At 64.8% G+C, this 54,632-nt stretch carries 56 protein-coding genes and 1 tRNA gene (1 of these 57 running past the window's edge); 29 read left to right on the top strand and 28 right to left on the bottom strand.

The genetic code is table 11. The annotated features are described in order from the left end of the window. A protein-coding gene (locus tag AC6H0R_RS03340; RefSeq protein ID WP_497579925.1) for a CsbD family protein crosses the window boundary here: on the top strand, positions 1-164 show its 3' portion. 37 nt of this gene lie to the left of the window's left edge; only the last 164 of its 201 coding nucleotides appear in the window; its start codon lies beyond the left edge, outside the window; its stop codon occupies positions 162-164. 122 nt (positions 165-286) lie between these two features. Here AC6H0R_RS03340 and AC6H0R_RS03335 read toward each other — a convergent pair whose 3' ends face one another. Then, complete coding sequence (locus AC6H0R_RS03335) at positions 287-481, bottom strand: hypothetical protein (RefSeq protein ID WP_497579924.1); 195 nt, start codon at positions 479-481, stop codon at positions 287-289. 268 nt (positions 482-749) lie between these two features. Between AC6H0R_RS03335 and AC6H0R_RS03330 the strand changes: the two genes are divergently transcribed. From AC6H0R_RS03330 to AC6H0R_RS03305, 6 genes are all read left to right on the top strand, one after another. After that, complete coding sequence (locus tag AC6H0R_RS03330) at positions 750-2,354, top strand: PepSY-associated TM helix domain-containing protein (protein ID WP_497579923.1); 1,605 nt, start codon at positions 750-752, stop codon at positions 2,352-2,354. After that, positions 2,351-2,650 (top strand): DUF3649 domain-containing protein, encoded by a 300-nt coding sequence (locus AC6H0R_RS03325; RefSeq protein WP_497579922.1) that lies wholly within the window; start codon positions 2,351-2,353, stop codon positions 2,648-2,650. The genes AC6H0R_RS03330 and AC6H0R_RS03325 overlap by 4 nt, the downstream gene beginning before the upstream one ends. Beyond that, positions 2,650-3,471: a DUF3325 domain-containing protein gene (locus tag AC6H0R_RS03320; RefSeq protein ID WP_497579921.1), complete on the top strand. Its 822-nt coding sequence runs from the start codon at positions 2,650-2,652 to the stop codon at positions 3,469-3,471. The genes AC6H0R_RS03325 and AC6H0R_RS03320 overlap by 1 nt, the downstream gene beginning before the upstream one ends. A gap of 153 nt (positions 3,472-3,624) precedes the next feature. Further along, a complete protein-coding gene (locus tag AC6H0R_RS03315) occupies positions 3,625-4,242 on the top strand; it encodes a DUF2325 domain-containing protein (RefSeq protein WP_497579920.1) in 618 nt (205 codons plus the stop codon). A gap of 345 nt (positions 4,243-4,587) precedes the next feature. Further along, complete coding sequence (locus AC6H0R_RS03310) at positions 4,588-5,043, top strand: Fur family transcriptional regulator (protein ID WP_497579919.1); 456 nt, start codon at positions 4,588-4,590, stop codon at positions 5,041-5,043. Between the two features lie 247 nt (positions 5,044-5,290). After that, positions 5,291-5,932, top strand: coding sequence for a hypothetical protein (locus AC6H0R_RS03305; protein ID WP_497579918.1), 642 nt, complete (start codon positions 5,291-5,293; stop codon positions 5,930-5,932). 21 nt (positions 5,933-5,953) lie between these two features. Here AC6H0R_RS03305 and AC6H0R_RS03300 read toward each other — a convergent pair whose 3' ends face one another. From AC6H0R_RS03300 to AC6H0R_RS03275, 6 genes are all read right to left on the bottom strand, one after another. Further along, positions 5,954-6,649 carry an HAD family hydrolase gene (locus AC6H0R_RS03300; RefSeq protein WP_497579917.1) on the bottom strand — a complete coding sequence of 232 codons (696 nt, stop codon included), beginning with the start codon at positions 6,647-6,649 and terminating at the stop codon, positions 5,954-5,956. Next, positions 6,646-7,425 carry a DeoR/GlpR family DNA-binding transcription regulator gene (locus tag AC6H0R_RS03295; protein ID WP_497579916.1) on the bottom strand — a complete coding sequence of 260 codons (780 nt, stop codon included), beginning with the start codon at positions 7,423-7,425 and terminating at the stop codon, positions 6,646-6,648. The genes AC6H0R_RS03300 and AC6H0R_RS03295 overlap by 4 nt, the downstream gene beginning before the upstream one ends. Continuing rightward, the gene (locus AC6H0R_RS03290) at positions 7,422-8,513 is read right to left on the bottom strand and encodes an ABC transporter ATP-binding protein (protein WP_497579915.1); all 1,092 of its coding nucleotides are present in this window, start codon (positions 8,511-8,513) and stop codon (positions 7,422-7,424) included. The genes AC6H0R_RS03295 and AC6H0R_RS03290 overlap by 4 nt, the downstream gene beginning before the upstream one ends. Before the next feature lie 24 nt (positions 8,514-8,537). After that, a complete protein-coding gene (locus AC6H0R_RS03285) occupies positions 8,538-9,365 on the bottom strand; it encodes a carbohydrate ABC transporter permease (protein ID WP_497579914.1) in 828 nt (275 codons plus the stop codon). Positions 9,366-9,370: 5 nt separating this feature from the next. After that, positions 9,371-10,267: a carbohydrate ABC transporter permease gene (locus AC6H0R_RS03280; RefSeq protein ID WP_497579913.1), complete on the bottom strand. Its 897-nt coding sequence runs from the start codon at positions 10,265-10,267 to the stop codon at positions 9,371-9,373. Between the two features lie 77 nt (positions 10,268-10,344). After that, on the bottom strand, positions 10,345-11,646 hold the full coding sequence (locus AC6H0R_RS03275) for an ABC transporter substrate-binding protein (RefSeq protein WP_497579912.1): 1,302 nt from the start codon (positions 11,644-11,646) through the stop codon (positions 10,345-10,347). 249 nt (positions 11,647-11,895) lie between these two features. Here AC6H0R_RS03275 and AC6H0R_RS03270 point away from each other — a divergent pair, with 249 nt between their 5' ends. Further along, the gene (locus tag AC6H0R_RS03270) at positions 11,896-12,687 is read left to right on the top strand and encodes a phosphodiesterase (RefSeq protein ID WP_497579911.1); all 792 of its coding nucleotides are present in this window, start codon (positions 11,896-11,898) and stop codon (positions 12,685-12,687) included. Between the two features lie 9 nt (positions 12,688-12,696). On the opposite strand, the gene AC6H0R_RS03265 is transcribed toward AC6H0R_RS03270, so the two are convergent. The 3 genes from AC6H0R_RS03265 to AC6H0R_RS03255 all read right to left on the bottom strand — a co-directional run bounded on the left by AC6H0R_RS03265 (position 12,697) and on the right by AC6H0R_RS03255 (position 15,248). Beyond that, positions 12,697-13,110 carry a DUF1178 family protein gene (locus AC6H0R_RS03265; protein ID WP_497579910.1) on the bottom strand — a complete coding sequence of 138 codons (414 nt, stop codon included), beginning with the start codon at positions 13,108-13,110 and terminating at the stop codon, positions 12,697-12,699. A gap of 19 nt (positions 13,111-13,129) precedes the next feature. Continuing rightward, positions 13,130-13,214 (bottom strand) — tRNA-Leu (locus AC6H0R_RS03260). A gap of 141 nt (positions 13,215-13,355) precedes the next feature. Then, entirely contained in the window at positions 13,356-15,248 is a 1,893-nt protein-coding gene (locus tag AC6H0R_RS03255) for a DEAD/DEAH box helicase (protein WP_497579909.1), read from the bottom strand. Positions 15,249-15,626: 378 nt separating this feature from the next. Between AC6H0R_RS03255 and AC6H0R_RS03250 the strand changes: the two genes are divergently transcribed. Further along, positions 15,627-16,796, top strand: coding sequence for a TRAP transporter substrate-binding protein (locus AC6H0R_RS03250; RefSeq protein WP_497579908.1), 1,170 nt, complete (start codon positions 15,627-15,629; stop codon positions 16,794-16,796). A gap of 8 nt (positions 16,797-16,804) precedes the next feature. On the opposite strand, the gene AC6H0R_RS03245 is transcribed toward AC6H0R_RS03250, so the two are convergent. The 3 genes from AC6H0R_RS03245 to AC6H0R_RS03235 all read right to left on the bottom strand — a co-directional run bounded on the left by AC6H0R_RS03245 (position 16,805) and on the right by AC6H0R_RS03235 (position 19,743). Then, a complete protein-coding gene (locus tag AC6H0R_RS03245; RefSeq protein ID WP_497579907.1) occupies positions 16,805-17,638 on the bottom strand; it encodes a DUF3750 domain-containing protein in 834 nt (277 codons plus the stop codon). A gap of 139 nt (positions 17,639-17,777) precedes the next feature. Further along, positions 17,778-18,860, bottom strand: a complete 1,083-nt coding sequence (locus AC6H0R_RS03240) for a tartrate dehydrogenase (RefSeq protein WP_497579906.1) — start codon at positions 18,858-18,860, stop codon at positions 17,778-17,780. Between the two features lie 4 nt (positions 18,861-18,864). Continuing rightward, the gene (locus tag AC6H0R_RS03235; protein ID WP_497579905.1) at positions 18,865-19,743 is read right to left on the bottom strand and encodes an alpha/beta fold hydrolase; all 879 of its coding nucleotides are present in this window, start codon (positions 19,741-19,743) and stop codon (positions 18,865-18,867) included. Between the two features lie 174 nt (positions 19,744-19,917). Here AC6H0R_RS03235 and AC6H0R_RS03230 point away from each other — a divergent pair, with 174 nt between their 5' ends. Further along, positions 19,918-20,826: a LysR family transcriptional regulator gene (locus AC6H0R_RS03230; RefSeq protein WP_497579904.1), complete on the top strand. Its 909-nt coding sequence runs from the start codon at positions 19,918-19,920 to the stop codon at positions 20,824-20,826. Between the two features lie 25 nt (positions 20,827-20,851). Here AC6H0R_RS03230 and AC6H0R_RS03225 read toward each other — a convergent pair whose 3' ends face one another. From AC6H0R_RS03225 to AC6H0R_RS03195, 7 genes are all read right to left on the bottom strand, one after another. Next, complete coding sequence (locus AC6H0R_RS03225) at positions 20,852-21,370, bottom strand: superoxide dismutase family protein (protein WP_497579903.1); 519 nt, start codon at positions 21,368-21,370, stop codon at positions 20,852-20,854. A gap of 105 nt (positions 21,371-21,475) precedes the next feature. Next, the gene (locus AC6H0R_RS03220; protein WP_497579902.1) at positions 21,476-21,925 is read right to left on the bottom strand and encodes a superoxide dismutase family protein; all 450 of its coding nucleotides are present in this window, start codon (positions 21,923-21,925) and stop codon (positions 21,476-21,478) included. A 455-nt stretch (positions 21,926-22,380) separates the two neighbouring features. Further along, positions 22,381-22,731: a cupin domain-containing protein gene (locus AC6H0R_RS03215; protein ID WP_497579901.1), complete on the bottom strand. Its 351-nt coding sequence runs from the start codon at positions 22,729-22,731 to the stop codon at positions 22,381-22,383. Continuing rightward, positions 22,728-23,417, bottom strand: coding sequence for a type 1 glutamine amidotransferase (locus tag AC6H0R_RS03210; protein WP_497579900.1), 690 nt, complete (start codon positions 23,415-23,417; stop codon positions 22,728-22,730). Before AC6H0R_RS03210 ends, AC6H0R_RS03215 begins: the two co-directional genes overlap by 4 nt. Next, positions 23,414-24,373 carry a YihY/virulence factor BrkB family protein gene (locus tag AC6H0R_RS03205; protein WP_497579899.1) on the bottom strand — a complete coding sequence of 320 codons (960 nt, stop codon included), beginning with the start codon at positions 24,371-24,373 and terminating at the stop codon, positions 23,414-23,416. Before AC6H0R_RS03205 ends, AC6H0R_RS03210 begins: the two co-directional genes overlap by 4 nt. A gap of 76 nt (positions 24,374-24,449) precedes the next feature. Continuing rightward, positions 24,450-24,986: a hypothetical protein gene (locus tag AC6H0R_RS03200; RefSeq protein ID WP_497579898.1), complete on the bottom strand. Its 537-nt coding sequence runs from the start codon at positions 24,984-24,986 to the stop codon at positions 24,450-24,452. After that, positions 24,983-25,585, bottom strand: a complete 603-nt coding sequence (locus tag AC6H0R_RS03195) for a GNAT family N-acetyltransferase (RefSeq protein ID WP_497579897.1) — start codon at positions 25,583-25,585, stop codon at positions 24,983-24,985. The genes AC6H0R_RS03200 and AC6H0R_RS03195 overlap by 4 nt, the downstream gene beginning before the upstream one ends. An 86-nt stretch (positions 25,586-25,671) precedes the next feature. Between AC6H0R_RS03195 and mobB the strand changes: the two genes are divergently transcribed. From mobB to clpB, 6 genes are all read left to right on the top strand, one after another. Beyond that, positions 25,672-26,166 carry a molybdopterin-guanine dinucleotide biosynthesis protein B gene (gene mobB, locus AC6H0R_RS03190; protein ID WP_497579896.1) on the top strand — a complete coding sequence of 165 codons (495 nt, stop codon included), beginning with the start codon at positions 25,672-25,674 and terminating at the stop codon, positions 26,164-26,166. Then, a complete protein-coding gene (locus AC6H0R_RS03185; protein WP_497579895.1) occupies positions 26,163-27,362 on the top strand; it encodes a molybdopterin molybdotransferase MoeA in 1,200 nt (399 codons plus the stop codon). Before mobB ends, AC6H0R_RS03185 begins: the two co-directional genes overlap by 4 nt. Positions 27,363-27,369: 7 nt before the next feature. Next, positions 27,370-27,621, top strand: a complete 252-nt coding sequence (gene moaD, locus AC6H0R_RS03180; protein ID WP_497579894.1) for a molybdopterin converting factor subunit 1 — start codon at positions 27,370-27,372, stop codon at positions 27,619-27,621. A 3-nt stretch (positions 27,622-27,624) separates the two neighbouring features. After that, complete coding sequence (gene moaE / locus AC6H0R_RS03175) at positions 27,625-28,083, top strand: molybdopterin synthase catalytic subunit MoaE (protein ID WP_497579893.1); 459 nt, start codon at positions 27,625-27,627, stop codon at positions 28,081-28,083. A gap of 31 nt (positions 28,084-28,114) precedes the next feature. Beyond that, positions 28,115-28,840 carry a sulfite exporter TauE/SafE family protein gene (locus AC6H0R_RS03170; protein WP_497579892.1) on the top strand — a complete coding sequence of 242 codons (726 nt, stop codon included), beginning with the start codon at positions 28,115-28,117 and terminating at the stop codon, positions 28,838-28,840. 100 nt (positions 28,841-28,940) lie between these two features. Beyond that, positions 28,941-31,520 carry an ATP-dependent chaperone ClpB gene (clpB, locus tag AC6H0R_RS03165; RefSeq protein ID WP_497580274.1) on the top strand — a complete coding sequence of 860 codons (2,580 nt, stop codon included), beginning with the start codon at positions 28,941-28,943 and terminating at the stop codon, positions 31,518-31,520. Positions 31,521-31,569: 49 nt separating this feature from the next. Here the strand turns inward: clpB and AC6H0R_RS03160 are convergent, their stop codons facing one another. Further along, on the bottom strand, positions 31,570-34,854 hold the full coding sequence (locus AC6H0R_RS03160) for an EAL domain-containing protein (RefSeq protein ID WP_497579891.1): 3,285 nt from the start codon (positions 34,852-34,854) through the stop codon (positions 31,570-31,572). Positions 34,855-35,019: 165 nt separating this feature from the next. Here AC6H0R_RS03160 and AC6H0R_RS03155 point away from each other — a divergent pair, with 165 nt between their 5' ends. Then, positions 35,020-36,918, top strand: coding sequence for a SurA N-terminal domain-containing protein (locus AC6H0R_RS03155; protein ID WP_497579890.1), 1,899 nt, complete (start codon positions 35,020-35,022; stop codon positions 36,916-36,918). 71 nt (positions 36,919-36,989) lie between these two features. On the opposite strand, the gene AC6H0R_RS03150 is transcribed toward AC6H0R_RS03155, so the two are convergent. Further along, complete coding sequence (locus tag AC6H0R_RS03150) at positions 36,990-37,781, bottom strand: enoyl-ACP reductase FabI (RefSeq protein WP_497579889.1); 792 nt, start codon at positions 37,779-37,781, stop codon at positions 36,990-36,992. A 101-nt stretch (positions 37,782-37,882) separates the two neighbouring features. Between AC6H0R_RS03150 and AC6H0R_RS03145 the strand changes: the two genes are divergently transcribed. Next, the gene (locus tag AC6H0R_RS03145; protein WP_497579888.1) at positions 37,883-39,442 is read left to right on the top strand and encodes a protein adenylyltransferase SelO; all 1,560 of its coding nucleotides are present in this window, start codon (positions 37,883-37,885) and stop codon (positions 39,440-39,442) included. A gap of 7 nt (positions 39,443-39,449) precedes the next feature. Here the strand turns inward: AC6H0R_RS03145 and AC6H0R_RS03140 are convergent, their stop codons facing one another. Next, complete coding sequence (locus tag AC6H0R_RS03140; RefSeq protein ID WP_497579887.1) at positions 39,450-40,028, bottom strand: NnrU family protein; 579 nt, start codon at positions 40,026-40,028, stop codon at positions 39,450-39,452. A gap of 34 nt (positions 40,029-40,062) precedes the next feature. Next, positions 40,063-40,509: an SsrA-binding protein SmpB gene (gene smpB, locus AC6H0R_RS03135; RefSeq protein ID WP_497579886.1), complete on the bottom strand. Its 447-nt coding sequence runs from the start codon at positions 40,507-40,509 to the stop codon at positions 40,063-40,065. A gap of 87 nt (positions 40,510-40,596) precedes the next feature. Between smpB and AC6H0R_RS03130 the strand changes: the two genes are divergently transcribed. Together AC6H0R_RS03130 and AC6H0R_RS03125 are read left to right on the top strand one after the other, a co-directional pair. Continuing rightward, a complete protein-coding gene (locus AC6H0R_RS03130; protein WP_497579885.1) occupies positions 40,597-41,034 on the top strand; it encodes a type II toxin-antitoxin system RatA family toxin in 438 nt (145 codons plus the stop codon). Between the two features lie 2 nt (positions 41,035-41,036). Beyond that, positions 41,037-41,360 (top strand): RnfH family protein, encoded by a 324-nt coding sequence (locus tag AC6H0R_RS03125; protein WP_497579884.1) that lies wholly within the window; start codon positions 41,037-41,039, stop codon positions 41,358-41,360. 3 nt (positions 41,361-41,363) lie between these two features. On the opposite strand, the gene AC6H0R_RS03120 is transcribed toward AC6H0R_RS03125, so the two are convergent. Then, positions 41,364-41,819, bottom strand: coding sequence for a DUF4124 domain-containing protein (locus AC6H0R_RS03120; protein WP_497579883.1), 456 nt, complete (start codon positions 41,817-41,819; stop codon positions 41,364-41,366). A 99-nt stretch (positions 41,820-41,918) separates the two neighbouring features. Here AC6H0R_RS03120 and guaB point away from each other — a divergent pair, with 99 nt between their 5' ends. Beyond that, a complete protein-coding gene (gene guaB / locus AC6H0R_RS03115; protein WP_497579882.1) occupies positions 41,919-43,379 on the top strand; it encodes an IMP dehydrogenase in 1,461 nt (486 codons plus the stop codon). Between the two features lie 58 nt (positions 43,380-43,437). Continuing rightward, positions 43,438-45,054, top strand: coding sequence for a glutamine-hydrolyzing GMP synthase (guaA, locus tag AC6H0R_RS03110; RefSeq protein ID WP_497579881.1), 1,617 nt, complete (start codon positions 43,438-43,440; stop codon positions 45,052-45,054). A gap of 70 nt (positions 45,055-45,124) precedes the next feature. Here the strand turns inward: guaA and AC6H0R_RS03105 are convergent, their stop codons facing one another. Continuing rightward, entirely contained in the window at positions 45,125-45,280 is a 156-nt protein-coding gene (locus AC6H0R_RS03105) for a DUF3096 domain-containing protein (RefSeq protein WP_497579880.1), read from the bottom strand. Between the two features lie 150 nt (positions 45,281-45,430). Here AC6H0R_RS03105 and AC6H0R_RS03100 point away from each other — a divergent pair, with 150 nt between their 5' ends. The 7 genes from AC6H0R_RS03100 to AC6H0R_RS03070 all read left to right on the top strand — a co-directional run bounded on the left by AC6H0R_RS03100 (position 45,431) and on the right by AC6H0R_RS03070 (position 53,018). Continuing rightward, positions 45,431-46,726: an MFS transporter gene (locus tag AC6H0R_RS03100; protein ID WP_497579879.1), complete on the top strand. Its 1,296-nt coding sequence runs from the start codon at positions 45,431-45,433 to the stop codon at positions 46,724-46,726. Positions 46,727-46,775: 49 nt separating this feature from the next. Continuing rightward, entirely contained in the window at positions 46,776-47,285 is a 510-nt protein-coding gene (locus AC6H0R_RS03095; protein ID WP_497579878.1) for a DUF1499 domain-containing protein, read from the top strand. A 109-nt stretch (positions 47,286-47,394) separates the two neighbouring features. Beyond that, complete coding sequence (locus AC6H0R_RS03090) at positions 47,395-48,483, top strand: hypothetical protein (RefSeq protein WP_497579877.1); 1,089 nt, start codon at positions 47,395-47,397, stop codon at positions 48,481-48,483. A gap of 86 nt (positions 48,484-48,569) precedes the next feature. Then, positions 48,570-49,490, top strand: a complete 921-nt coding sequence (locus AC6H0R_RS03085; RefSeq protein ID WP_497579876.1) for an SPFH domain-containing protein — start codon at positions 48,570-48,572, stop codon at positions 49,488-49,490. A gap of 3 nt (positions 49,491-49,493) precedes the next feature. Then, positions 49,494-49,973: an NfeD family protein gene (locus tag AC6H0R_RS03080; protein ID WP_497579875.1), complete on the top strand. Its 480-nt coding sequence runs from the start codon at positions 49,494-49,496 to the stop codon at positions 49,971-49,973. 98 nt (positions 49,974-50,071) lie between these two features. Further along, positions 50,072-50,638 (top strand): dCTP deaminase, encoded by a 567-nt coding sequence (gene dcd, locus AC6H0R_RS03075; protein WP_497579874.1) that lies wholly within the window; start codon positions 50,072-50,074, stop codon positions 50,636-50,638. Between the two features lie 133 nt (positions 50,639-50,771). Beyond that, positions 50,772-53,018: an Orn/Lys/Arg family decarboxylase gene (locus tag AC6H0R_RS03070; RefSeq protein WP_497579873.1), complete on the top strand. Its 2,247-nt coding sequence runs from the start codon at positions 50,772-50,774 to the stop codon at positions 53,016-53,018. A gap of 65 nt (positions 53,019-53,083) precedes the next feature. Here AC6H0R_RS03070 and AC6H0R_RS03065 read toward each other — a convergent pair whose 3' ends face one another. Both AC6H0R_RS03065 and AC6H0R_RS03060 read right to left on the bottom strand, forming a co-directional pair. Further along, positions 53,084-53,578: a dihydrofolate reductase gene (locus AC6H0R_RS03065; RefSeq protein ID WP_497579872.1), complete on the bottom strand. Its 495-nt coding sequence runs from the start codon at positions 53,576-53,578 to the stop codon at positions 53,084-53,086. Beyond that, positions 53,575-54,369 (bottom strand): thymidylate synthase, encoded by a 795-nt coding sequence (locus tag AC6H0R_RS03060; RefSeq protein WP_497579871.1) that lies wholly within the window; start codon positions 54,367-54,369, stop codon positions 53,575-53,577. The genes AC6H0R_RS03065 and AC6H0R_RS03060 overlap by 4 nt, the downstream gene beginning before the upstream one ends. Between the last annotated feature and the right edge of the window lie 263 nt (positions 54,370-54,632).

The raw sequence follows: 54,632 nt of genomic DNA, 5'->3' as shown, positions 1-54,632 counted from the left end.
AGGCCACGGGCCGGATCAAGGAGCATTGGGGCAAGCTGACCGATGACGACATGACGGTGGCGGAAGGCCACCGGGACTACCTCATCGGCAAGATCCAGGAGCGCTATGGTGTTGCGCGGGAAGAGGCGGAGAAGCAAGTGCGCGAATTCGAGCGCAATCTGTAACGGGCGCCCTGCGGCGAAGGTCACTGCCTTTTGCCGCAGCCACCCATATGAAGCGGCCCCTGTTCTGTCACGGATGTGTGGCGGAGCAGGGGCCGTAGCTTTGTGTGATGCCGGCAGCGCCCTTAGCGGAGCAAATCCACCACATGCGGCGCAAACGCCAGGCCGCAGATCAGTGCGATGGGCAGGTTCAGGAAGAACCAGCGGTCGCCCTTCTTGAAGAGCTGCTGCCACGGAACGCCCTGGCGGGTCTTCTGATAGACGAGCAGGCCGGTGTAGGTCAGCAGGGTGACGACGATGATTGCGATGCCTTCGGCCATGGTTTCCCCCTGGATGCGGAATGGGTGGTGATGCGGGGAGTATCGCTTGTTTCGCCGTCGCGGATGAAGGCAGTCCTGCGCTCGATGTGAATGTAACTACGTGTATCAACCTGACACTTTCGACCATCTCGAACGGCATGTTCAGTGAAAGGGGAGGCTTGTGCGGCGCCTGCGGAGATGGCGCTGCCTTGGCCCCGTGACTTGCGCAGCGCCAGGTTGGGCTCTGCGCTGTTTTCCGTGAACGGATGATGCGCCGCGAGAGGGTTTGATGAAGGAAGGTTTTCGCCAGTGCATGGCCTGGCTGCACACCTGGGTGGGGCTGGTGGCCGGCTGGGTGCTGTTTTTTGTGTTCGTGACGGGCACGGCGGGGTATTTCGACGACGAGATCGACCGCTGGATGAAGCCCGAGCTGCCGCTCGCCGAACAGGTCGAGGTGAGCGACCGCGCCGCCATGCTGGAGCGCACGCTCGACCGGCTGGCCGTGGTGGCACCCGGCGCGAAGGAGTGGATCGTCAACATGCCGGGCGAGGCCCTGGTGCCCCGCGGCACGCGCGGGCTGGGTATCCGCTGGGAGGAAATGCCCGAGTTCGGCCGTGATCAGGGACGGCGCGGCAACGAACGGCTGGATGTGGATACCGGCGAGCCGATTGCCGCCGTGGAGCCGCGCGATACGCGTGGCGGGCAGTTGCTCTACCGCATGCACTACCTGCTGCACTACATGCCGACCACGGTGGGCATTCTGCTGGTGGGGGTGTGCACGATGATGATGTTGATCGCCATCCTCTCGGGCATCGTCACGCACAAGCAGATCTTCAAGGATTTCTTCACCTTCCGCCCCGGCAAGGGGCAACGCTCGTGGCTGGACGCGCACAACGTGACGAGCGTGATGGCGCTGCCGTTCTTTCTGATGATCACCTATACGGGCCTGATCCTGTTCCCGCTGCAGTACATGCCGGGCGCGGTGTTCACGCTGTATGGCAGCTCGCAGGCGGAAGTGCGGGTGTTCATCGACGAGTTCTTCCAGCCGGATCGCACGCGCAGCTATGAGCCCTTGCAGCGTCCGGAGGCGTCTCTGGAGAAGGTCGTGGCGCAGGCCGAGCAGGCCTGGGGAGGCGGGCAGGTCACGGCCCTGGTGATCACGCACCCCGAAGACGAGCAGGCCACCGTGACGGCGCAGCGCCTGTACGGCAGCCAGATCGACTTCCGTCACCCCGAGCAGTTGAGCTTTGACGCCACCACCGGCGAACCGCTGGCGCCGCCGCCGGATACGCATGCTGTCGGCCAGACGCGCAACGTGCTGTATGCCTTGCACGAAGGCCTGTTTGCCGGGCCGTGGTTGCGCTGGCTGTACTTTGGCTCGGGCCTGCTCGGCTGCGCCATGATCGGCACCGGCCTGGTGCTCTGGACGGTGAAGCGGCGCAAGCGCCATGTGAAGAATGGCGAGGTGACCTCTGCGCTCGATGCCGCCGGCCTGCGCCTGGTGGAAGTGCTCAATGCCGGCACCATTGCCGGCCTGCCGGTCGCGGTGGCAGCGTATTTCTGGGCCAATCGCCTGTTGCCGCTGGATATGGCGGACCGCGCGCTGTGGGAGGCCCACGCCATGTTCGCGGTGTGGGGCTGGCTGTTTCTGTATGCCTCGCTGCGGCCGCTGCGCCGGGCGTGGAGCGAAATCCTGTGGCTGGCGGTGGCGGCGTATGCCTTGCTGCCGGTGCTCAACTTTCTCACGACAGATCGCCACCTCGGCGTGACCGTGCCGCACGGTGACTGGGCGCTGGCGGGCTTCGACCTGACCGTGCTGGGTCTGGCTGCAGCCTTCTTCTACATGCTGCGCAAGCTCAAGCGCCGCTGGAGCGCGACGGAGGTGGCGGCATGAGGGCCTTGTCTGCTGACGCCCGCTATCGCTGGGCGGTGTTCTCGCGCGTGATTGCGGCTTCGGTCGGCGCTTACGCCTTTACCTGGGCAGCCATCGTGTTGGTGTCCTTGCTGTGGCCACTGCCACGCGCCGAGGCTGTGGGCATGGCGACCATGCTGGGCTTCGTCATCTTTGCGGCCGTGGCGATGTGGGTGTTCACCACGCGTTCGGCGTGGCGTGCCTGGATCGGCATCGTGGGCTGGACGGCGGTGTTTGCGGCGCTCGACTGGTGGTTGATGCAGGGGGGCGCAGCATGATGGCGATGGCGCTTCTTGGCTTGAGTCTGGCGGCATTCGTGGCGCTGGCGCTGGGCATGGATCGACACGCTCGGGATGTGCTGGGCGCGGCGCCGCCGCAGGGCCGGCGCGTTGCCTTGCGCGTGACGGGCTGGAGCTTGCTCGGCGTGGCCCTGGTGCTGGCCATGCTGGGTTGGGGGCCGGCAGTGGGTCCGGTCGAATGGATTGCCGCGCTGACGGCGGTCACCGTGCCCTTGGTGATGCTGGCCTTGCCGCGTTTTGCGGGTCGGCGTGGTGCAACGACGCGGCGCAATGTGACGCCGGCCGAGGTGCCGGAAGTGCCCGCCTCGCGCAGCGTGCCTGGGCGCCTGTGGCGAGGGCTGCGTGCTGCCGGCCTGCTGGCGGTTCCGCTGTTCATGTTGTGGGCTTTTGCGCAGGTGCCGCCGAGCCCGGTGCAGCGCGACGATGCGGTGGCCGGGCAGGTGGGGCCATGGCGCTACGTGCTGGCCGAGGTCGACCGCAAGCCGCCGGTGCCGTCGGCGCTGGATACGGGCATGAAGGGCTTCCAGCTGCGGCTGTGCGATGGCTGCGATGCGCAGGTACGCGAGGCCTATCTCAAGGTGCGCAAGCCGCGCTCCTTGCGTGGCGCCGGCATGTCGTTCTCCGGCCCGCCGTGGAACCGGCGAGTGGAGATCCAGATTGCGCCGACCGCGCGCGTCGAGGATGGTCTGTGGCTGACCATCGAAGGGCTGGACGGCAGCGTGCATCAGACCGAAATCGACCTCGCGCGCATCTCACCCGAGACGGCGCGCTACATCGCGGAGCGTGAATCGGCGCAGTGAGGGGCGCTTGGGCGGGGCTTCATGTCCCCGTCCTGAGCAGGCTGGGTGAGGAGGGTGTATCCAATCATTGCATGGCTCTTGTTGAGAACCGTTCTCATGCATAATCGCTTCAAACCGGGGAAGCCCTGTTCCCGAGTGTGTGAGGAGTCCGTCATGAATACCCTTTCCAATGAATCTGCACCGTCAGACAGGCCTGTGTTGACTGCCGCCTTCGGGCAGTCGGCGTCGGCCGTTGCACAGCGGCTCGCCGAGCAGGCCGCCGAGATCGAGCGCCTGCGCGCCGAAATGATGCGCATGCGTGGCGAGATGGTCGTGCAGCGCACTGCGCTGGCCTTTGCTGAGGACGAGCGCGCCGCGCTCGAGGCGACCGTACCGGGTTTGCCCCGTCGCGCACGGCTGGCGCGGCGTGTGGATGCATTGGTGTCGCGTGTGCAGGATCTGATGCGCGAGAAGCGCCAGCCGGGACGCACGCTGGCCGTGCCGGCCATGTTGCCGGGTCTGCGTGGCAAATCGGTGCTGTGCATCGGCACCTCCGACCCGGAAGTGGAAGCCGCGCGTGATCTGGTCGAGCGCTCCGGCGGGGCCTTCACGCTGCGCCAGCCGCCGGTCGACGGGCGTGATTGCGGCGCCGTCGAAACCTGCCTTGCGGCGGCGGATCTGGTGATCTGCCACATCGGGCAGATCGGCCACGAGGTCTACCGACGGGTGCAGGATTACTGCGTGCGCTCCGGCAAGCACTGCCTGATGGTAGGCGGCGCGCAAGCCGCCTGAAGCGCTGACCCGAATGAGCAAGGGCCCCGCGACCGTCACCGGTCGCGGGGCCTTTGCGTTTGGAGGCCGCCCCTGCAGCCCGGATGTTGGCGATCTGTAACAGCGTGTATTTGTGTGCTCTTTTTGGCGTGCTCGAACGACATGTCAGTGAAGGCTCCGATTTTGTCCTGCACGCGTCGAGCACGCTGCCGGGCAAGTGGAGCCGATGCCGACTGAATTCGTAGAGAGGTCTTCATGAGTGCTTCGCCGACCGTTCCATCACCTGCCGCCCATTTGTCTCGGGCGCTTACCCGGCGGTTGTCAGCAGGGCGTTCGCGCCGTCCCGCAGAGGGCACCGAGCCGCGCTTGCGAGACGCACAGGCGGCGCTGGAGCGTGCCGGGGTGCGCGTCACCCAGCCGCGCTTGCTGGTGCTCAGTCTGTTCCTGGACGGCATGCGTGAAGGCATGCCGGCGGATCGCGTGTTGCGGGCCTTGTTCGAGCGTGGCGATGTGCTGTCGTTGTCGACGGTGTATGCCGCGTTACGCCAGCTCGACGAGGCGCGGCTGATCATCAGTCACTACGAGGACGGGCGGCGGGTGTATGAAGAGGCGGGCAGCCTGCCGCCGGCGCGGGTGGTGTGCGATGTATGCGGCACGGAGCGGACCTTGCGCGATGCGCGGCTTGATGCCGTGCTGCGACAGGTCGTCGGCGACGCCGGATTCGAACTGGGTGATTACCGCTTGCTGGTCAGTGTTTCCTGTGGCGCTGGCTGCCCGGTCTGCAGCAAGCGCCAGGATGGTCAGCGCAAGGCTGCCGGTTGAGCCGTCGGATCGCCTGCGAGGTGCGTCTGCCGCGCGCGGAATCTTGCTCTTTGCGGTTGTCAATCCAATGAGAATCGTTATCATGATCCCGGACTACGTATCCGGATGTAAGCAACTCCGTATGCTGACCTGCTGCAGATCGCCCCGGATTTTTTCCGTGAGCTGGCCTGCTGCCGTCCCGCGTATCTTCGGCCCGAGCGGGCTCCGAGAAACTGGCTTCGGCCTCCCCGAATGAGGAAGCTTTTTCATGTATTCGCGAATTTCCGAGATTTCTGCTGTGTCTGCGCGCGTGCTCGGCGGTATCGGCCTGGCGCTGTGCGTCTTTTCGGCGCAGGCCGACTATGTGTGGATTGAACGCAGCGATGCGACCTCTGCTGTTGCGCATGCCGGCAGCCTGGACGGCGAACGGGCCGCCATCGGTGATGCAGCGAAGGCCGATGTGCGCTCCGGTGGCGCGCAGGTCGAGGTTGCGGCGGATGGTGACCGTCTGCTGTTGACCGGGCTGGAAGAGGGCAAGGACGTGCGCGTGCGTACGCATGTGGAGCAGGCTGAAGGTGTGCTGATGTACTACCAGTCGCGCTTCGGCCGCAATGAGACGTCCGCCGAACTGGATTTCGAGCTGGTGCCGACCGAGCCGGGCGGCAACACCTTCCAGCTGATGTGGATGGGTAACCCGATGAAGGCGTCCCACGTGCGTGTGGTCACGTCCGAAGGCTGGAGCAAGGTGCTGACGCCGGCCGAAGACGGCAGCGTGACGCTGACGACGCCGTTTCCGGGCCTGTATGTGCTGTACATGAGTGCGCGCACCAGCGGCTGGGCCGAGGTGGACGGCAAGCGCTACAAGGACGTACGCCATACCGCGACGCTGAGCTTCACGGTCGCGCCCTGACGAGCAGTGCGCAGGCTGGGCTCAGGCCGCGCTGAAGGTGATGATCGGCCAGCCACGGGCGTGTGCTTCAGCCGTCAGTCGCGCATCCGGTGTGACTGCAACCGGGTGACTGACGCGCTGCAGAAGCGGCAGATCGTTGCATGAGTCGCTGTAGAAGCGGCTCTCGTCAAAGTCTTTCAGAGACCATCCGAGCGAGTCTAGCCAGTGCTCGACTCGCTCGATCTTTCCGCCTTGAAAGGCCGGCGTGCCCACACATTCGCCGGTGAAACGACCATCCGGAGCATCCTCCAGTTCGGTGGCGATCAGGTGCGCAATGCCCAGCTCGCGCGCGATGGGCGCGGTGATGAAGCTGTTGGTGGCCGTCACCATGGCGACCAGTGCTCCCGAGCGTATGTGTTCCGTGACCAGCCTGCGCGCGGCCGGGCGGATCATTTGCGCGACCACGTCACGCTGGAAGCGCGCGTTCCAATGCTCGAACCAGCTGCGCGGGCGTTCCTTGAGTGCGCGAACCGGCGCGAGGTGCAGGTGCAGGAATGCCGCTGCATCCAGAGTGCCCTCGCCGTAGGCCGCTTCAAACAGGCTGCGCTCACGCTGCTGTACGGCCGCATCGAGAAAGCCGTGCGTGGCGAGAAACTCCGACCAGGCAAGTTCCGAATCACCGTCGAGCACGGTGCCATCGAGGTCGAACATCACGAGTTGTGCGGGTGAGCCTTTCACGCTTGTTCGCCTTCGAGAATGCACGTATCGGTGCCGAGGGCGCTGCGCAGCCAGGCGGGCAGTGGTGCGCTGCTGACGAATACGTCGATGGCGTCGAGACCGCAGGTGCGCAGCAGTCCGTTGCCGCCGAATTTCGTTGCATCGGCGAGCAGCACGACTTGCGCCGCACGCGGCATCAGCAGCGCCTTGAACTCGGCTTCGTAGAGGTCGAAATCCATGCAGTCGCCACCTTCTGATACGGCGGCCACCGACATCACGAAGTAGTCCGGCGCAAAGCGGCCGGCAAAGTCGATGGCGCTGCGCCCGACGATGGTCATGTCACTGGCGCGCAGCTCGCCGCCGGGAACGATGATGCGGTTGCCCGAACCTCCTTCGGCGAGGATGCGGGCGGCTTCCAGCGACAACGTGACGATGGTCAGGCCGTTGCGGCGGGCCAGCCTGCGCGCGACGAAGCAGGCCGTGCTGCTGTTGTCGAGAAACAGCGTGGCGCCGTCTGGTACGGTCGGCTCGAACGCCAGGGCGATGGCTTCCTTGGCGCCGGCCTGAGTGCGCAGTCGCTGGGCGAACGGGGGTTCGCTGGCGTCGGTGCGCAATCGCACGCCGCCGTGGAATTTTTCGACCGAGCCTTCCTGCGCGAGCATGCGCAGGTCGCGACGAATGGTCTGGTCGGACACTTCCAGCTCGCGTGCCAGATCGAGCGTCGAGCGCGCCGGTGCCTGGGCGAGGCTGTCGAGGATGCGCTGCTGGCGTGCATTCAGTACGGGGGTGCTGCTCATGCGTGGCGGTGTCCAGTGGTGGCGTTGAACAGGCGTGCGCGGCTGGCGTCGAGCCCGATGCGCACGCGGTGGCCGTGCTGCGGCAGACGCTCAGTGCCGATGCGCGCCACGAGGCGGTGGGCGCCGACACGGATTTCGGCCAGCGCGTCGGCGCCGAGCAGTTCGATGCGCTCTACCGTGCCGTCGGTCACGGTGTCGCCTGCGGGCAGGCCGTCTGCGGCGCTGACCGAGATTTCTTCGGGGCGCAGGCCGAGCAGCAAGTCATGCGTCAGCCGGGACATTGAGAGGCCCGCCAGGAGCAGGTCGAAGCTCTCGGCATCGGCCATCACGCCGCCCGCAACGGGGCGCCCGGTGCACGGCAGCAGGTTCATTTCCGGCGCACCGATGAAGGATGCGACGAAGGTGTTGGCAGGCTGACGATAGACCTCCATCGGCGCCCCATACTGCTGCAGCCGGCCGTTGGCCATGACGGCAATGCGCGTGCCCAGCGTCATGGCCTCGACCTGATCATGTGTGACGTAGATGACTGTCAGGCCCAACTCGGCGTGCAGGCGCTTGAGCTCGGCGCGCATGTGATGGCGCAGCTTGGCGTCGAGGTTGGACAGCGGCTCGTCGAACAGGAAGACCTTGGGCTTGCGCACCAGCGCCCGGCCAATGGCGACGCGCTGGCGCTGGCCGCCCGACAGCTCCGCCGGCTTGCGCTGCAGCAAGTCCGTGATGCGTAGGATTTCGGCCGCCTCCTGCACGCGGGCGTCGATTTCGGCTGTGGACAAGCGTGTGGTCTTCATCAGTCCGAAGGCCATGTTGCGATGCACGTTCATGTGCGGATACAGCGCGTAGGACTGGAACACCATGGCGATGTCGCGCTGCTGCGGAGGGGCGTGGGTGACGTCGCGCCCGTCGATGTGCAGCGTGCCGGAGGTGATCTCTTCCAGCCCGGCGATCATGCGCAGCGTGGTGGACTTGCCGCAGCCGGAGGGGCCGACCAACACGGTGAATTCGCGGTCGCGGATTTCAAGGTCGAGGTCGTGCACCACGGCCTGTTTGCCGTAGGCCTTGTGGATGGAGTGCAGTGCGATATGAGCCATGGGAGGTTCCTGAGTGCGGGCGGCTTACTTGAGGCCGGCGTGCATGAAACTGTCGACGAAGCGGCGCTGGAAGATCACGAAGAGCAGCAGCAGGGGCGAGACCACCACCACCGTGGCCGCCATCAGGCGCGTCCAGTCGGCGCCGCTGTCGGCCTTGGCGAGCAGGCCCAGCCCGATGGGGAGGGTGCGCACGGATTCGCTGTTGGTGACCAGCAGCGGCCACATGTAGTCGTTCCAGTGCGTGACCACCGAGATGATGGCGAAGGCCACCAGCGTGGGTTTCACCAGCGGCAGATACACGTGCCACAGCGTGGCGAGGTGGCCGCAGCCGTCCAGCCGCGCGGCGTCGGCCAGATCGTTGGGCACCTGGCGGAAGGCCTGACGCAGCATGAAGGTGCCGTAGCCGCTGGCGATGAACGGCACCATCAGCGCCCACAGCGAGTTCATCAACCCCAGCTCGCGAATGGTGACGAAGTTGGTGAGGAAGGTGGCGTAGATCGGGAACATGATCTGCAGCAGGAACAGCCCGAACAGGAAGTCCTTGCCCGGGAAGCGCAGCCGCGCAAAGGCGTAGGCGGCCAGCGTGAGCGACACCAGCTGCCCCAGCAGGATGCCGCCGGTGACCAGCACCGAGTTGAGCAGGTAGGTGTCGAACGGCGCGATGGACATGGCCTGCGGGTAGTTGGCCCACTGCAGCACGGCCGGCAGCAGGCCGGCGGCGGGGTCGAACACCTCGGTGCGGGTCTTGAGCGAGGTGACGGCGATCCACAGCAGCGGGCTGACCCACAGCAGGGCCAGAGGCAGCAGCACGAGGTGTGGCCAGTGTTTGCGAAGGCGGGAGAGCAGGGGCATGGGGGTCACTTGCCGAGGTAGTGCACGCGGCGGCCGAAGGTGAAGGCCACCAGCGCGATGAGTCCGATGATGAACAGCAGCAGGCAGTTGGCTACCGCAGCGGCGTAGCCGATGTCCTGGAATTGGAAGGCGTTCTGGTAGATGTAGAAGGTCAGCACGTTGGTGGCGTCGGCCGGCCCGCCGTGCGTCATCACGAACACGTAGTCGAAGACTTGATAGGAGTGCAGCACGCCGATGATGACCACGAAGTAGAGCGTGGGCGAGATCAGCGGCACGGTGATGTGCAGCAACTGGCGCAGCGGCGAAACGCCGTCCAGCCGCGCTGCCTCGTACAGGTCGCGCGGCACCAGTTGCAGCGCGGCGAGCAGGATCAGCATGAAGTAGCCGGAGTACTTCCAGATGCTCATCACGATGATCGCCGGCAGCGCCCAGGTGCTGTCGTAGAGCCATTCCATGCGCGGCAGGCCGAGCGTGGCGAGCGCGCTGTTGATGGGTCCGTAGCCGGGGGCGTATAGAAAGACCCACACCATGCCGGCCGCCACCGAGGGGATCATCACCGGGTAGAAAAAGGCCGAGCGGTAGAAGGCCATGCCGCGCAATTTGCTGTCGAGCGCCACGGCCAGCAGCAGTGCGCACAGGATGGATAGCGGAATCGTCAGCAGGGTGTAAAAGGCGGTGTTGCGGAAGGACTTCCAGAACAGGCCGTCGCCCAGCAGGCGGATGTAGTTTTCCAGCCCGAGAAAGAAGATCTCGTTTGAGCCCAGCAGCACATCGTGGAAGCTGAACCAGATCGAGCGCAGGATGGGCCAGTAGGTGAACAACGCAAGAAAGACCAGCGACGGCAGCAGCATGGCCGCCGCGACCGGTACGTCGCGCAGGGATTCGCGTTGCAGCAGGGACATGAAATCGGTGTCCGGCAGAAAAGATCGGGTGAGGCGCCCCGGCGCCGGTGCAGCGCACGGTGCCGGGGCGGTCGGCATCAGCCGCGGCGACGCAGCAGGCGCTGGATCTCGCGGTTGGAGCTGGTGTGGGCTTCGCGCAGCGCGGCGTCCGGAGCGATCTCGCCGGCCAGCGTGCGGTCGATGGCGCTCTTCAGGTACTCACGCACCTTGTGGTAGCCCGGCACCTGCAGGAAGGCGCCGGCGAACTCGGCTTGATCGAGCGCGATGCGGGCCTCGGGCACTTCGGCCACGAAGGATTTCATCTCGGCGCTCTCCCACGACGACTTGCGCGCTGCGAGGTAGCCGGTTTCCTTGCACCACATCGACTGGTTGGCCGTGTTGGTCATCCAGCGCGCGAAGGCCCAGGCGGCGCGCTTGTGTGCGTCGGGCTGGTTCTTGGCGATGTGGATGGGGCCGCCACCCATGCTGGCGCCGGCCACCTTGTTGATGGGCAGCGGCGCTACGCCGACCGGGAAGGGCGACGATTTGCGCAGATTGGTCATCGAGCCGGTGGAGTGGTAGAGCATGGCGGTGCGGCCGGCCATGAAGTCGTTGGCCGAACCTTGCCAGGTGGAGGCGCCGGGCATGACGCCGGCCTGCACCATCTTGTTCCAGAACTCGAGCGCGTCGAGTGCCTCGGGCGACTCGAACATGACCTGATCCTTGGTCCAGGGCACGAGGCCGTTCTGGCGCACGAAGCACTCGAACATCCAGTCGTGCCAGCCGCCACCGATGGTCAGGCCCCACTGCTGCACGTCGTTGCCCTGGCGCACGGTCAGTGCGCGGGCGGTCTCCATCAGCTCGGCCCAGTTTTTCGGCGGGGTCTGGATGCCGGCTTTGGCGAAAGCGGCCTTGTTGTAATAGAGCACTGGCGTGCTGCACTGGAAGGGCAGGCCGTAGAGCTTGTCGTCGGAAATGCACGAGCCGAGGAAGCCGGGCAGGAAGTCCTGATAGATGTCGTCAGCCTGGGCCAGCGCGGTGACGTCTTCCAGCGCGTCCATGACCAGGAAGGTCTGCAGCGCGGAGTTGATCGGCAGCCACGAGGCCGGCGGCTCACCAACGCCGAGCGAGGTCATGACCTTCTGCTCGGTGTTGTCGTAGGTGCCGGCGTAGATGGCCTCGACGCTGATGTCGGCGTGGGCGGCGTTGAAGCCGGCGATCATGCCGGACACGATGCGGTTGATGTCGCCCGAGACGCCTACCGGGTACATGAACTGCAGCTTGACCTGCTGCTTGCCCGAAGCGATCAGCGGAAGGCCGCCGAGCATGCCGGCGACGGAAAGGGTAGCGGCGCTGCCGAGAAAGCTGCGACGCGATACGGTACGAGAGTTCGTGCTCATGTGCGTTTCCTGTTTGCGGATGAAGGAGAGGCGCGAGGTACAGCGGGGCGCGAGGCATCGGGGGCGATGTCGCGTCCGGCGAGCGAACTCTGGGCGGAGGACGTTACGGTGGCGTGACGTTTTGTTGAAATCTGTCGATTCTGTGAGTGAACCTGTCGGCAAGTGTTGAAATGGCGTCGATGTCATCCCCGTGTCACGCACGGGGCGCACGCTCAAGCCCTTTTGTGGCCCGATCCGGGAGGAAATCGCATGTTGCTGGCGCAGATCACCGATACCCACATCAGCCGCGACGCGGACTTCCTGAACCGGCGCATCGACCCGGCGCACTGTCTGGAGCGTGCCGTCGACGCCGTGTTGCGTATGCAGCCAGCGCCCGATGCGGTGCTGCTGACGGGCGACATCGTGGAGCATGGCGACCCGCAGGAATACGCCGTGGTGGCGCAGGCACTGGCGCGTTTGCCGATGCCGGTGTTCGCAGTGCCGGGCAACCACGATCTGGCCGACACGCTGCGCGGTTGCCTGCCGCGCTACGTGCCGGCGCAGGCCGAGGGTCATGCCTCGTATGTGGTGGAGTCATACCCCGTGCGTCTGATCGGGCTGGACACGGCGGTGCCGGGGCGTTCGTCCGGCGCGCTGGATGCCACACGGCTGGCGTGGCTGGCCGAGGCGCTGGCGCAGCGGCCGGGCGTGCCGGTGCTGATCTTCATGCACCATCCGCCGATCGAGACCGGGCTGGACAAGATGGATCGCTGCGGGTTGCTGGAGGGCGTTGCGGAGCTGCGCGAGTTGGTCGAGGCGCATGGCGCGGTGCAGGGCATCGTCTGTGGCCACGTGCATCGCAGCATCCAGGGCATGCTGGGTCACGTACCGGTGCGGGTGGCCAATTCCAGTGCGCACCAGATCGCGCTCGACCTGATGCCGGGGGCGCCGCTGACGTTCGTGCTGGAGCCGCCGTGCATCACGCTGCACCGCTTGGGCGAACACGGCATGGTGAGCCACGTGGCCTACGTGGAACCGTTTCCTGGCCCGTGGCAGTTCTGAGCGAGGGGCTTACTGCAAGGGCGGTTCGTCGGGCACCGGCAGCGCCAGAATGCCTTCTTCGAGCAGTTCGCCGAGATCGTCCTGGCTCGCGCGGCCGCGGATGCTGCGCGCTTGCGATTCGCCGTAGTGGATGCGACGTGCCTCAGAGGGGAACTGTTCGCCCACGTCTTCGGCGCTGCGCGCAGCCAGCCGCAGCGCGGCCAGGACCTGTGCCGGGTCGACCTGAGGTTGCGCTGGCGAGGTGTCGCCGCGTGCCGTGGAGGTGTTGACGTACGGGGCGGTGGGACGGCGCTCGATGTGCGTCGAGCCGCATTGCGGGCACTCGACGAGGCCCCTCGAATGCTGATCGGCAAACGCGGTGGCGTTGGCAAACCAGCCTTCAAAGAGATGTTGCTTGTCGCAGCAGAGATTGAGAACGATCACCGTGGGCTCGCAGCGGACATGGTGCCGAGGACGGGACTTGAACCCGTAAGGCTTGCGCCGGCGGATTTTAAGTCCGCTGTGTTTACCAGTTTCACCACCCCGGCTTGTCGCCCAACAGGGCAGCAGCCGCGCATTCTAGCGCAGACGTGAGAACCGGCCCGAACGCGTGAGCGTTGAGGCCGGTTCTTTTTTTATCGCCGGGCGCCCGCGAAGCGGAGAAGCGTCGGGGCCTTTACGTGCTGCGATCAGAACTTCTTGCGAGCGCGCGGCGGCTTGTCGCCACCTTCGGAACGGAAGGGCGGGCGATCGCCCGATTCGCTGCGGGCGGGGCGGTCTTCACGGCCGGCAAAGGGCTTGCCCATGCCGGGCTTGCCGAAAGGCTTGCGCGGCGGCTTGTCGCCGGCATCGTTCTCGCCGCGGGTACGCGGCGCGGGACGTGCGCGCGGGTTGCTCGCGGCGTGGGCGTCTTCTTCGGGCGTGAGCGGGCGGGTGTAGAGCACGAACTGACGCACGCGCAGGCGGGCCAGCGTTTCCAGCACGTCGGCAGGCATGGCGGCCGGCAGTTCGACGGTGGAGTAGTCCTCGTACAGGTTGATCTGGCCGATGAAGCGGCTGTCGATGCCGGCTTCGTTGGCGATGGCGCCAACGATGTCCTTGGGGCTGACGAGCTGGTTCTTGCCGACGGCGATGCGGTAGCGCATCAGCTTGCCATCGGAGAAGTCGCGGCGGCGCTCAAGGATCTTCTCGCGGTTCTCGCGCGGCGGGCGGTCGTCGGACGAGCGCTGCGGGGCGGCTTCGAACTTGGCGAAGTCGCGGCCACCTTCAGGCATCTGCAGCGGACGGTCGCGGGTGGCCATGGCGGCCAGCGCGGCGGCGATGTCGTGCAGTTCGTGCGTGCCGTCGGCTTCAAGGCTGGCGACGACTTCACGGAAGAAATCGAGATCGTCGGACTGCAGCACGCCTTCGACCTGCTCGCGGAACTGCGCGATGCGGCGGTCGGCAATGGCTTCGCGCGAGGGCAGCGGCAGCGGCTCGATCTTCTGGCGGGTGGCGCGCTCGATGGTCTTGAGCATGCGCACTTCACGCGGCGTGACGAACAGGATGGCGGTGCCGAGGCGGCCGGCGCGGCCGGTACGGCCGATGCGGTGCACGTAGGCTTCGGTGTCGTACGGAATGTCGTAGTTGATGACGTGCGTGATGCGTGAGACGTCCAGACCGCGAGCGGCCACGTCGGTGGCGACGACCAGGTCGAGCGCGCCGCGCTTGAGCTGTTCGACCACGCGTTCGCGCAGTTGCTGGGTCATGTCGCCGTTGAGGGCGCCGACGGCGTGGCCGCGCGCTTCGAGGCGGGTGGCGAGCTCTTCGGTGGCGATCTTGGTGCGCACGAAGATGATGCCGGCGTCCATGTCCTCGATCTCGAGGATGCGGGTCAGCGCGTCAAGCTTGTGCGGCACGCTGACCTGGCAGAACTTCTGCGTGATGGTCGAGACGGTGGTGGTGGAAGCCTTGATCTTCACTTCCTGCGGGTCGCGCAGGTAGCGGTGGGCGATGCGGCGGATCGGGTCCGGCATGGTCGCCGAGAACAGCGCGGTCTGGCGCTCGGCCGGGGTGTGGCCGAGGATCCATTCGACGTCGTCGATGAAGCCCATGCGCAGCATCTCGTCGGCTTCGTCGAGCACCAGCGTTTTCAGGTTGTCGAGCACCAGGCTCTTGCGCTCGATGTGATCCATGATGCGGCCCGGCGTGCCGACCACGACGTGGGCGCCGCGCTTCAACTGACGCAGCTGCACGACCATGCTCTGGCCGCCGTACACCGGCATCACGTTGAAGCCGGGCATGTTCTTGGCGTAGCGCTGGAAGGCTTCCGATACCTGGATGGCGAGCTCACGCGTCGGCGCGAGCACCAGCACTTGCGGGCGGTTGTCGGACAGATCGATGCGGGCGAGGCAGGGCAGCGCGAAGGCGGCCGTCTTGCCGGTGCCGGTCTGCGCTTCGCCGAGGATGTCGGCGCCTGCGAGCAGCGGCGGGATGCAGGCCGCCTGAATGGGCGACGGGGTTTCGTAGCCGACTTCTTCGAGCGCCGAGAGTAGCTGGGGGCCGAGGTCGAGCTGTTTGAAATTTTCAATAGTGATGGTCATGGTCTTACGGCGAGCTGCCGGTGGTAGAGCGAGGAATGGGTAATGCGGGGCAGCGCCGAAGGCGATGGTGCATCGTTCGGGAGGCGGCTGTCTGCTTGGCGCGAACGGTCACAACTCCGGTGTCGCGCATCATACCGGAATGTGCCCCATGCTGCTTGACTTTGCGGGTGGCGACAGGTTAGGCAGAGGGGGCCGCGCAGGCAAATTGCAGGCTGCGCGCGGGCTTGTTGCATGTACGCATGGAACATTCGCGCGGGTCGGCGTATTTTTTGACGAACTGCCATGGCAGTGGCGCTTTGCGCTACTGTCGTGCACAACAACAAGAATGAGGCGTCCGGAGACGACGTCCCGAAGTCGATTCAGCCGGAGGAGAGAGGCATGCAGAACAACAAGGCAGGGGGCAGTGAGGCCACCGGTCCGGGCGTCGTGGCCAAGCCGACGCGGCGCAAGTTCCTGACCGGAGCCGCAGCCGGGGTTGCGGCTGCCGGTTTCCCGATGGTTTCGTTTGCGCAGACGCAGGTGCTGCAGTTCCAGAGCACCTGGCCGTCGCGCGACATCTTCCATGAGTACGCCGGGGATTTCGTGCGCACCGTCAACGAGATGTCGGGCGGGCGTCTGCGCATGAACCTGCTGCCCACGAGTTCGGTGGTGGGTTCCTTCCGCCTGCAGGATGCCGTGATCAAGGGCGTGCTCGACGGCGGTCACGGCGTGGCGGCCTACTGGTACGGCAAGTCCAAGGCCTTCTCGCTGTTCGGCACGCCGCCGCCGTTTGGCTGGGATGCGCACCAGTTTCTCGGCTGGATCAAATACGGCGGTGGTCAGCAGCTGTACGACGAACTGCTCGAACGCATGAAGCTCGATCTGGTGGGCTTCCTCACCGGACCGATCCCGACGCAGCCACTGGGCTGGTTCCGCGAGCCCATTCGCACGGCTGCGCAGTTCAGGGGGCTCAAGTACCGCACGGTCGGACTGGCCGCTGACGTGATGCGCGAGGTGGGCGCCGCGGTGACGATTCTGGGCTTTGGTGACGTGGTGCCGGCGCTTGAGCGTGGCCTGCTCGACGGGGCTGAGGTCAACGGTCCGTCGTCGGACCGGCTGCTCGGTCTGCCGGAAGTTTCCAAGACGCTGATGATGCGCAGTTACCACCAGGACTGCGAATCCTTCGAGATCATCTTCAACCGCACGCGGTTCCAGCAATTGTCGCCGGAGTTGCGGGCCATCCTGCGATACGCCGCCGAGGCGTCCTCCAGCGACATGTACTGGAAGGCCATGCGTCGCTATCCGGAGGACCTCGAAAAGATGCGCAACGAGCAGGGCGTGAAGACCTACATCACGCCGGACGAAGTGTTGCAGGCCCAGCTCAAGGCCTGGGACGTGGTGATCGAGCGGGAATCGACGGCCGACCCGTTCTTCCGCCGCGTGATCGAGTCGCAACGAGCATATTGCGAAAAGACCGTGGCCTTCCACATCGAGAACAATGCACCGAAGGAGCCTGCCTACAGGCACTTCTTCGGACGCAGCCCGACGGCAAGCTCCAGCAAGCCCTGAGGGGGCGGTTATTCGGCGGCGTGCGCGCTGCCGCTGCCGCCGCGCGATTCCGACGGTACGCCGATCCGCCCGACGCCGGGAAGCTTGAGGGCTGGTGGCCACACATCCACGCCGGCCGTCAGCCCGAGCACGTTCAGTTCCAGCCCTTCTTCGGGCGACACCACTACCCCCAGCAGCCCTGCCAGCGATACCTGCATGCCCGAGCCACTGGCCGGGCGTGCGAACAGGCCACCTTCCGGGATGTAGTCCTTGCCGATGGCAGTGGGCGGCAGGTCCAGCGACAGTTCCGGCACTGAGCGGCCCAGATACGCGATGTAGGTGTTGCTGTTGGGGCCGGGCCAGATGCGGTACTCGTCGTTGTGCGGATAGACGCGGCTGGCTGCGTGCAGGCGCCCGATCATTTCATTCACGTTCGGCCCGCCGCGCACCTCGCGTATCAGTGTGGGCTTGGCGCCGTACCAGTAACCGTCGGGGATGCCGGCGCCGACGCGTACCGCCTGTCCGCCGCGCATGACCTGAAAACCCATTACTTCAAAGCGTGTCCAGGCGTCGCTGTCGGTGGTCTTGGTGGCCAGCCAGCAATGCACGCCGAAGGCGCCGCGCCAGCGGAAGGCGCGGGCGCACCAGGCCTGGATGCTGGCTTCGTCACGAGCGACCGGCGGCGCGATGCCGGCGCTGTCGCGCCGTGCGGTGCGCCAGTCGCTGGCCTGGGCTTCGCCGATGGTTAGCGTCAGATAGGAAATGCCGATCGGCACGAAAAACACCAGGGTGATGGCGCCCAAGCCTAGTGCCGTGCGTCTTGCGATGCGGCGCAGAAGGCCGCGTGAGGGTGTGTGCTTCATGTTGCCTTGCATGTGGAATGACCCCGGACAGACCGATTCTGCCCGAGGTGGTTCGCATGCATGTGCTGCGGTGGCGCTTTTTGGGGTCGGAGCGCAGGTCAGATGCGCCGCGTTGCGGCTTATCTGACCTGCGTGGTTCTCAGCCCCTGGCGACCAGATCGGCAATCGCACGGCCCAGCGTCGCGGTCGTGCCCGTGCCGCCCACGTCGCCGGTCAGCACGCTCTTGTCGCCGGAAGCCAGCACCTGTTCGATGGCCGACAGGATGGCCGCGCCGGCCTCCTTGTAGCCCAGGTGCTCCAGCATCAGCGCGCCAGACCAGATCTGGCCGATGGGGTTGGCGATGCCCTTGCCGGCGATGTCCGGCGCGCTGCCGTGTACCGGCTCGAACAGGCTGGGGAACTTGCCTTCCGGGTTGATGCTGGCCGACGGTGCGACGCCGATGGTGCCGGTGCAGGCCGGGCCGAGGTCCGACAGGATGTCGCCGAACAGATTGCTTGCCACCACCACGTCGAACCAGTCCGGGTGTAGCACGAAGTTGGCGGACAGGATGTCGATGTGGAACTGGTCAGTGGCCACGTCCGGGTACTTGGCGGCCATTTCCTTCACGCGCTCATCCCAGTACGGCATGGTGATCGAGATGCCGTTGGACTTGGTGGCGGAGGTGAGCTTCTTGCGCGGGCGAGACTGGGCGAGGTCGTAGGCGTACTTGAGTACGCGGTCGACGCCGATCCTGCTCATCACGGTCTGCTGCGTCACGAATTCGCGCTCGCTGCCGCCGTACATGCGGCCGCCGAGGCTGGAGTATTCACCTTCGGTGTTCTCGCGCACGACGTAGAAATCGATGTCACCCGGCTTGCGGTCGGCCAGCGGGCTCTTGATGCCCGGCAGCAGGCGCACCGGGCGCAGATTGATGTACTGGTCAAAGTCGCGCCGGAACTTGATCAGCGAACCCCACAGCGAGACGTGATCGGGCACCTTCTCGGGCCAGCCGACGGCGCCGAAGAAGATGCAGTCGAACTGCATCAGCGTGTCGAACCAGTCGTCCGGCATCATCTGGCCGTGCTTGAGGTAGTAGTCGCAGCTGGCGAAGTCGAAGTCCTTGAACTCCAGCGCGATGTTGAAGCGTTTTGCAGCGGCTTCGAGCACGCGCACGCCTTCGGGCACCACTTCGGTGCCGATACCGTCGCCGGGGATGACTGCGATCTTGTGGGGTTTGCTCATGTTCTTACCTCATGAAGTCAGTGATGTGCTGCAACAGAAGTTCCGGAGCTTCCTCCGGGATGTAGTGACCGCAGGGCAGGGGCCCGCCGTCTAGTTCGGTGGTGAGCGGCGCCCATTCCTTGAGCGGGTCGAAGCAGCGCTGGATCACGCCGTGTTCGCCCCACAGCAGACGGGTGGGGCATTCGATGCGCCGGCCGGCGTCCAGATCGGCCTGGTCGAATTCGAGGTCGATGGTGTTCGAGGCGCGGTAGTCCTCGCATAGCGAGTGCGCCGCGCCGGGCAGCGCGAGGCAGCGTTGGTATTCGGCGATGGCTGCCGGGTCGAATACCTTGAGGCTGGCGTGGCGGCCGCCCATGGTGCGGGTGATGTAGCCGCCGGGCGAGGCCTCGATCAGCGTCTCGGGCATGGGCGAGGGCTGGATCAGGAAGAACCAGTGGAAGTACATGGTGGCGAAGCGGCGGTCGGTCTGCTGGTACATCGCCAGCGTCGGCGCGATGTCGAGCAGCATCAGCTTGTTCACGCATTCCGGGTGGTCGGCGGCCAGACGGTGTGCGACGCGGGCGCCACGGTCGTGGGCGCACAGGAAGAAGCGCTCAAATCCGAAGTGGCGCATCACCGCGATCTGGTCGCGGGCCATGGCGCGCTTGGAATAGTTGCTGTGGTCGGGCAGGCCGGCCGGCTTGGAGGAGTCGCCATAGCCGCGCAGGTCAGTGGCGATGACGGTGTAGCGCTCGGCCAGTTGTTCGGCCACGCGATGCCAGATGACGTGCGTCTGCGGGTGGCCGTGCAGCAGCAACAGCGGCGGGCCGTCGCCGCCCTTGCGGCCGTGGATGACGATGCCGTTGCCGACGTCGAGATCGAAGGTTTCGAAGCCGTTGAACATGGATGCTCCCTGATTTGGTAGGGCGGATTGGCGCAGCGTAATCCGCCGGATGCGGGGCAAAACGGCGCAATGCGCTGCGCTTTGCCCCTACGACATGCGCTGACTGTACGCCTTGTTCATCCGTAGATAATCAGGCTAGAGTGCAAAGCATTCTTGAATAAAAGTAGAGAGTGCATGAGCGCCGTCGACGATCTCGCCTTCTTCCAGCAACTCGCCCGCGCCGGCAGCCTGACCGGGGCGGCGCGTGAAGCCGGGCTGTCGCTGTCCGCCGTGAGCAAGCGGCTCAAGCAACTGGAGGCGCGGCTGGGCGTGCAGTTGGCGCAGCGCACCACGCGCAGCCTCACGCTGACGCCCGAGGGCGAGCGTTATCTCGCACGCGGCGCGGCCATCCTCGATGACCTGTCGGAGCTGGAAGACAGCCTGCAGGATCCGGACAGTGCGCTGACCGGACGTGTCTGCGTCAACGCCACCTTCGGCTTTGGCCGGCGCCACATCACGCCGTTGCTGTCGGAGTTCGCCGCGCGGCATCCGGGGCTGGACATCCAGCTTGAGCTGACCAACTTTCCGCTGAGCCTCACCGATGCCGGCGTGGACATCGGCATCCGCATCGGCATGCCGCCGGATTCGCGCCAGGTCGCGCGGCGCCTGCTCGCCAACCGGCGCGTGCTGTGCGCGGCGCCCTCGTATCTGGCGCGAGCGCCACGGCTTGCCGTGCCGGCCGATCTGACGGCGCACGCCTGTCTGATCGTGCGCGAGATCGACAGCGATTACGGCGTGTGGCGTTTCGAACGCGGGGGGCAGGTGCACAACGTGCGCGTGGCCGGCCGCCTGTCGAGCAACGACGGCGAGGCCGTGCACCGGCTCGCCTTGGACGGGCACGGCATCATGCTGCGCTCGTGGTGGGATGCACACGAGGCGCTGGCGCGCGGTGATCTGGTCGAGCTGCTGCCGGGCTGGCGTAATACCGGCGCGGATATTTACGCGGTGTATGCGCACCGCCGTCACATTCCGGCGCGGGTGCGTGCCTGCGTGGCCTTCCTGCTCGAAGGGATGAAGGGCAGGGTGCCGCCGTTGCCCGCCTGAGCGCGGGCGCGGCGGCCGGAGAAATTTACTGGATGACGCCGCAGACGACGCGCGGGCCGGCGTCGCCGGCGGGGTCGCTGGCATGGTCGTCGTGCTTGGCATGCAGCATCAGCGCAGTGCCCTTGCCGCCGAGCAGGCTATGCGGCTGACCTGCCTCCAGCGTGACGAGGGTGTTGAGCACGTCGAAGCTCAGTTCACCGGACGCCGGCACATGGATGTTGGGCATGTCGCCGGCGTGCGGGCCGTCGGCCGCCATCAGCCCGTGCTTCTTGCCGTGCGGATTGAAGTGCCCGCCTGCGCTGGTGAAGGGCGGTTCGCACACCCCCGTGCCGTGGATGTGGAAGGCGTGCTCGCCGGGCGTGACGCCCTTGAGCATGACCTTGATCAGTACGCCGGTGGGGACTTGCACGAGGCTTGCGGTACCGTGGCTCACGCCGTCGGCGCCTTTGAGTTCGGCGCTGGCGGTCGGTGAGGCAAGCGCAGAAGCGCTGAGCAACAGCCCGCCTGAGAGGGCGAGCGCATGCAGACTGCAGATGGATTTCATGAAGGTCTCCGGAGCGATCAATGGCTTGGGGCAGCCGGCAGTGGCCGGCTGTCCATGCAGCATAGTTCCCGCTTCGGGTCGCAACAAACCGGAGCTGCGGAGACGCTAAGGTCGGACGACTCCGCAAGCCATGCGCATGGTCGAATTGCTGCCACGCCGCACATGCACGATCAGGGCGGTGCCGCGGCCGTCGATGAGGCTGTTGGCGCTGCCGCGTTCCAGCGTGACGCGATTGTTGAGCAACTCCACGGCGGTCTCGGCGCCGGAGATGTCGATCTTCGGCATTTCGCCGGCCACCTCGAATGCGCCGCCTGCGGAAGTGAACGGCGGGCTGCATGCGCCCACCGCGTGAATGCGCAGCGTAGCTTCACCCGGTGGCAGGCCTTTGAGTGCAGCCTTGATCAGCACGCCCTTGGGGGTCTGCGTGAGGGTGGCCGTGCCGTAGTCCTCGCCGTAGGCGCCCACGAACTGCACATAGGCCACCGGTTGAGCGCTGGCGGGGGTTGCCAGTAAAACAAGCAGGATCAGACCGAACAGGCTGCGATGGAGATTCATGGCGGGGCGGCTCCCTGGATTGCGCGATCAAAGGCCGCGCCTGACGTGTGCTGGTTGCGCAGAGTGGATTGGAGGTGCGCAATCCGCGCAATGCCCTTCTTCAGTGGGTTCTACTGTACCGGCTGAATGCCTGTTGATAATCAGGCTGGGATGAAATCCATTGTTGAAACAAAGTGCATGAATGCCTGTTGGCCATCCTGACAACCCCTGACAGTGTGCTCCGGGTGTTCGGTCGCGTGAATGCCATCTTCGCGTTGAGCCGTCCCGCATCATTCCGTCGCTGGCGGCGGTTCGCTGTGTGCCATCCGAAGCTTGAGATGCCGCTGGAGTTGGCCAGACTTTCGCTGAATTGGCCTGATTCCGGTCTGATAGCGGCATGCTGCAGGATGCCCGGCAGGTCAGTCATTGGCGATTGGCTACACCATAGCCGGCAGGCGCAGGCGCCACAAACGCTGTCAGTCGCCCTTGCGGTAGTGGTGCACGGTCAGCCACACGGTACGCCCGAAAGTAGCCGCAACGCGGTGGCGTACATGGGCGGGAATGACCAGCCAGTCACCGGGGCGCAGCGTGCGGCGGCTGCCGTCGCCGAACTCGATGACCGCCTCGCCGGTGATGACCATCACCCATTCATCCTGTTCCTGGTCATACCAGAAGCCCTCGGGGCTCGAGTGCTCTTGCGACACGATACGCTCGATACGCAAACCGGCCGCTTCGAACAGATTCTCGAAGGCCTCGCCACCGTCGGTGGTGGGGAGGGCTGCGAGCAGATTGCCGCAGGCGATGTGCGCGGCAAACGCCTCGCTCATGTCAGCCCTTGCGTGACGTGATCGAGCACGGCGGCCATCAGTGCCTGGTTGGCCGCCGCGTGTTGCGGCAAGGCATCGAGGATGTCGTGCTCTTCCTGCACGAAGCGTTCTGCCACCAGTTCGTCACCACAGGCTTCGAGCAGCTCGCCCAGGCTGTCCGGCGTGGTTTCGAGGTGAAACTGCAGACCGACGACCCGCTCGCCGAGCTGGAAGGCCTGGTTGCGGCAGGCCTCGCTGTATGCGAGCAGTTTTGCGCCAGCCGGCAGCGCAAAGGTTTCGCCGTGCCAGTGCAATACGGTGGCGCATTCGGGGAAGCGAAAGCCTTCATCGTTGGGCGCGGCCTGGATGTCGAACCAGCCGATTTCGCTGTGTTCGTTGGGGCCGACGTGGGCGCCGAGTGCGCTGGCGATGAGCTGCGCCCCGAGGCAGATGCCGACCACCGCCTTGCCGGCGGCGATGCATTGCGCGAGAAAGCGCTTTTCCTCACCCAGCCAGTTGTGGAACCACTCGTCGTTGACGCTCATCGGACCGCCCATGGCGATGACCAGATCCGGTTCTGCGGCGGTTGGCAGGGCGTCGCCGGCGTACAGCCGCACGATGTTTACCTCGGCCTTGCGAGCGCTCAGCCAGTCGCTGATGCTGCCCGGCCCTTCGAAAGGGACATGCTGAAGAATGACGGCTTTCATGGCTGTGCGATGTCCTCCCGGGCGACAAAGGCACGTTTGACGACGACCGCGCTGTTGCGCGGCAGGACGAGGTGGCCGCGGTGCTCGAAATGCACCTTGGTGAAGGCCGCGCCGTAGAGCAGCAGCAGCGAGGAGTAGTACACCCACAGCAGAATCAGCACCACCGAGCCGGCCGCGCCGAAGGTCGAGGCGGTGGCCGTGTGGGCCAGGTACAGCGCGATGCCGAAGCGCCCGAAGGAGAACAGCACGGCCGTGACGATGGCGCCGACCAGCACGTCGCGCCAGCCCAGCGTCACGTCGGGCAGTACCTTGAAGATGGTGGCGAACAGCGCGGCCACCAGCGCCAGCGAGATGACCACTTCCACCCCGCCCAATACGGTGGCGACGGCCGGGATCAGGCTCTCGGCGGCATTGAGCGCGGCGCTCACGGCCACACCGATGGAAAGCGAGACGAGCAGGATGAAGCCGATGGCCAGTACCACCGTCAGCGACAGCACGCGGTTCTTGATGTAGAGCAGCACGCCGTTGTAACCGGGCTTGGAGGTCACGCCCCAGATCACGTTGAGCGAGAACTGCATCTGCGCGAACACCGTGGTGGCGCCGAGAAACAGCGCGCCGAAGCCGAGCAGGGTGGGCATCAGGCCGGAATCCTTGGGGCGCGATTGCAGCACGGCGTTTTCGATGGCCTGTGCCGCGCCGGGGCCCATGATGTCCTGCAGTTGGTTGAAGATTTCGCCGCGCGCCGCTTCCTCACCGAACACCAGCCCCATCAGCGCGACCGCGATGATGACCACCGGCGCCAGTGAGAACAGGGTGTAGAAGGCCAGCGAGCCGGCGTAGCTGAAGGCATTGCACTGCAGCCAGAGCTTGATCGAGTCGCGCACCACGCGGTACCAGAACACGATCTCGTCGCGAACCCGCCTGAACGCGTCGCCGATCTTGCGGAAGAGAGTCACGCCGGGTCTCCGTAGCCAATGCAGGGGTCAAGTTTAGCGCAGGGGCTGGCTGCGTCGCAGTGGCAATTGACCGGGCTCATCGGCTCAGGCGGAGTTCGACTTCACGCTCGACAAAGTCCCATTCTCTGCTTGCGCGCAGGCGCGCCAGCAGTTCGTTGAAGCGGGCCTCGTCCTGCGGGGCGTATTCGAACCAGGTCAGAAAGTCGAAGGGCGCGTCGTCGGACAGGTCGCGGCAGTGGTGCAGATGGCGCGTGATGCCGTCGCCAAGCTCCAGCCCGATGGCAATGTGCCGTGATTGTGCTTCGAAGATGGTGCGGCGCTCATCCTGTGTCATGCCCCACCAGACGGCGGATTTGCGCAACACGATCAGCACCGCGTGTGTCGCAGCGGTGGCGGGTGGCAGGGCCAGCAGGGCGGACTTCTCCGGGCGGGTGACGTAGCGCTCGTTGCTGACAATGCCGCGCAGCGTCCAGCTGCCGTCTGTGGCGTTGTCGAGCGAGTTGGCGACGGTCAGCCTCGCAACGGTGGCGAGCCCTTCGCCGCGCACTGCGTTCAGGCGTGTGACCCGCCATTCGCCGCGGTCGCCGCCGGTGAAGCTGAAGCCGCGCATCATGCGGGTGACTCCCAGTGCTCACGCTGCATGCGGTACAGCACATGCTCACGCAGGGGGCTGCCGGAGGGGACGGCCGGATGCTCGAAGGTTTGGGCGTCGCGCTGCATGCCCAGGCGTTGCATGACGGCCTGGGAGCGCAGATTGGGCGTGGAGGTGAAGGACACGATCTCGCTGAGCCCGAGACGTGCGAAGCCGACTTCGAGCGCTGCGCGCGCGGCCTCCGTGGCGTAGCCCTTGCCCCAGTGTGCGGGTGCAAGTCGCCAGCCGATTTCGACACAGGGAGAGCAGGGCAGTTCGGGTGCCGGTACGTGCAGCCCGACGAAACCGATGAACCGCGCACCGCCGCGCACCTCGACCGCCCACAGGCCCCAGCCGCGCTCCGCGATCAGATCGCGGATGCGGCGTGCCACGGCACGACTCTCCGGCGGGCGCATCAGTTCGGGGAAAAATTCCATCACGCGCGGATCGGCGTTCATGGCCGCGAAAGGCACTACGTCGCTGGCGCGCCACTGCCGCAGCCGCAGGCGCGGCGTGTCGATCTCGATCACCGGCCGGGTCGGCAGGATCATCTCGTCGGCGAGGGCGTCGTCGGGCGGCATGAGGCGATTATGGCAGTCCGTGCGGGCAGCGTGGGAAGGCCTTGTTGTATGCTTGCGCCTTCCGTTTCGCGCAGAACCCACGTCCCATGATCGTGTTCGGCATCGCGGGCTGGTCCGGCTCCGGCAAGACCACCCTGATCGAAAAGCTCATTCCCCAGTTCACGGCGCGCGACCTGCGGGTTGCGGTCATCAAGCACGCCCATCACGGTTTCGACCTGGACCGTCCGGGTAAGGATTCCTGGCGCCACCGCGAGGCCGGTGCGGCGCGTGTGCTGATGCTGTCCGGTCAGCGCTGGGTGCTGATGAACGAGCTGCGCGGCGAGCCCGAACCGGGGCTGGACGAACAGTTGCGGCTGCTGGCACCGAGTGACGTGGTGCTGGTCGAAGGCTTCAAGGCCGCGCCCGTGCCGAAGATCGAGGTCTGGCGCGAGGGCAACGGCAAGCCCACGCTGTGGCAGGAAAACCCCAACGTGGTGGCCGTGGCCACCGCGGACGCAATCGATTGCCCGCATCCGGTGCTGCCGCTGGATGATGCGGCGGCCATTGCCCAATTCATACTGGAGCATCCGACCCGACGATGAATTCCGATCTGCTTTCCTTTGACGACGCGTTGGCCGCACTGCTCGGCCACGCCCGAGCGGTCACCGAAACCGAAATGGCCGATCTCACTGCAGCGCGTGGCCGTGTGCTCGCGATTGATCAGCATTCCGCCATCTCCATGCCCGACATGGACATGTCGGCGATGGACGGCTACGCCGTGCGCGCAGCCGAGGTCACGCCCGGCGTGAAGCTGCGCGTGAGCCAGCGCATTCCGGCTGGTAGTGTCGGCCACGCGCTGGAGGCCGGCACCGTGGCCCGTATCTTCACCGGCGCGCCGCTGCCGTCGGGTGCCGACGCGGTGGTGATGCAGGAGCTGTGCGAGGTGGATGGTGATCACGTCACCATCGATCACACGCCGCGCGCGGGTGAATTCGTGCGCCGCGCCGGGGGCGAGGTGGAGAAGGGCTCGGTGGTGTTGCAAGCCGGCATGCGTCTTGGCCCGGCCGCGCTGGGCGTGGCGGCTTGCGTCGGTATTGCGCAATTGCCGGTGCTGCGCCGCGTCAAGGTGGCGCTGTTCTCGACCGGTTCGGAGCTGGTCATGCCCGGCGAGGAACTGCCGCCGGGCGGCGTGTACAACTCCAATCGCTACCAGTTGCGCGCGCTGCTTGAACAGATCGGCTGCGAAGTCACCGATCTGGGCATCGTGCCGGACGAGTTCGAAGCCACCCGCAAGGCGCTGCGTGACGCGTCCGAAGGGCATGACCTGATCCTCACCAGTGGTGGCGTGTCGGTGGGCGAGGAAGATCACGTCAAACCGGCGGTGGAAGCCGAAGGTTCGCTCGACCTGTGGAAGATCGCGATGAAGCCCGGTAAGCCGCTGGCCTACGGCCGCGTGCGTGCAGCGGCCTTCATCGGCCTGCCCGGCAATCCGGTGTCGAGCTTCGTGACCTTTCTGCTGATGGTGCGACCCTTCATCCTCGCCACGCAGGGCGCGTTGCAGTCGGCGCCGCGCGCGATGACGCTGCCGGCGGCCTTCGACTGGTCCAAGCCGGATCGTCGCCGCGAGTTCCTGCGCGCACGCCTCGGCCCGGATGGTGTCGAACTGCATGCCAACCAGAATTCCGCCGCGCTGGCGTCGACGGTGTGGGCCGAAGGCCTCGTCGATGTCCCGCCTGCAACGGCCATCGCCCGCGGTGAGCCGGTGCGCTACCTGCCCTATGGCGATTTGCTGTACTGAGAACGAAATGACCGTGAAGATTCTGTATTTCGCCGCGCTGCGCGATGCGCTCGACTGTGGCGACGAAACCGTTGAGCTCGATGGCGCGCAGACGCTGGGTGACTTGCGTGCCCATCTGGCCGCGCGCGGCGAGCGCTGGGCGCCGCTGGCCTCGACCAAGAACGTGCGCATGGCGCGCAACCAGCGCATGGTGAAGGCGGACGAGCCGGTGGCGGACGGCGACGAGATCGCGTTCTTTCCGCCGGTGACGGGGGGCTGAGCCATGTCCGTGAGCGTGCAGCAGGAAGATTTCGATATCGGCGCCGAGATTTCGGCGCTGACCAAAAGCCGCCATCAGGTTGGTGCGCTGGCCACCTTCACCGGGCTGGTGCGCGACATGAACGACGGCTCGGGCGTGCAGGCCATGACGCTGGAGCACTATCCGGGCATGACCGAAACCGCGCTCGAAGAGATCGTCGAGCAGGCGCGCGGGCGCTGGGATGTGGACGGCATTCGCGTCATCCACCGCTTCGGCCGCCTGATGCCGGGCGACCAGATCGTGTTTGTGGCGGTCACCAGCGCGCATCGCGGTGAATCCTTCGCGGCCTGCGAGTTCATCATGGACTTCCTGAAGACCCGCGCGCCGTTCTGGAAGCGCGAGGAAACGCCTGAGGGTGCACGCTGGGTCGATGCGCGTGACGCCGACGATTCGGCGGCCGAGCGCTGGGGGCAGGGAAAGTAATCCATCCAACTTCAGCGAGGTCCGCAGCGCGATGATCGAACTCGATCTGACCCAGTGGGCGCTCGCGATTCTCGTGGTCTTCATCGGCAGCACCATCCAGGGCATTGTCGGCTATGGCGTGGGGCTGTTCAGTGCGCCGCTACTGTTCCTGATCAATCCGGTGCTGGTGCCGGGTCCGCTGGTCATCGTCGGCGGCATCGTGCCGTTGCTGATGCTGCGCGCCAACCGCCACGCCATCGTCCCGCGCGATCTGGCCTTCGCCCTGCCAGCAGGGCTGCTGGGGGTGATCGCGGCGTGGTTGCTGGTTGGCATGCTGACGGCGGCGACCTGGCAGTGGATGTTCGGCGTGCTGATCATCCTTGCGGTGGTGGTGAGTTGCCTGCGCCTGGAGATTCAGCCGACCCCTCCGGCGATCTTGATCGGCACCTTCTGTTCCGGCTGCATGGGCACCATCACCGGTGTCGGTGGCCCGCCGCTTGGGGTGGCCTTCCAGCGGGCCGATCCGGCGCGCGTGCGTGGCACGCTGTCGGCCATCTTCATTCCGCTGAGCGTCATGTCCTCGATCGCGCTGGTCTTCCTCGACCGCATGGGCTGGCGCGAGCTGTGGCTGGCGGTGGCGATGATTCCCGCGGTGTTCGCCGGTTTCTGGTGTGCAAGGCATCTCGGCTCACGCGTGCCGCGCGGCGGCTTTCGGGTCTTCGTGCTTGGCACGGCGCTGGTGGCGGGGGTGTATTCGGTGGTGCGCGGTGTCCTCTGAGTTGGCGCCTGCGCTGAAATAACCCTTTCTGCAACGCTTGAATTAAGCCAGCGCGCCTCCATGTTGGATTCATCCTGAATTCACCATGAGGAACCTGATCATGCGGTTCGAAAAACTCACCACTCGCTTCCAGCAGGCCCTCGCGGAAGCGCAAAGCATCGCGGTCGGTAACGACCAGCAGTTCATCGAGCCGCAGCACCTGCTGGCGGCCATGCTTGATGAGGAAGGTGGCGGCACGGCTTCGCTGTTGCAGCGGGCCGGCGTCAATGTGCCGCCGCTCAAGAGCGCGCTGAAGAACGCCATCGAGCGTTTGCCGAAGGTCGAAGGGCATGGCGGCGAAGTGCAGGTCGGGCGCGATCTGGGCCGCCTGTTCAACCTCACCGACAAGGAAGCCCAGAAGCGCGGCGACCAGTTCATTGCTGGCGAGATGTTCCTGCTCGCGCTGACCGAAGACAAGGGCGAGACGTCGCGCCTGCTCAAGGAGCATGGCGTTACGCGCAAGGCGCTGGAAGCCGCCGTCGAGGCGGTGCGCGGTGGCCAGTCGGTCGACAGCGCGGAGGCCGAAGGCCAGCGAGAGGCGCTTTCCAAGTACTGCCTGGATCTGACCGAGCGCGCGCGTTTGGGCAAGCTCGACCCGGTGATCGGGCGTGATGACGAAATCCGCCGCGCCATCCAGATCCTGCAGCGCCGCACCAAGAACAACCCGGTGCTGATCGGTGAGCCCGGTGTGGGCAAGACCGCCATCGTCGAGGGGTTGGCGCAGCGCATCGTCGATGGCGAAGTGCCGGAGACGCTGAAGGGCAAGAAGGTGATGTCGCTCGACATGGCGGCGCTGCTGGCGGGCGCCAAGTACCGCGGCGAATTTGAGGAGCGCCTGAAGGCGGTGCTCAAGGACATCGCCAAGGATGAGGGCCGCATCATCCTGTTCATCGACGAGATCCACACCATGGTCGGCGCGGGCAAGGCCGAGGGCGCGATGGACGCCGGCAACATGCTCAAGCCGGCGCTGGCGCGTGGCGAACTGCACTGCATCGGCGCGACTACGCTGGACGAATACCGCAAATACATCGAGAAGGACGCCGCGCTGGAGCGCCGCTTCCAGAAGGTGCAGGTGGACGAGCCGACGGTGGAGGCGACCATCGCCATCCTGCGCGGCCTGCAGGAGAAGTACGAGATCCACCACGGCGTGGACATCACCGACCCGGCGATTGTCGCCGCGGCGGAGTTGAGCCATCGCTACATCACCGACCGCTTCCTGCCCGACAAGGCCATCGACCTGATCGACGAGGCCGGTGCGCGCATCAAGATGGAGATCGACTCCAAACCGGAGGTGATGGACCGTCTCGACCGTCGCCGCATCCAGCTCAAGATCGAGCGCGAGGCGGTCAAGAAGGAAAAGGACGAGGCTTCCCGGAAGCGTTTTGCGCTCATCGAGGAAGAGATTGCCAAACTGGACCGCGAGTACAACGACCTTGAGGAAGTGTGGAAGTCCGAGAAGGCCAAGGTGGCCGGTTCGGCCCACGTCAAGGAAGAGATCGACCGGGTGAAGGCAGAGATGGCCGACCTGCAGCGCAAGGGCGAACTGGGCAAGGTCGCCGAACTGCAATACGGCAAGCTGCCGCAGCTCGAAGCGCAGCTGAAGGCGGCGGAAGCGGCCGGCAGCGAGGCTTCGCCGAACAAGCTGCTGCGCACGCAGGTGGGGGCCGAGGAAATCGCCGAGGTCGTCTCGCGTGCCACCGGCATTCCGGTGAGCAAGATGATGCAGGGCGAGCGCGAGAAGCTGCTGCACATGGAAGAGCGCCTGCATTCGCGCGTGGTGGGGCAGGACGAGGCCGTGCGCATGGTGTCCGACGCCATCCGCCGCTCACGTGCCGGCCTGTCGGACGAGAACCGGCCGTATGGCTCTTTCCTGTTCCTCGGGCCGACCGGCGTGGGCAAGACCGAGCTGTGCAAGACGCTGGCGGAGTTCCTGTTCGATTCGGAGGAGCACATCATCCGCATCGACATGAGTGAGTTCATGGAGAAGCACTCGGTTGCGCGTCTGATCGGCGCGCCGCCGGGATACGTCGGCTATGAGGAAGGTGGTTATCTCACCGAGCAGGTGCGCCGGAAACCCTACAGCGTGATCCTGTTCGACGAGGTCGAGAAGGCGCATCCGGACGTCTTCAACGTGCTGCTGCAGGTGCTCGACGACGGCCGCATGACCGACGGGCAGGGGCGCACGGTGGACTTCAAGAACACCGTGATCGTGATGACCAGCAACCTCGGCAGCCAGATGATCCAGGCGATGTCGGGTGATGATTACCAGGTCATCAAGCTCGCCGTGATGGCCGAAGTGAAGACCTTCTTCCGGCCGGAGTTCATCAACCGCATCGACGAGGTGGTGGTGTTCCACGCGCTCGACGAGAAGAACATCGCCCACATCGCGCGCATCCAGCTGCAGTATCTGGAGAAGCGGCTGGCGCGGCTGGAGATGACGATGGACATCAGCGATGCGGCGCTGGCCGAGATTGCCGAGGTTGGCTTCGACCCGGTGTTCGGCGCGCGGCCGCTCAAGCGGGCGATTCAGGAGAAGATCGAGAATCCGCTGGCGAAGGCCATACTCGAAGGGCAGTTTGCCGCCAAGGATCGCATCCGCGTCGATGCAGCGGATCGCAAGCTGGTGTTCGCAAAAGCCTGATCTGCGGAGTGCAGGATCAAAGGCCCGGAGCTTTGGCTCCGGGCCTTTTTCATGCGCGAGGCGTGGCGCGTGCGGCGTCTTCGTCGAGGAAGCGCTCGAGTTCGTCGAGCGGTAGCGGCTTGCTGTAGAAGTAGCCCTGCATCAGTCGGCAGCCTCGGGCAAAGAGGTAGGCCTTCTGCGCGACGGTTTCGATGCCCTCGGCCACCACTTCGAGCTTGAGGGCGCGGGCCATCGACAGCGTGGCGTTGGCAATGGCCGCGTTGTCCAGATCGCCGGGCAGGTATTGCACGAAGGAGCGGTCGAGCTTCAGGCGGGTGATCGGCAGGCGGTGCAGGCGGCCGAGGCTGGAGTAGCCGGTGCCGAAGTCGTCGAGCGCCAGTGTCAGGCCGAGGCTGCGCAACTGGTTGAGGCGATCCACCAGCTCGTCACCCGACCCCATGATGGCGGTTTCGGTGATTTCGAGCTCGATGCAGTGCGGATCGGCGCCGGTTTCATCGAGGATGCGCGATACGCGACCGACGAAATCCGGGTGGTTGAACTGGATCGCGGAGATGTTGACGGCGATCAGCAGGGCGTCCCTGGGCGTGTCCTGCCAGCTGCGCTGCAGGGTGCAAGCCTCGCGCAGCACCCAGTCGCCGAGCGGCAGGATGATGCCGGTTTCTTCCGCGATCGGGATGAAGCGGTCCGGCGGAATCGAGCCGCCCAGCTCTGGCGTATTCCAGCGCAGCAGAGCTTCCACGCCGACGAAGCGCTCGGCCACGGCGTCGTACTGGGGTTGATAGTGCAGCGTTAGTTCGTCGCGCTCGATGGCCCGGCGCAGGCCGTTCTCGATGGTCAGGCGTTCAAGTGCGCGGGTGTTCATCGATTCGATGAAATGGCGGATGGTGCTGCGCCCGGCGTTCTTCGCGCCATACATGGCGGTGTCGGCGTGCTTGAGCAGGGTCTCGACATCCTGCCCGTCGTCCGGGAAGTGCGCGATGCCGATGCTGATCGAGGGCTGCAGGATATGGCCACCGATTTCCACCGGTGCGGACATGCTGTCGAGCATCTTCTGCGCGACCAGCGTGGCGTCCTCGCGTTTGTTCAGGCGCGGCAACAAGACCACGAATTCGTCGCCCCCGAGGCGGGCCAGCAGATCCTCTTCGCGTGCGCACTGCAACAGGCGATTGGCCACGGTCTTGAGCAAGCTGTCGCCGGCGTTGTGGCCGAGTGAATCGTTCACGGTCTTGAAGTGGTCGAGGTCGAGGAACAGCACGGCCAGCTCGTCGTTGTGGCGCCGCGCCACCTGCAGGGCGGCGGTGGCGCGCAGCGCCCACAGCATGCGGTTGGGCAGGCCGGTGAGCGAGTCGTAGTGCGCCAGCTGCTGGATGTCGGCCGCAGCCTTGCGCGCGCCGGAGACATCCTGCGCGGTGCCGACGACGCGCTCATGCTCTGCGCCGAGGTTCTCGATGTCGATGACGAATTGCAGCGTTGAGGAATGCGCACCGTTCGGGTGGCAGTCGAGCGTGATGCTGTGCCCGCCGTTGCGCATTGCGCTCACGGCGCGGTCCAGACGGGGGCGGTCGGTGGCCTCGACGGCCGACAGCAGATCGTCGTACTGCAGCTTCTCGCGGGCGGGCAGCGGCAACAGGTTGCGCAGCCCTTCCGAGCAGCGCAGGGCGCCGCTGTGCGTGTCGATCTCCCAGCTGCCCATACGGGCGATTTCCTGCGCGCGGTTGAGCGCCGCGCGCTGGGCGCGCAGATCGTCACTGGCGTCCGCCAGTTCGCGCGTGCGCTGTTCGACCAGGCGTTCTACCCGCCGCGCGTGACCGGAGGTCATCAGCAGAAAGGCGGCGAGGATGCCGGCTGACAGGATGCCGGTGACGATGGACAGCCAGGGCGTGAGCGTACGCAGGCCTTCGGCGTAGCCCGCTTCGGCGAGCAGGCGAATCTGCCAGGGACGTTCGGCAAAAGACAGATCAAAGCTGCGGGCCAGCGGAGCATCGAGCCAGTCGGCATCCTCGCAGCCGTTGGGGCCGGACAGCCGCGTATTGTCGAGGGTGCCTGCACGGTCGACCAGACACAGCGCAATGAGGCGCTGCGGCAGGTCGACGAGGGTGGCGGCCAACGCGTCGTCCATGCGGAATGCGACGCTGACGATGCCGATGAACTCCGTCGCGCTGCCAGCCGGGCGCCGGACGGCCTGATACACCACGATGCCGCGCTGGTTGCTACGTTCCTGGGTGAGCGTGAAGGCATCGCTGGAGGTCGGGCGCCCATGCTCGCGGCTGCTGGCGATGGCGGCGGCCGTGTTGCTCATCGACAGCGGGTCGAAGCCCAGTACGCCGACGTTGCGGTCTTGTGGTTCGACGAAGTAGATCGGCAGGTAATCGCTGCGGGGACGGGCGGTGGCGGTGCGTCCGGGGCTGCTGTCGTCGCGTTCCAGAATGCGGAAGCCGGGCAGGCCTTCGCCTTGGCCAAGGCGCTCGAAGTCGTTGCGCTCCGTGTGGCGGATCAACGGGTTCCAGCTGAAGTTCTGGGTGCCGGGGTGGCGTTCCAGCAGTGGGGCAGTGAAACCGCGGAAATCCGTCCGGCCGACATGCTCGCTCAGCGCGATGAAGCGTTCCAGCGCATTCAGGGCGTCGGTCTGGGCCTGCAGGCGTTTCTGGATCAGCGTGGCGATGTTCTCGGCGTCGCGGTCAAACTGGCTCTTGATGCGCAGGTTCTCGGCCCGTTCGAGGCGGTCGAAGACGATTGCCGTGAGCAGTGCCACGACGATCAGCGGCACCGTGACGGCCAGTCGGCGCGGGCGCCACAGTTCGGCTGGGCGCGCGAGGAAGACGAACATCAGTGGCAAGGCGATCAGCGCACCCAGGGTGTCACCTAACCACCACGAGCCCCAGCTGGAGAGGGCTTCGTCGGGGGTGATGACCTGGGCGTGGAGCAGCGCAGGCGTCGACAGTGTGGCGTTGATCAGGCTGCTGACGGGCACCACGATGAACAGCAGGCGGGCAATGCTGTGCGGGGAGTCGAGTGGATTCGGAAAGGAGATCAGGCGCCGTGCCAGCCACGCACCCGCGACTGCCTGCAGCGTGGCCCCGGCTCCGCTGACGAGGACGCCCGGCCCCGGCGTGATGCCGGAATAGACGGCAGCAATGGCATTGGTGAGCAGTGCGCCAACCAGCACGGCCGGCCACAGGCGATAGCCAAACAGCAGGATCGCACCGAGTGCGACGCCGGCTGACGGATAGACCGGTGCTACATAACCAGTCGGGACGAGAATCTGTAAGGAGAGCCAGCCGACGATCCCGTACAGGGCGGCTATGCCAAGCTGAAGTCGGAAAGTCGCGAGCATGCCCGATTATAGGCGTTGCGCTGCAGCAGTATCGAGTTCTAGCGCCTGCGCAGCGGTGGCTCCACGCAGCGGGGAATGCGATAATGCCAAGCTTTGGCGTTCTGCCCGTGTCCCCGACGCGAGGCCCGAACGAATTTCCCGCGCCGTTCAGTACGGAAAACATCGATGTTCGACTTCGTCCGCAACAACAAACGCCTCGCCCAGATCGTTCTTGCGATCCTGGTGGTCCCGCTCGCGCTGTTCGGCATGGACGCCTATTTCAGCGACGGCCCAGGAGGTCAGGAGGTTGCCCGTGTGGGTAGCTCTGCGATCAATACGGCTGAATTCGATCGTCAGTTGCAGGAGCGCCAGGAGCGCATCCGTCGCGACAGCGAGGGGCAGGTTGATGCGGCGCTGTTCAGGACGCGTGAGTTCCGGCAGGCGGTGCTGGAAAGCATGATCAATGATCGCGCCTTGCAGTTGTTCATGGCCGAGAGCCGCATCAACGTGCCGGCTGCGCAGCTGCAGGAACTGATCGCCGGCGAGGCGGCATTCCAGGAGAACGGCCAGTTTTCGCGCTCACTGTATGAGCGTTTCGTGGCCTCGCAGAACATGAACGTTGCCATGTTCGAGTACAGCCTGGCCCAGGATCTGCGTCAGGAGCAGGTCGTTCAGGGCGTTGGCCGCTCGGCCTTTGCCGGTCGTGCTGCGGTCAAGGGGCTGGTGGATATCCAGCTTGAAGAGCGTGTCGTCAGTGAGCTGTCGTTTCCGCGTGAGCGCTACGAGGCGGACGTGAAGATCCCGGATGAGGCGGTCGAGGATTTCTATCGTGAAAATGCCGACGCCTTCATGCGGGCGCCGCGCCTGAAAGCCGAGTATCTCGTGCTGGACGCTGCCGCAGTGGGTAGCAGGATCAATATCGATGCCGGTCGCGTGCGTGCGTTCTATGAGGGCAATCCCTCGCGTTTTGGCGTGCCGGAAGAGCGTCGTGCGCGTCACATCCTGATCCGCGCATCGTCGTCGGACAGCGAGGCGGAAGTGGCCAAGGCGCAGGCCAAGGCCGAGGAGCTGCTGGCCGAGGTGCGTGCCAATCCGTCGCGTTTCGGTGAGATCGCGCAGCGGGAGTCTCAAGACCCCGGCTCCAAGAGCCGTGGTGGTGATCTTGGCTTCTTCGGCCCGGGCGCGATGGTGCCCGAGTTCGAGGAGGCGGTATTCAAGGGCGAAGTCGGCCAGATCAGTGATGTGGTGCGCAGCGATTTCGGCTTTCACATCATCGAGGTCACGGAGATTAAGCCGGCGTCGCTCCAGCCCTTCGATCAGGTGCGTGACGAGATCGCCGAAGAGTTGCTGGCGCAGGAAGTGTCGCGCCGCATGCCGGAGTTGGCCGAGCAGTTTGCCAATGCGGTGTATGAGCAGCCCGACAGCCTGGCACCGGCCGCCGAGGCGCTGGGTCTGGAGGTGCGTCGTAGTGACTGGATTTCGCGTGAAGGTGCCGAGCTTGCGGGGTATGACGATGCGCGCCTGATCGATGCACTGTTTGATCCCCAGATTCGCGCCAACGGCGAGAACGTGCCGGCCGTCGAGGTGGAGCGTGGCGTCATGGTGTCCGCCCGCGTGGTGGAGTATGAAGACGCCGCCCAGCTGTCGCTGGATGAAGTGAGCGAGGCCATCCGTGCCCGTCTGCGTGCGGACGAGGGTGCGCGCATTGCCCAGGAGCGTGGTGAGCAGGCGCTGGAAAAACTGCGTGCAGGCGAGCAGGTTAGCGGCCGCTGGAGTGACGCCTATGCCGAGCAGCGCGGCGCACCGACGCTGCCCGGGCAGGCGTTGCGTGCCGTGTTCTCGGTGGATGCGGCCACCCTGCCGGCGTATGTCGGCGCGCAGATGCCGGACGGCGGCTACGTGGTGTTCCGCGTGGAAAGCGCGGGCAAGCTGGAAATGGCAGACGACGCACCGGAAGTGCGTGCTTTGGCGCGGCAGTACGACAACCTGGTAGCCGAGCAGGAGTTTGCGGCCTTTGTGCGTGCGCTGCGTCAGCGCTACGGCGTCGAGATCGATCAGGCACTGGTGGCACCGGAGCAGAATTGATCACGGCCCAGCCGCAGCAACAAAAAAGCCCGGCATGCCGGGCTTTTTCATGGGCTTTCGCGGAGCTTGCTTCAGTTCTGTTCCGAATTGCCCAGCGCGGTGGTGTTGAAGCCGCCGTCGACGTACATGATCTCACCGGTGACACCGCTGGCCAGATCCGAACAGAGGAAGGCTGCGGCGTTGCCGACTTCTTCGATGGTGACGTTGCGGCGCAGCGGGGCGTTGCGCTCGTTGAAGGACAGCAGCTTGCCGAAGCTGCCGATGCCCGAGGCGGCGAGCGTCTTGATCGGGCCGGCCGACAGGCCGTTGACGCGGGTGCCTTCGGGGCCCAGGGTGACGGCCATGTAACGCACCGCCGACTCCAGGCTGGCCTTGGCCAGGCCCATGATGTTGTAGTTGGGCATGGTGCGCACCGCGCCGAGGTAGGACAGCGTCAGCAGCGCACCGTTACGGCCCTTCATCAGCGGGCGTGCCGCCTTGGCCAGCAGCGGGAAGCTGCCCGCGCTGATTTCCTGCGAGATGCGGAAGGCCTCACGGCTGAAGCCGTCGAGGAAGTCACCTTCCAGCGCGTCGGTGGGCGCATAGGCGATGGAGTGCACCAGAGCGTCCAGACCGCCCCAGGCTTGCTGCAGGCCGTCGAAGAGCGCCGTGATCTGGGCGTCGTCCTGCACATCGAGCGGGAACAGCAGCGTGCTGTCGAAGTCCGAAGCAAGCTTGGCGACGCGCTCCTGGAAGCGTTCGCTCTGGAAGGTGAAAGCGAGTTCTGCGCCCTCGCGGTGCATCGCCTTGGCGATACCGTAGGCGATCGAGCGATTGCTCAGCAGACCCGTGATCAGAATGCGTTTTCCGGCGAGAAAGCCCATTGTCGGCATGATTCCATATTTACGATCGGGCGATTATAGCCGAAGGCCTCAGGCTACTCCGCAGCTGTGGTGTTTTGCGAACTGAATGACAGGACAAAGGAATGCAGGCATTGAAATTCGATAACCGGTTTGTGAACGAACTGCCCGGCGATCCGGACGAGACGCAGCAGGTGCGTCAGGTCTTTGGCTCGTGCTGGTCGAAGGTCATGCCCACGCCGGTTGCTGCACCGCGTCTGCTGGCCTGGTCGCGTGAAGTGGCCGATGTGCTCGGGATCGCGCCCGCAGAGCTTGAGGCGTCATGGTTTGCCGACGTCTTTGGCGGCAATGCGCTGCTTGAAGGCATGCAGCCCTATGCGGCCTGCTACGGCGGACACCAGTTCGGCAACTGGGCCGGGCAACTCGGGGACGGGCGGGCCATTACGCTGGGTGAAACCGTCAATGCCCAGGGGCAGCGCTGGGAGTTGCAGCTCAAGGGTGCCGGGCCGACGCCCTACTCGCGCACGGCCGACGGTCGTGCCGTGCTGCGTTCGTCCATCCGCGAATTCCTGTGCAGTGAGGCCATGCATCATCTGGGCGTGCCGACCACGCGCGCGCTGAGCCTCGTCGGCACCGGCGAGCGCGTGATGCGCGACATGTTCTATGACGGCAATCCGCGCGCCGAGCCCGGTGCGGTGGTGTGCCGTGTTGCGCCATCGTTCATCCGCTTCGGCAACTTCGAGATCTTCGCCGCGCGGGGTGAGACCGGTGTGCTCGAGAAGCTCGTGGACTTCACCATTGCGCGCGATTTTCCGTGGATCGAAGGGGCGCCGGCCGAACGTCGGCGGGTGTGGTTTGTCGAGGTGTGCGAACGCACGGCACGGATGATTGCCCACTGGATGCGGGTCGGTTTCGTGCACGGCGTGATGAACACCGACAACATGTCCATCCTGGGGCTGACCATCGACTACGGTCCGTATGGCTGGATCGACAACTACGATCCGAACTGGACGCCCAACACCACCGATGCCGGCGGACGGCGCTACCGCTTCGGCGCCCAGCCGCAGATCGGCCACTGGAACCTTGTGCGCCTGGCCAATGCCCTGCATCCGCTGATGCAGGAGGTTGAGCCGCTGCAGCATGGGCTTGCCCGCTACGCCGAGGTGTTCACTGCCGAGAATCGGCGCATGTGGGCGGACAAGCTCGGGCTGTCCGGCATGACCGAAGCAGACAGCGCGGCCGTTGAGCGCCTGCAGGGCTTGCTTGTGCGCGCCGAGGTGGACATGACGATCTTCTTCCGGGAGTTGGCACAGCTGGAGGTTTCCGCGCCGTCGATTGACGTTGTGGCGGAGGCTTTCTACTCCGATGAAGCGCGGGCGCGCCATGGCGAGGCTCTCACCGCCTGGCTGGAGGCTTACGCCGCGCGCGTGCAGCAGGACGGCCTGCCGGCGGAAGAGCGCCGTGCGCGCATGAACGCGGCTAATCCGCGTTTCGTGCTGCGCAACTATCTTGCTCAAGAGGCCATCGATGCAGCCGAGGCGGGGGATGTGTCGCGCGTGGAAGAGTTGCTTGACGTCATGCGGCGGCCGTATGACGAGCAGTCGGGGCGTGAGCATTTCGCCGCCAAGCGTCCGGAGTGGGCTCGCCAGAAGGCGGGTTGCTCGATGCTCAGTTGCAGCTCCTGAGGGGCGTTCAGCCGAACGGTCGAACCCCGAACAGCAAGCCATGCAGGTGAGTGGCAAATGCGAACCAGGTGATGAGGCCGATGGCCACCGCGATCGCGTCGCGTGACCAGCGGCCTTCCGGTCTGACCGTGCCGGCTGCGCGGTCGCGCTTGCGCGAGGCCGAAAAGCTGACGGCGGCCCACACCAGGAAACTACCGAACAGCACCACGTCGGCTAGTGTGCCATTGGCCAGCAGATGAGCCAGCGCCCACAGCTTGGTGCCAGCCAGCATGGGATGGCCGGTGCGCGCGCGCATCACGCTGCCACGCACATAGGTTGCGGCCAGCAGGATGAAGGCCGCAGCCATCAGCAGCGCAGTCAGGTGGCGCGTCCACAGCGGTGGCGTCCACAGATGCACGGGATTCAGATGTGCGTCGCTGAAGCCAAGAACGACCAGAATCAGGCCGGTAAGCGATGCGCCGGCGTATACGAGTTTCCAGTTCGGCTCGCCGATGCGCGCGACGGCACGGTCACGCATTTCAGGCGCCAACAGGCGGACCGAGTGGAAGCTGAAGAACAGCCACAAACCGGCAATGAGCAGGAGCATCGGGGCTTGCCTCCGGAATTCGTGCGCTAAACGATCAGGCCTTGATGCGCATCAGGCGGCCTTTCTCGCGCTCCCAGTCACGCTTCTTCTCGTCCTCACGCTTGTCGAACTGCTTCTTGCCTTTGGCCAGTCCGATGGAGCATTTGATCAGCCCCTTCGAGTAGTGCAGGTCGAGTGGTACCAGTGCGTAGCCCGCACGTTCGACCTTGCCGATCAGTGTCGAGATCTGGCGGGCGTGCAGCAGCAGTTTGCGTGTGCGGGTGGGGTCGGCGTGTACGTGGGTCGAGGCGCTGGCCAGTGGCGTGATGTGCATGCCGATCAGGAAGATCTCGCCGTTGCGCACGACGACATAGGCTTCCTTGATGTTGGCACGGCCTGCGCGGATGCCCTTGACTTCCCAGCCTTCGAGGACGACGCCGGCCTCGAATTGCTCCTCGATGAAGTAGTCGTGGAAAGCCTTGCGATTGTCGATGATGCTCATGGGCTGGATGCGGCGCGGGGCGCGGGGTTGAAGTGCTTACGGTAGAATTGCGGATCTTAACAGTTCGCCGCCCCGACCGCCCCGCACATGGCTGAAGTCAGCAAGACCGTTCTCGTAGAGTTTACCCCCGCCCAGATGTTCGAGCTGGTCGACCGCTGCGAGGACTATCCGCAGTTCCTGCCCTGGTGTGGTGGCTCGGAAGTGATCGAGCGCAACGACGTTCTTACCGTTGCGACGATTCACGTGAATTACCACGGCATCAAGACGAAGTTCACGACCGAGAACACCAAGCACCATCCCGAGGAGATGCACCTGCGTTTGCGTGAGGGGCCCTTCCGGCATCTCGAAGGCGGCTGGTATTTCCGTGCGCTGGGCGAGACTGCGTGCAAGGTTGAATTCCGCCTGCACTACGAGTTCGAGCATCGCTTGCTCGAAAAGGCGCTCGGGCCAGTGTTCAATCACATCGCCAACACCTTCGTGGAGTCCTTCGTGAAGCGTGCCGGGCAGATCCACCGCAAGGGGTGAGCATGAGCGAAGTCATCAACGTTGAAGTTACCTATGCGCATCCGCACCGCTACGAACTGGTCAAGCTGGTCTTGCCTGACGGGGCGACGGTCGAGGATGCGGTGAAGGCTTCGGGCTTGCTCGGGAAATATCCCGACATTGACCTAGATGGCGCCAACAAGGTGGGGGTGTACGCCAAGCTCAGCAAGCTTGATGCTCCCTTGCGCGATCGCGACCGGGTGGAAATCTACCGCCCGCTTATTGCTGACCCGAAGGCCGTGCGCAAGAAGCGGGCGGAAGAGGGCAAGGCAATGAAAAAGGGCGGCGGCGACGCAGAGGGTGCCTGACGCTTATTTGCTGCAGTTCTCGCGCAGCGTGCCGCGCGTGCGCTCGATGGTCTGCATGCGGGCGGCGTCATCGAGAAATTCGCGTTCGCCCTTTTCGTTGAAACGTGCGACCCGCTGGCCGCTCTCCAGTGCTGCAAGGTAGTTGCGTGTTTCCTGGCATGCGCGTTCGCGGGCTTCTTCCTGCTCACGCGTGCGCTTGGCAATCGCTTCCTGTTCTGACTTGCTGGGCGCGTCTTCACTCTTGGGGGGCTCGGCGCCGGGCGTGGTGCTGGCTGGCTCGCGAACGGTCGCCCGGGTGCCCGATGCCGGGTGCGAACGGACGAGCGTGGCTTCTACGCCCGGGGGTGGTTGGTCGCCATATACGAGGCGGCCACCGTCATCGCGCCACTGGAAGACCTGAGCATGCGCCGCGGTGGCGAGCAGGGTGCCGAACAAAATGGTGAAGCAGAGTTTGCGCATCGGAAATCTCCGTAGTCATCCCGCATCAGGGCTGTCGTCCAGCTTACACGCGGGCTGGGCGGTCTGTATAATAGGGTTTTGGCCGAAAGGAAAAAAGCCATGCGCGTCATCCAGAAGGCGCTGACGTTTGATGACGTCCTTCTAGTTCCTGCCCATTCCGACGTTCTGCCGCGTGATGTAAGCCTCGCGACCAGACTGACTCGAAACATTCAGTTAAACATTCCACTGGTTTCGGCGGCAATGGACACCGTGACCGAGTCCCGCCTGGCGATTGCACTTGCCCAGGAAGGCGGTATTGGCATCATCCACAAGAATCTGTCGATCAAGGGGCAGGCGGCCGAAGTTGCGCGCGTCAAGCGCCACGAGAGCGGCGTGCTCAAGGATCCGATCTGCATTCCGCCGACCATGAGCGTGCGTGATGTGGTGGCGCTGACGCGTCAGCACAAGTTCTCCGGCCTGCCAGTGATCGAAGGCAAGCGGGTGGTCGGTATTGTGACCAATCGTGACCTGCGCTTCGAGACCAATCTGGATCAACCGGTGTCGCAGATCATGACGCCGGCCGACCGCATGGTCACCGTCAAGGAAGGAGCGAGCCTCGAGGAGGCCCGCCATCTGATGCACAAGCACCGCCTTGAGCGCGTGCTGGTCATCAACGACGAGTGGGAGCTGCGTGGCCTCATCACGGTCAAGGACATGATGAAGTCCACCGAGCATCCGTATGCCGCCAAGGATGAATTGGGTCGCCTGCGTGTCGGGGCGGCCATTGGCGTCGGTGCCGGAACCGAAGAGCGCGCAGAAGCGCTGGTCGAGGCTGGCGCGGACGTGATTGTGGTCGATACCGCGCATGGTCATGCCCAGGGCGTGCTCGATCGCGTGCGCTGGGTCAAGAAGACTTTCCCGCACGTCGAAGTCATCGGCGGCAACATCGCCACGGCGTCCGCCGCGCTGGCACTGGTGGATTCCGGTGCAGACGGGGTCAAGGTCGGTATCGGTCCCGGTTCGATCTGTACCACGCGCATCATCGCTGGTGTCGGCGTACCGCAGGTCACGGCCATCGACAACGTTTCTTCTGCGCTCGCTGGTACCGGTGTGCCGATGATTGCGGATGGCGGCATCCGTTTTTCCGGCGACATCGCCAAGGCGATCGCAGCCGGAGCCAATGCGGTGATGCTGGGTGGTTTGTTCGGCGGCACCGAAGAGGCGCCGGGCGAGACCGTGCTGTATCAGGGGCGTTCGTACAAGTCCTATCGCGGCATGGGTTCGCTGGGCGCAATGCAGCAGGGTGCGGCAGACCGTTACTTCCAGGATCCGGCCAGCAACGCCGATAAGCTCGTGCCGGAAGGTATCGAGGGGCGTGTGCCTTACAAGGGTTCGGTCTCGGCGGTGATCCATCAGCTCGCCGGCGGTCTGCGTGCGTCGATGGGCTACGTTGGCTGCAAGGACATCGAGGAAATGCGTTCCCGCGCCGAGTTCGTCGAGATCACCACGGCTGGCGTGCGCGAGTCGCATGTGCACGACGTGCAGATCACCAAGGAAGCGCCGAACTACCACATCGACTGATGCGCATCGCGTGTCGTCCGGGCGGCTTCGGCCGCCCTTATTCTTTTCGAGTACCCGCATGGCCCACCAGAAAATCCTGATCCTTGATTTCGGCTCCCAGGTCACCCAGCTCATCGCGCGCCGCGTGCGCGAAGCGCACGTCTATTGCGAAGTGCATCCCTGCGACGTGACGGATGAATGGGTTCGCGAGTTTGCGGCCGACGGCCAGCTCAAGGGCGTCATCCTGTCGGGCAGCCACGCCAGCGTGTACGAGGTCGATGACCGCGCGCCGGATGCGGTGTTCGAGTTGGGAATTCCCGTGCTCGGTATCTGCTACGGCATGCAGACCATGGCGCAGCAGCTAGGCGGCCAGGTCGAGGGCAGCAACTCGCGCGAGTTCGGTTATGCCGAGGTGCGCGCGCACGGCCACACCGCGCTGCTGCAGGGTATTGAGGACTTCAGTACCAGCGAAGGCCACGGCATGCTCAAGGTGTGGATGAGTCACGGTGACAAGGTCACCACCCTGCCGCCGGGCTTCAAGCTGATGGCCAGCACGCCCAGCTGCCCGATTGCCGGCATGGCGGATGAAGCGCGCCGCTACTACGGCGTCCAGTTTCACCCGGAAGTCACCCACACCGTGCAGGGCCGTGCGCTGATCAACCGCTTCGTGCTGGATATCTGCGCCACGAAAGCCGACTGGATCATGGGCAACTATGTCGACGAAGCCGTTGCCCGCATTCGCGAACAGGTCGGCGATGAGGAGGTGATTCTCGGTCTGTCCGGCGGGGTCGATTCGTCGGTAGCTGCCGCGCTGATCCATCGTGCCATTGGCGACCAGCTGACCTGCGTGTTCGTCGATCACGGCCTGCTGCGCAAGGACGAAGGCAAGATGGTCATCGACATGTTCGCGGGCAAGCTGCACGCCAACATCGTCGCCGTGGATGCCTGCGACCAGTTTCTCGGCCACCTCACGGGCGTCAGCGACCCGGAGCAGAAGCGCAAGATCATCGGGCGTGAGTTTGTCGAAGTGTTCAAGGCCGAAGCCGCCAAGCTCAAGGCCGGCGGCAAGGGTCACAAGGGCGCCACCTTCCTCGCGCAGGGCACCATCTACCCCGACGTGATCGAGTCCGGCGGCGCCAAGAGCAAGAAGGCCGTCACCATCAAGAGCCACCACAACGTCGGCGGTCTACCCGAACAGCTTGGTCTGAAGCTGCTTGAACCGCTGCGTGACCTGTTCAAGGACGAAGTGCGCGAGCTCGGTGTGGCCCTCGGTCTGCCCCCCGAGATGGTCTATCGCCACCCGTTTCCCGGCCCCGGTCTGGGCGTGCGCATTCTCGGCGAAGTGAAGAAGGAATACGCCGACCTGCTGCGCGAGGCCGACGCCATCTTCATCGAAGAGCTGCGCAACTTCATCGACAAGGCCAGCGGAAAAAGCTGGTACGACCTCACCAGCCAGGCCTTCACGGTGTTCCTGCCGGTCAAGAGCGTCGGCGTGATGGGCGATGGCCGCACCTACGACTACGTGGTGGCGCTGCGCGCCGTTCAGACCAGCGACTTCATGACCGCTGACTGGGCCGAGCTACCCTATGCGCTGCTGAAGAAAGTGAGCGGTCGCATCATCAACGAAGTGCGCGGCATCAACCGTGTGACCTACGACGTGAGCAGCAAGCCGCCTGCAACCATCGAGTGGGAGTGAGGCTCGGCGATATGCCGGAAACAAAAAGCCCTCCGTTGTCGGAGGGCTTTTTTGTTTGTGAGAGAGGCGGCTAGCGGATGTGCATGCTGCCGATCCCGAAGATTCCCATGACGCCGATGGCGATCAGGTACAGCGCAACGATGTAGTTGAGCAGGCGAGGAACAATGAGGATGAGAATGCCGGCGACGAGGGCAATCAACGGGGCAAGTCCGATGGTGAGGTTCATGAAATCTCCGGGATGTGGTCGTGTGTCATACGGCGTGATTGTGTGCAGCCCCGGCGAGACGGTCAATCGGGGCGGTAAGATCGGACGGTATCAAATCATGAACAGCGCGCGCTCAGAGATATGACCAGACTCCCGAAACATCCAGAATGGATGGAATCCCTGTACGAGCGGCTTGCCGAAGATGACGAAGGCCGTGTGTGCAAGGCCATCAGCGATGAGGCCTGTCGTGAATCGCCGGGTAACTTCGTGCGCACCCTGGTCGCCAATGCCTTGTCGAACGTGGCGGATCGCATCGCCAGTGCAAAGACCACCTTGCCTTGGATTCTCGGAGCGCTGGGTGCGCCGGCCTGGTGTCTGAGCTTACTGGTTCCGATTCGTGAGTCCGGTTCGATGCTGCCGCAGATGTTCATTGGCGCTGCGGTGCGCTCGCAGGCGGTACGAAAATGGGTGTGGGTCGCCGGCGGGGCTGCGCAGGCGGCCTGCCTGGCGGGGATGGCGGTGGTTGCATGGACTCTGCAGGGCCTGCCGGCCGGATTGGCGATCCTGTTGCTGCTGACGCTGTTCAGTCTGGCGCGCGGAGCCTGTTCCGTTGCCTACAAGGACGTGCTCGGCAAGACCATCCCCAAGACCCGGCGCGGTCGGCTGTCGGGCTGGATCAGTGCCTTTGCGGGGTTTGCCACCATGGCGACCGGAGGGCTTCTGGCGTTGCTGCCGGGTTCGGGGGGCTTGGGGCTGTACGCCGGGCTGTTGTTGGTGGCGGCCGGTTTGTGGCTGGCCGCGGCCGGTGCCTATGCGCGTATCGTCGAGTATCCGGGCGCAACGGAAGGCGGTGCTAACGGTTTCGCCGAGGCGCTGGCCAGGCTTGCGCTGTTGCGGGACGACAAGCCGTTCCGCCTGTTCGTGCTTGCTCGCGCGCTAGCCATGGGGTCCGGTCTGGCCGCGCCGTTCTATATTGCGTTGGCGCGCGACGAGTTGGGCAGTGCGGCGTTCTTGCTGGGCTTCTTCATCGCGGTCGAGGGGCTCGCCGCATTGGTCAGCTCGCCGGTATGGGGGCGCTGGGCCGACCGCTCGAGTCGCTGGGTGTTTGCAGTGGCGTGCGCGCTCTCGGGCGCGCTGTCGATTGCCGTGGCGCTTTGGTCGTGGGCTGACCTGTCTGCAACGGCGGCGCAGTGGTTCTACCCGCTGGCCTTTTTCGGGTTGGGGGTGGCGCATGCCGGGGTGAGGCTGGGGCGCAAGACCTATCTGGTGGACATGGCCGAAGGTAACCGCCGTACCGAGTATGTGGCGGTGAGCAATACCGTCATCGGCTTGCTGCTGCTTCTGACCGGCTTGTTGGGCGCGCTTGCCGCGGCGATTTCGGTCGAGATGGCGATTGTCATGCTTGGCGTGGCGGGGCTGGCCGGCGCGGTTGTGAGTCTCGGCTGGAAAGACGTTTCGGCGCAGTGATCCTGTGCGCTGGTGTGGAGTGAGGGCGATGGCTTCGGAGGGTGCTGCGATGAATGTCTGGCTTCTGGTGGCGCTCGTTCTGATGCTGCCCGTGCTGGGGCTCGCCGGGTACTGGTTGCATGCGGGGCTGACCCACCCGGTCATCAACGATGTCGTGACCGATCCGGCCCAGCCGCTGGATTTTCGTGGCATGCCGGCTGCCGCGCCGTATCCGGGGGAGGCGTTTGCGAACCTGCAGCGCGAGGCGTACCCGGACGTGCGCGCGCTGCTGCTGGAGATGACGCCCGATCAGGCCTACCGGCAGGCGCTTGATGTGGTGCGCGAACGAGGCTGGACGGTGCTGGTGAGCGACGCTGCAGACTTGCGCATCGAGGCGACGACGCGCAGTCTGATCTTCCGCTTTACGGACGAGATCGCGCTGCAGGTCACCGCCGAAGACGGTGGTGCCCGCGTCGACATGCGTTCGCGTTCGCGTGTCGGACGCAGCGATCTGGGTGTAAACGCAAAGCGCATCGGGGATTTTCTGCGGGATATGCGGGCTCGCCCGTCGGGCTCGTGAGCACAGGGCCTCGACACGGATTGCAATCATCCTTATGTCATTAAGTGGCGAACTTCAGACGGCTGCACGGTAGTATCGCGACCTTCTTCGTCACAACCGGGAGCTGCGGATGAGAAGGCTGGTCATTGCGGTTGTGCTGGCCTTTGCAGCCGCGTTCTGGATGTCCCGTGTCTGGCTGCCCGAGCCACTCGAAGAGCGGCTGGTCGGGGTGCAACTGGCCGCCGTCATGCCGCAAGACGCAGAGGCCTTGCGCGGGGAACCTTTCGAAATCCGGCAGGTGTTGCTCGACTTTGCGCAAACCGATGAGGTGCTGGCGACCAAGGCGCGTCTGGCCTTGCTGCGCTATGGCGACATGACCCGTGAGGTGCTGCTTGTGCACGGGGGTGAGTCCGAGTTCCGCGCGGTGCTGCGTGACTATGGCGAGCAGGTGGTGCCGCCGATTCACTTCTTCATGCACAACGCGCTGCCTTCGCTGGCGCTCTACAAGCGTGCGGGCGAAGCCACTCATGCCTTGCGTCAGCGTCTGGCCGGGGAAGAGGTAGAGCCGTCCCGGCCGCTTACCGAACCAGAGCGCGGACGCTTTGCGATCCAGTTCATTGCCAGTGATGGGCATGGTTTTCTGGGGCAATTCGTGATCGCGCAGGACGGGTCGGTCGCGCGCGTTCAGACCGAGCGGGTCACCGAGGGCGTGGTGGACTTCTTCACGTCGGGAATCCGTGGGCTCGAAACCCGCATTCGGCAGGGCGCAGAGCTGCGGCCTGCGGATGCGGGCTGGGCCGCTGTGGATGTGGCCATCGGTGTGAGTGCATTGAAGTTGCTGCGACTGGGGCGCGGTGCAGCCGCCACCCGCACGGCAGCCGCGGCCGAGCCGGCTACGGCCGCACTGGGCTCAAGCCTGCTGCGTGGCAGCCGGTTCGGCCTGCGGGTGGCCCGTGTCGGCGGGCCGGTGGCGCTGGCGTACATCGTGGTGAAGCATCCGTCGCTGCTCAATTCGGCGTTCGGTCACCTGGCTGAGGTACTTGGGTACCCGGTGTGGTTGGTACAGATGCTTGGCTGGGGCCTGGTCTTGCTGCCGCTGTTCATGCTGCTGCAGTGGATGCTGCGCCCGCTGGCGTATGCACTGCGCGCCTGCGGGGCCTTGTTCAGCTGGTGTGATCGGCGCCTTGCGGGCGGCCGTCGTGCACGCATGACATACTGAGGCGATGCAGAGAATGAAGCTGTGCGAGATTATGCTTATGGCGTATTCGGCTTCAGTTCGTTTCAACCCTTACCGGAGTGAGCTCCATGGATGAATTGCTGATTGTCGCGGGCATTGTTGCCGTCATTGCCATTGCACTGATCTTTGCGGGCATCAAGACCGTACCGCAGGGGGAGCGCTGGACGGTGGAGCGCTTCGGGCGCTACACGAACACCCTCGATTCAGGCCTGCGTTTCATCGTGCCTTTCGTAGATCAGATCGGCCGCCGACTGACGGTGATGGAGCAGGTTCTGGACGTGCCGGCGCAGACCGTGATTACCAAGGACAACGCTGCAGTCGTGGCTGACGGGGTGGTGTTCTACCGCATTGATGACGCCGCGCGTGCGGCCTATCAGGTACGCCATCTGGAAGAGGCCGTCGTTAACCTGACGACGACCAACCTGCGCTCGGTGATCGGTTCGATGGATCTCGACGAGACCCTGTCCAACCGCCAGAGGATCAACGAATCGCTGATGGCGATCGTCGACGAGGCCACCAATCCATGGGGTGTGAAGATCATCCGCATCGAGATTCGCGACCTGAAGATGCCGCCGCAGCTGCAGGACGCAATGAACCTGCAGATGACCGCCGAGCGCAAGCGTCGCGCCCAGGTGACCGAGGCCACCGGTGCTCGGGAAGCCGAGATTCTGCGTGCCGAAGGCGAAAAGCAGGCGGCCGTGCTGCGGGCAGAAGGTGAACGCCAGGCGGCCTTCCTGAACGCCGAGGCGCGCGAGCGTGAGGCCGAGGCCGAAGGCAAGGCCACACGCATGGTGTCGGAGGCCATTGCGGCGGGCGACATCCAGGCCATCCAGTACTTCCTTGGTCTCAAGTATGTAGAGGCGCTGCAGGAAATCGGCAAGGCCGACAACAGCAAGCTCGTGCTGATGCCCCTTGAGGCGGGCGGCATTACCGGAGCGATAGCCGGCATTGCCGAACTGGTGCGGACCACGCAGCCCAAGGCGGGTTGAGTCATGAGCGGACTGCATGAGATTTTCGTGTCTCCGTGGTACTGGCTGATCGGTGGTCTGATCATCGCCGGCCTGGAGTTGCTGGCAACCGGGGTGTTTCTGTTGTGGATCGGACTCGGTGCGATGGCCGTCGGCGTGTTGCTGCTGCTGATGCCCGGCTTGTCGTTCTCCGCGCAGTTGCTGATATTCGCCGTTGCCATGCTGGGTTCGATCGGCCTGGGCTTTTTCATCCAGCGGCGCAGCGGACCTACCACGGCGGCGCAGGAAATGAATCACGAACTGGCTGGAATGGTCGGCCGGCGCTGTGAGGCTGCTACTGATTTCTCGGGCGGACGAGGGCGTATCCGCGTGGGTGACACCACTTACGGTGCGAGCGGAGAGGGTGCTATCCGGGCTGGCGAGCTGGTTGAAATCGTTTCGGCTGACGCAGCGGCCATCACCGTGGTGCGCGTTCCAGGCAGTGAAGTGCAGCCGCCTGCATGAGTGTGCGGGGCGCGCCTTTCCCTGAAGGATGGCATGCCCTACACTACGCGCATTTTCGCCGGCGGCCTTGCCGGCTGGCCCCACAGGAACAGCATTTCATGTCCATCAAGTCCGACAAGTGGATCCGCCGCATGGTGGAGCAGCAAGGCATGATCGAACCGTTCGCGCCCGAACTGGTGCGTGAGAATGAAACGGGCAAGATCGTCTCTTACGGTACGTCGAGCTACGGCTACGACGTGCGCTGTGCGAATGAATTCAAGATTTTCACGAACATCAATTCGACCATCGTCGATCCGAAGCATTTTGATTCGCGCAACTTTGTCGATTTCACCGGCGACGTGTGCATCATCCCGCCGAACTCCTTCGCGCTGGCGCGCACGGTTGAGTACTTCCGCATTCCGCGCAGCGTGCTGACGGTGTGTCTGGGCAAGAGTACCTACGCGCGCTGCGGCATCATCGTGAACGTGACGCCGCTGGAGCCGGAGTGGGAAGGCCATGTGACGCTGGAGTTCTCGAACACTACGCCGTTGCCGGCGCGCATCTACGCCAATGAGGGTGTGGCGCAGATGCTGTTCTTTGAATCCGACGAGATCTGCGAGACCTCGTACGGCGACCGTGGTGGCAAGTACCAGGGGCAACGCGGCGTCACGCTGCCGAAGATCTGACGCTGGCGGCCTTTGTGCCGCAACGCAGTACCGGGGCCGGTTACGGCCCCTTGTGCTTTATGGGTAACGATGCGGCAATGCGCCGCGCGCAATATGGCTGGCGGCAGAGCCGACCACGCCGGGAGAAGCTGGGATGCGTTTTCACTTTCCGATCATCATCATCGATGAGGACTTCCGTTCCGAGAACACCTCGGGTCTGGGTATCCGCGCGCTGGCCAAAGCCATCGAGGAGGAGGGGATCGAGGTGCTTGGCGTCACCAGCTACGGCGATCTGACGTCCTTCGCGCAGCAGCAGAGCCGCGGTTCGGCCTTCATCCTGTCGATTGACGACGAGGAGTTCTCGTCGCCTGAAGCGACCGATGTCGCGATCCAGGGGCTGCGCGCCTTCGTGCAGGAAATCCGCCACCGCAACGCCGACATCCCGATCTTCATCTACGGTGAGACGCGTACCACGCGCCATGTTCCGAATGACGTGCTGCGCGAGATGCACGGCTTCATCCACATGTTCGAGGACACGCCGGAGTTCGTGGCGCGCTACATCGTGCGCGAGGCCAAGAACTATCTCGAGACGCTCGCGCCGCCGTTCTTCCGCGCGCTGGTGCACTACGCCGCCGACAGTTCGTATTCGTGGCACTGCCCGGGGCACTCGGGCGGCGTGGCCTTTCTGAAGAGCCCGGTGGGGCAGATGTTCCACCAGTTCTTTGGCGAGAACATGCTGCGTGCGGACGTGTGCAACGCGGTGGAAGAGCTCGGCCAGTTGCTCGACCATACGGGCCCGGTCGCCGCCAGTGAGCGCAACGCCGCACGCATCTTCAATTGCGATCACCTGTATTTCGTCACCAACGGCACCTCGACCTCGAACAAGATGGTGTGGCACACCACGGTGGCGCCCGGCGACATCGTGGTGGTCGACCGCAACTGCCACAAGTCCATCCTGCATTCGATCATCATGACCGGTGCAGTGCCGGTGTTCCTGACGCCGACGCGCAACCACTACGGCATCATCGGGCCGATTCCGCTGGAAGAGTTCTCGATGGAGAACATCCAGAAGAAGATTGACGCCAACCCGTTTGCGCGCGAGGCGCGCGACCGCAAGCCGCGCATCCTGACCATCACGCAGTCGACCTACGACGGCGTGGTCTACAACGTCGAGACCATCAAGGAAATGCTCGACGGCCAGATCGACACGCTGCATTTTGATGAAGCTTGGCTGCCGCACGCCGCCTTCCACGACTTCTACGGCGACTACCACGCCATTGGCGCGGATCGCCCGCGCTGCAAGTCGTCGATGATCTTTTCGACGCAATCGACGCACAAGTTGCTGGCCGGCCTCAGCCAAGCCTCGCAGATCCTCGTGCAGGACTCGGAGACGCGCAAGCTCGACCGCGACATCTTCAACGAGGCCTATCTGATGCACACCTCGACCTCGCCGCAATACGCGATCATCGCCTCGTGCGACGTTGCCGCGGCGATGATGGAGCCGCCGGGTGGCCCCTCGCTGGTTGAGGAGTCGCTCAACGAGGCGGTCGAGTTTCGTCGCGCCATGCGCAAGGTAGATGCCGAGTTCGGCGACGCGGACTGGTGGTTCAAGGTGTGGGGGCCGGAGTTCCTCGCCGAGGAAGGTATGGGCACGCGCGAGGACTGGACGCTGAAGGCCAACGAGCGTTGGCACGGCTTCGGCAATCTGGCCGAAGGCTTCAACATGCTCGACCCGATCAAGGCCACGGTCATCACGCCGGGGCTGGATGTGGACGGCGACTTCGCCGAGTCCGGTATTCCGGCCGGCATCCTCACGCGCTATCTGGCCGAGCACGGCATCATCGTCGAGAAGACCGGCCTGTATTCCTTCTTCATCATGTTCACCATCGGCATCACCAAGGGCCGCTGGAACACCATGGTGACCGAGCTGCAGCAGTTCAAGGATGACTACGACCGCAACCAGCCGCTGTGGCGCGTGATGCCCGAGTTCATTGCCAAGTTTCCGCGCTACGAAAAGGTTGGCCTGAAGGACCTGTGTGCGCAGATTCACAGCTTCTACACCGCTCACGACATCGCCCGTCTGACTACCGAGATGTACCTCTCGGACATGGTGCCGGCCATGAAGCCGGCGGATGCCTTTGCCAAGATGGCGCACCGCGAGATCGAGCGTGTGCCCATTGATGAACTCGAGGGGCGCGTGACGGCGATGCTGGTCACGCCGTATCCGCCGGGCATTCCGCTGCTGATTCCGGGCGAGCGCTTCAACCCGACGATCATGCGCTACCTGCAGTTCGCGCGCGATTTCAACGCCAAGTTCCCGGGTTTCGAGACCGACATCCATGGCTTGGTGCGCGAGGAGCGCGACGGCGTAATCAGTTATCACGTCGACTGCGTGAAGTGAGCCCAGCTGCCTGAATAACAATCGGCCCGGAGATCCGGGCCGATTTTCATTGTGAGGCGGAGTTGTCAGCGGCGGCGATATTCGACGAAGGCGAAGTCGTGCTCGTTGTCCCCGTCGGCGTGGTGCGTTTCGCGCGATACCTCGATGAACGCCGAGCGATCGAAGTCGGGGAAGTAGGCGTCCCCCGGCACGTCAGCATTTACCTCGGTCAGCACCAGGCGATCCACTTCATTGAGTAGGTTGCGGTAAATTTCGGCGCCGCCGATGACGTGCACCGCAGCGGTGTCGACCGCAGCAATGGCCGTGTGCGGATCGGTGAATACCTCAGCCCCTTCGGCCACGTAATTCGGGTTGCGTGTCACTACCAGATTGCGCCGTCCCGGCAGCGGTCGACCCAGCGATTCCCAGGTCTTGCGGCCCATCAGGATCGGATGCCCGAGCGTGGTGCGCTTGAAGTGAGCAAGATCCGCCTTCAGGCGCCAGGGGAGGGCGTTGTCGCGACCAATCACTCCGTTTCGGGCGACGGCAACGACAAAAACGATTTCGGTCTTTGTGCTCATACGGCGACGGGAGCCTTGATGTGGGGGTGTGGATCGTAGCCTTCCAGCGTGAAGTCCTCGAAGCGGAAGGCGAACAGGTCTTTCACCTCAGGGTTGATCTTCAGCGTGGGCAGCGCTCGCGTCTCGCGTGAGAGCTGTTCCCGTGCCTGATCCAAGTGGTTGCTGTACAGATGACAATCGCCACCGGTCCACACGAAGTCGCCGGCTCGATAGCCGCAGACCTGCGCCACCATTGCCAGCAACAGCGCATAGGAGGCGATGTTGAAAGGCACGCCCAGAAAGATATCCGCGCTGCGCTGATACAGCTGGCAGGAAAGCCGGCCGTTGGCTACGTAGAACTGGAACAGCGCGTGGCAGGGCGGCAGCGCCATGCCGTCAATCTCGCCGGGGTTCCAGGCCGACACGATGTGGCGACGTGAGTCCGGATTGTTCTTGAGGCTGTCGACGAGGCGCGCGATCTGGTCGACGCTGCGGCCATCGGCCGTTTCCCAGCGCCGCCACTGTTTGCCGTATACCGGGCCGAGATCTCCGTCGGCATCGGCCCATTCATCCCAGATCGAAACGCCGTTTTCCTTCAGATAGCGGATGTTGGTGTCGCCCTGCAGAAACCACAGCAGCTCATGGATGATTGAGCGCGTGTGCAGTTTCTTGGTGGTCAGCAGCGGAAAGCCTTCTTCCAGATTGAAGCGCATCTGCCAGCCGAACACCGACAGGGTGCCGGTGCCGGTGCGATCGGATTTCTCGTCGCCGTGCTCGAGCACGTGGCGCATCAGTTCAAGGTACTGTTTCATCGCTTTCGCAGGTGATCTGTTGAGGTCAGCATTCTATCGCGTGGACGGGGCGAGCCGGGTTTCAGTGTCTAAGTCCCTGACGGATCAGGGAAGGATTGTCGGCGTTGGCAGGTTGCCTGCGAGAAAGTTGCGTTTGTCTGCTTGACGGGCTGTTTTTGGTCTATATACTGCGCCCCTCTTCGCCGCTGGAAGTGTTGTGTTTAGCGGGGTTGAGGAGATTTGAGGGGTGTTTCGGCGGTTTAAGATTTTTCGCTGAAGTGCTT

The sequence above is a fragment of the Pseudazoarcus sp. NS36 genome, from assembly GCF_059703705.1.
This window is presented reverse-complemented; position numbering and strand designations above follow the sequence as displayed.

Coding starts and splice junctions, on each gene's coding strand:
- AC6H0R_RS03335 (WP_497579924.1), bottom strand. CDS start 481: ATGGCCGAAGGCATCGCAATCATCGTCGTCACCCTGCTGACCTACACC.
- AC6H0R_RS03330 (WP_497579923.1), top strand. CDS start 750: ATGAAGGAAGGTTTTCGCCAGTGCATGGCCTGGCTGCACACCTGGGTG.
- AC6H0R_RS03325 (WP_497579922.1), top strand. CDS start 2,351: ATGAGGGCCTTGTCTGCTGACGCCCGCTATCGCTGGGCGGTGTTCTCG.
- AC6H0R_RS03320 (WP_497579921.1), top strand. CDS start 2,650: ATGGCGATGGCGCTTCTTGGCTTGAGTCTGGCGGCATTCGTGGCGCTG.
- AC6H0R_RS03315 (WP_497579920.1), top strand. CDS start 3,625: ATGAATACCCTTTCCAATGAATCTGCACCGTCAGACAGGCCTGTGTTG.
- AC6H0R_RS03305 (WP_497579918.1), top strand. CDS start 5,291: ATGTATTCGCGAATTTCCGAGATTTCTGCTGTGTCTGCGCGCGTGCTC.
- AC6H0R_RS03295 (WP_497579916.1), bottom strand. CDS start 7,425: ATGAGCAGCACCCCCGTACTGAATGCACGCCAGCAGCGCATCCTCGAC.
- AC6H0R_RS03290 (WP_497579915.1), bottom strand. CDS start 8,513: ATGGCTCATATCGCACTGCACTCCATCCACAAGGCCTACGGCAAACAG.
- AC6H0R_RS03285 (WP_497579914.1), bottom strand. CDS start 9,365: ATGCCCCTGCTCTCCCGCCTTCGCAAACACTGGCCACACCTCGTGCTG.
- AC6H0R_RS03280 (WP_497579913.1), bottom strand. CDS start 10,267: ATGTCCCTGCTGCAACGCGAATCCCTGCGCGACGTACCGGTCGCGGCG.
- AC6H0R_RS03275 (WP_497579912.1), bottom strand. CDS start 11,646: ATGAGCACGAACTCTCGTACCGTATCGCGTCGCAGCTTTCTCGGCAGC.
- AC6H0R_RS03270 (WP_497579911.1), top strand. CDS start 11,896: ATGTTGCTGGCGCAGATCACCGATACCCACATCAGCCGCGACGCGGAC.
- AC6H0R_RS03255 (WP_497579909.1), bottom strand. CDS start 15,248: ATGACCATCACTATTGAAAATTTCAAACAGCTCGACCTCGGCCCCCAG.
- AC6H0R_RS03250 (WP_497579908.1), top strand. CDS start 15,627: ATGCAGAACAACAAGGCAGGGGGCAGTGAGGCCACCGGTCCGGGCGTC.
- AC6H0R_RS03245 (WP_497579907.1), bottom strand. CDS start 17,638: ATGAAGCACACACCCTCACGCGGCCTTCTGCGCCGCATCGCAAGACGC.
- AC6H0R_RS03240 (WP_497579906.1), bottom strand. CDS start 18,860: ATGAGCAAACCCCACAAGATCGCAGTCATCCCCGGCGACGGTATCGGC.
- AC6H0R_RS03235 (WP_497579905.1), bottom strand. CDS start 19,743: ATGTTCAACGGCTTCGAAACCTTCGATCTCGACGTCGGCAACGGCATC.
- AC6H0R_RS03230 (WP_497579904.1), top strand. CDS start 19,918: ATGAGCGCCGTCGACGATCTCGCCTTCTTCCAGCAACTCGCCCGCGCC.
- AC6H0R_RS03225 (WP_497579903.1), bottom strand. CDS start 21,370: ATGAAATCCATCTGCAGTCTGCATGCGCTCGCCCTCTCAGGCGGGCTG.
- AC6H0R_RS03220 (WP_497579902.1), bottom strand. CDS start 21,925: ATGAATCTCCATCGCAGCCTGTTCGGTCTGATCCTGCTTGTTTTACTG.
- AC6H0R_RS03215 (WP_497579901.1), bottom strand. CDS start 22,731: ATGAGCGAGGCGTTTGCCGCGCACATCGCCTGCGGCAATCTGCTCGCA.
- AC6H0R_RS03210 (WP_497579900.1), bottom strand. CDS start 23,417: ATGAAAGCCGTCATTCTTCAGCATGTCCCTTTCGAAGGGCCGGGCAGC.
- AC6H0R_RS03200 (WP_497579898.1), bottom strand. CDS start 24,986: ATGATGCGCGGCTTCAGCTTCACCGGCGGCGACCGCGGCGAATGGCGG.
- AC6H0R_RS03195 (WP_497579897.1), bottom strand. CDS start 25,585: ATGCCGCCCGACGACGCCCTCGCCGACGAGATGATCCTGCCGACCCGG.
- mobB (WP_497579896.1), top strand. CDS start 25,672: ATGATCGTGTTCGGCATCGCGGGCTGGTCCGGCTCCGGCAAGACCACC.
- AC6H0R_RS03185 (WP_497579895.1), top strand. CDS start 26,163: ATGAATTCCGATCTGCTTTCCTTTGACGACGCGTTGGCCGCACTGCTC.
- moaD (WP_497579894.1), top strand. CDS start 27,370: ATGACCGTGAAGATTCTGTATTTCGCCGCGCTGCGCGATGCGCTCGAC.
- moaE (WP_497579893.1), top strand. CDS start 27,625: ATGTCCGTGAGCGTGCAGCAGGAAGATTTCGATATCGGCGCCGAGATT.
- AC6H0R_RS03170 (WP_497579892.1), top strand. CDS start 28,115: ATGATCGAACTCGATCTGACCCAGTGGGCGCTCGCGATTCTCGTGGTC.
- clpB (WP_497580274.1), top strand. CDS start 28,941: ATGCGGTTCGAAAAACTCACCACTCGCTTCCAGCAGGCCCTCGCGGAA.
- AC6H0R_RS03160 (WP_497579891.1), bottom strand. CDS start 34,854: ATGCTCGCGACTTTCCGACTTCAGCTTGGCATAGCCGCCCTGTACGGG.
- AC6H0R_RS03155 (WP_497579890.1), top strand. CDS start 35,020: ATGTTCGACTTCGTCCGCAACAACAAACGCCTCGCCCAGATCGTTCTT.
- AC6H0R_RS03150 (WP_497579889.1), bottom strand. CDS start 37,781: ATGGGCTTTCTCGCCGGAAAACGCATTCTGATCACGGGTCTGCTGAGC.
- AC6H0R_RS03145 (WP_497579888.1), top strand. CDS start 37,883: ATGCAGGCATTGAAATTCGATAACCGGTTTGTGAACGAACTGCCCGGC.
- AC6H0R_RS03140 (WP_497579887.1), bottom strand. CDS start 40,028: ATGCTCCTGCTCATTGCCGGTTTGTGGCTGTTCTTCAGCTTCCACTCG.
- smpB (WP_497579886.1), bottom strand. CDS start 40,509: ATGAGCATCATCGACAATCGCAAGGCTTTCCACGACTACTTCATCGAG.
- AC6H0R_RS03130 (WP_497579885.1), top strand. CDS start 40,597: ATGGCTGAAGTCAGCAAGACCGTTCTCGTAGAGTTTACCCCCGCCCAG.
- AC6H0R_RS03125 (WP_497579884.1), top strand. CDS start 41,037: ATGAGCGAAGTCATCAACGTTGAAGTTACCTATGCGCATCCGCACCGC.
- AC6H0R_RS03120 (WP_497579883.1), bottom strand. CDS start 41,819: ATGCGCAAACTCTGCTTCACCATTTTGTTCGGCACCCTGCTCGCCACC.
- guaB (WP_497579882.1), top strand. CDS start 41,919: ATGCGCGTCATCCAGAAGGCGCTGACGTTTGATGACGTCCTTCTAGTT.
- guaA (WP_497579881.1), top strand. CDS start 43,438: ATGGCCCACCAGAAAATCCTGATCCTTGATTTCGGCTCCCAGGTCACC.
- AC6H0R_RS03105 (WP_497579880.1), bottom strand. CDS start 45,280: ATGAACCTCACCATCGGACTTGCCCCGTTGATTGCCCTCGTCGCCGGC.
- AC6H0R_RS03100 (WP_497579879.1), top strand. CDS start 45,431: ATGGAATCCCTGTACGAGCGGCTTGCCGAAGATGACGAAGGCCGTGTG.
- AC6H0R_RS03095 (WP_497579878.1), top strand. CDS start 46,776: ATGAATGTCTGGCTTCTGGTGGCGCTCGTTCTGATGCTGCCCGTGCTG.
- AC6H0R_RS03090 (WP_497579877.1), top strand. CDS start 47,395: ATGAGAAGGCTGGTCATTGCGGTTGTGCTGGCCTTTGCAGCCGCGTTC.
- AC6H0R_RS03085 (WP_497579876.1), top strand. CDS start 48,570: ATGGATGAATTGCTGATTGTCGCGGGCATTGTTGCCGTCATTGCCATT.
- AC6H0R_RS03080 (WP_497579875.1), top strand. CDS start 49,494: ATGAGCGGACTGCATGAGATTTTCGTGTCTCCGTGGTACTGGCTGATC.
- dcd (WP_497579874.1), top strand. CDS start 50,072: ATGTCCATCAAGTCCGACAAGTGGATCCGCCGCATGGTGGAGCAGCAA.
- AC6H0R_RS03070 (WP_497579873.1), top strand. CDS start 50,772: ATGCGTTTTCACTTTCCGATCATCATCATCGATGAGGACTTCCGTTCC.
- AC6H0R_RS03065 (WP_497579872.1), bottom strand. CDS start 53,578: ATGAGCACAAAGACCGAAATCGTTTTTGTCGTTGCCGTCGCCCGAAAC.
- AC6H0R_RS03060 (WP_497579871.1), bottom strand. CDS start 54,369: ATGAAACAGTACCTTGAACTGATGCGCCACGTGCTCGAGCACGGCGAC.